Below are 57,671 nucleotides of genomic sequence, written 5' to 3'. Positions count from 1 at the left end.
TTATGTTGATATGACCGAAGCGGCTACTCGTTATAATAAATATCTTCAAGATGAAAATATTATTTATGAGCCGGCTAAAGGTGATAATGTTGAACTCTTTTTTAATGATGGTTCTAAATATGCGCTACCTGGTAGTATCAAATTTTCAGATATGACTGTTAATGAGACTACTGGTACTGTGACATTACGTTCTCAATTTTCCAATAGTGAAGGTAAAATCTTACCAGGTATGTTTGTAAAACCTCAATTGACATTAGGTACGATTAAAAATGCGGTGTTAGTTCCGCAACAAGGCATTACTAGTAACCAAAAAGGTCAATATACAGCTAAAATTTTACTACCAGATGGTACAGTTGATTATCGTCAAGATATAAAAGTTTATACGGGTGTAAGTGGTTACTGGGTGGTAACTAGTGGGATTGATATCGGTGAAGAAGTTATTGTAACTGGTCTACTTAATTTAACCGCGGTAGAAATGGGTAAACCTATGAAAGCTCAAGCAATAAATGAACCAACTATACTAACTCAAGAGCAGTTAGATAATCTCGTTAAAAACAGTGTGAAATAAAACAGGGGTAGGTTTAATTATGGCTAAGTTTTTTATTGATAGACCTGTTTTTGCATGGGTAATTGCTATCATGATGATGCTGGGGGGAGCCTTATGTATTAAGCTACTCGCTGTAGAACAGTATCCTGATATCGCGCCGCCTGCTGTTACTGTTTCTGCTGTTTACCCAGGTGCTGATGCGCAAACCATTGAAAACACTGTTACGCAATTAATCGAGCAAAACTTAACTGGTTTAGATAATTTGATTTATATGAAGTCAACCAGTAGTGCTCAAGGTGTGGTCCAAACAACATTGACTTTTGCACCTGGTACCAGCCCAGATTTTGCTCAAGTACAAGTCTTAAATAAAGTAGAGAGTATTAAATCACGTCTACCTGAAAGTGTGCAAAAAAATGGTGTGTCGGTTGCTAAGAATAATACTAACTTCTTAAAAGTTATCGGTTTCTATTCTACAAACCCACAAAAAACGCAAGCGGATATTGCTGACTTTATTTATTCAACGGTACAAGATCAGATCCGTCGTGTTCAAGGGGTAGGCGATACCCAGTTATTTGGTTCTGAATATGCAATGCGTATTTGGTTAGATCCCAATAAACTGAACTATTTTAATCTATCTATCGAAGAGATTATTGGCGCTATTCAAGCGCAAAATGCGCAGGTTACTGCGGGGCAACTTGGTGCTTTACCAGCAACAGAGGGGCAAGAGCTTAACGCAACCATCACTGCTCAATCACGTTTAAAAACACCGGAACAATTTCAAAATATTTTGCTACGGGTTAATACTGATGGTTCCAATATTTTATTAAAAGATGTGGCTAATGTTGAAATTGGTGCTGCTGACTACAACTTTCTTTCACGCTATGATGGTAAACCATCAGCAGGTTTAGGTATTTATTTAGCAACTGGTGCCAACCAACTGGACACATCAGCTAAAGTTGACCAAAAAATTCAAGAGTTATCTCAGATTTTCCCTGAAGATATTAAATTTGCCTATCCTTATGATACAACACCATTTGTTAAATTATCGATTAACAACGTGGTACATACTTTAATCGAAGCAATCATTTTGGTTGTTATCGTTATGTATGTCTTTTTACAAAATCTACGTTCTACACTTATCCCAACTATTACGGTACCAGTAGTATTGTTAGGTACATTTGCGGTTTTATATATTTGTGGATTTACCATTAATACGTTATCGATGTTTGCTATGGTACTGGCTATCGGTCTTCTGGTCGATGATGCCATCGTGGTAATTGAGAACGTTGAACGTATTATGCATGATGAAGGGTTATCCCCGTATGATGCAACAGTTAAGTCGATGGAGCAGATCACCTCGGCGTTAGTTGGTATAGCTGTGGTGCTTTCCGCGGTATTCGTTCCAATGGCATTCTATGGCGGTGCAGCAGGGGGAATCTATCGTCAATTTTCAATCACAATTGTAACGTCGATGGCTTTGTCCGTGCTGATGGCAATTGTGTTAACACCAGCACTTTGTGCGCAAATCTTGAAAGCACCATCTAAAAGCAAAATTAAAAAAACCACAATTGGTGAAAAACTTGAAAGTGTTCCACCATTTAGTTGGCTTTCAATTGGGACTAAATGGTTCTTTAATAAGTTCAATAATTTATATAACAAAAGCCTGCATGCCTATGAAAAAGGTGTGATTAAATTTATTCGTTATCCACTTATTTCATTTGTTTGCTATGGTTTGATTGTTGTTTGCTTAATCTTTGGCTTTAATCGTTTACCAACTGGTTTCTTACCAAATGAAGATCAGGGTGTATTAATTGTAATGGTTGAGTTACCACCCGGATCGACATTAGAACAAACCATGAGTGTTTTGAACAAAACCTCTCAATTTTATATGAATGAGAAAGCTGATTCAGTGAAGGAGATCTTTACTGTTGCTGGTTTCAGTATGGTTGGTCGTGGTCAAAACATGGGGCTTGGCTTTATCCGATTAAAAGATTGGGATGAGCGTAAACGTCCAGATCAAAAAGTGGATGCTTTGGTGGGTAGTGGTTTTGGATTTGCATCAACGATAACTGAAGGCCGCGTCATTATTACTAATGTACCAGCAGTACCGTCACTTGGTATGGCTAATGGTTTCTCTTATATGTTAAAAGATACCGCAGGTCTTGGACATGATGCTTTGATGGGGGCATTTTTCCAACTGTTGGGACAAGCTGCACAAAATCCTAACTTACAACAAGTTCGTCCAGGTAGTATGTTAGATGTACCACAATATAAAATTAATGTGGATTTCGAAACCGCTCAAGCACTTGGTGTTGCTGTAAGTAGTGTTAATACCGTACTTTCAACTGCATTAGGTTCTGCCTATATTGATGATTTTGTGTATAACAACCGTGTTAAAAAGGTCTATTTACAATCTGATGCAGCTTATCGAATGTTACCTGATGACTTTAGTTTCTGGCATGTAAAAAATCAAAAAGGTGAAATGGTTCCTTATGATGCGTTTGCTACCACAACGAAAAGTTATGGTTCACCATCATTGGTTCGTTACGATGGTGTAGCCGCGATGGGGATCAGTGGTTCAGCTGCGCCGGGTATGAGCTCTGGTCAAGCTATGGCAATAATGGAAGAATTATCTAAAAATTTACCTAAAGGTTTCTCCTTTGACTGGACAGATATTTCTTACCAAGAACGTCAAACTGGTTCACAAACAACAACACTTTATATTATTTCTCTAATTGTGGTGTTCTTGTCATTGGCTGCTCTATATGAAAGTTGGACGGTACCTATTTCGATCTTATTCGTGATCCCATTAGGTATTATTGGTACCGTATATGCGACAATGATTAGAGGTCTTGATAACGATATTTACTTTATCGTTGGTCTATTAACCACCATGGGGCTATCGGCTAAGAATGCTATTCTGATTGTAGAATTTGCTAAAGATGCATTAGAAAAAGAAGGTAAATCATTAATCGATGCAACATTAGAAGCTTGTCGCCTACGTTTACGTCCAATTTTAATGACATCATTTGCCTTTATTCTTGGTGTATACCCACTCGCGACAAGTAGTGGTGCCGGTTCTGTAAGTCAGAATGCGGTAGGAACTGGGGTAATCGGTGGTATGTTAACGGCCACATTCTTGGCGATATTCTATGTTCCATTATTCTTCTTGTTTATTACTAAATTATTTACTAAACATAAGAATAAAGTCGTACTACCGAGTAATTATACTGGTAAAACAGAAGACTAATCGATGAATAGTTAACTACGATTAAATAATATCAATTAAAAGCACCAAGAGTATTGGTGCTTTTTTTATGCAAATTTTAGATTGTAGGTTTTAATAATAATTAGTTTTATTTTTGAAATGCGGTAGGAACTGGGGTAATCGGTGGTAGGTTAACGGCCACATTCTTGGCAATATTCTATATTCCATTATTCTTCTTGTTTATTACTAAATTATTTACTAAACATAAGAATAAATCCGTATTACCGAGTAACTATACTGGTAAAACAGAAGACTAATCGATAAACAGCTAACTATGATTAAATAATATCAATTAACAGTACCAAGAGTATTGGTGCTTTTTTATGCAAATTTTAAATTGTTGTTTTTAATAATAATTAGTCTTATTTTTGAAATGCGGTAAGAACCAGAGTAATCGGTGGTATGTTAACGGCCACATTCTTGGCGATATTCTATGTTCCATTATTCTTCTTGTTTATTACTAAATTATTTACTAAACATAAGAATAAAGTCGTACTACCGAGTAATTATACTGGTAAAACAGAAGACTAATCGATGAATAGTTAACTACGATTAAATAATATCAATTAAAAGCACCAAGAGTATTGGTGCTTTTTTTATGCAAATTTTAGATTGTAGGTTTTAATAATAATTAGTTTTATTTTTGAAATGCGGTAGGAACTGGGGTAATCGGTGGTAGGTTAACGGCCACACTCTTGGCAATATTCTATATTCCATTATTCTTCTTGTTTATTACTAAATTATTTACTAAACATAAGAATAAATCCGTATTACCGAGTAACTATACTGGTAAAACAGAGGACTAATCGATAAATAGTTAACTATGATTAAATGATATCAATTAACAGTACCAAGAGTATTGGTGCTTTTTTTATGCAAATTTTAAATTGTAGGTTTTAATAATAATTAGTTTTATTTTTGAAATGCGGTAGGAACTGGGGTAATCGGTGGTAGGTTAACGGCCACATTCTTGGCGATATTCTATGTTCCATTATTCTTCTTGTTTATTACTAAATTATTTACTAAACATAAGAATAAAGTCGTACTACCGAGTAATTATACTGGTAAAACAGAAGACTAATTGATGAATAGTTAACTACGATTAAATGATATCAATTAACAGTACCAATGATATTGGTGCTATTTTATGTAAATATTAATTACAGGTTGTATTGATAATTAGTCAGTTTTTTTTATTTGATTATGTTTTAAATTGATGAAATAGGATGGGTTAAATAAATAAGCTTTGATAGAGGTGTTTTTTAATCAAGTCAGTACTTACCGATGCGATTTGATTAATTGTTGACTCATATGCGCATGCGTAATTGCTATAGCTAGTGCATCAGCCGCATCAGCTTGGGGACTGGCAGGTAGTTTCAGTAGTAGCTTAACCATGTGTTGAACTTGTTTTTTGTCAGCTGCACCAGTGCCAACTACACTTTGCTTAACTAAGCGGGCGGCATATTCAAAAACCGGTAAATCATTATTAACGGCAGCTACGATAGCTGAACCGCGTGCTTGACCTAATTTTAAGGCCGAATCAGCATTACGAGCCATAAACACTTGTTCTATAGCAAACATATCGGGTTGAAATTGTAGAATAATTTCGCTAACGCCAGCGTAGACACGTTTTAAACGCGTTGGTAAGTCATCGACAGCCGTACGGATACAACCACTGCCAAGATAAGTCAATTGTCGTCCAGTTTGACGAATTACGCCGTAACCCGTCAAACGAGAGCCTGGGTCAATACCCAGAATGATAGTCATTAGAGTGCAGCTGCAACTTCGTCTGAAACTTCTCCGTTATGATAGACTTCTTGAACATCATCACAATCTTCAAGCATATCGATAAGACGTAGTAGTTTTGGTGCAGAGTCAATATCCAAATCAACTTTAGTTGCAGGAATCATTGACACTTCAGCTGATTCAGCGACTAAACCTGCCGCATCGAGAGCATCTTTAACTTCACCAAATGATTCTGGTGTTGTGAACACATCAATTGCAGCATCATCATAAGTCACAACATCATCAGCACCGGCTTCAAGTGCGGCATCCATCACTTGGTCTTCGTCTGTTCCAGTAGGGTATGAGATCACGCCTTTTTTTGTGAATAAGTAAGAAACTGAGCCATCAGTACCTAGGTTGCCACCGGTTTTGGTAAACGCGTGGCGCACTTCTGAAACTGTGCGGTTACGATTATCACTCAAGCACTCTACCATTACCGCAGTACCGGCTGGTCCATAACCTTCATAGATGATAGTTTCCATATTAGTATCATCTTCACCGCCAACACCACGAGCAATCGCTCTATTCATGGTATCTCGAGTCATGTTGTTAGATAAAGCTTTGTCCATTGCAGCCCGTAGACGAGGGTTAGACGCTGGATCGCCACCACCAAGTTTAGCTGCGGTTACAAGTTCGCGAATAATTTTGGTAAAGATTTTACCGCGCTTAGCATCTTGAGCTGCTTTACGATGTTTGGTATTGGCCCATTTACTATGACCTGCCATAAAATTCTCCAGATTAAATAATTTAAAATCAATCTATTCTAGCAAACTTTTAGCAAAAGTTCATTATCAATCTATTTTTCCATTAGATAGTGAGAAACAAAATATCTCTTTTTTCTTCCTATAATTTTAATAATGAATAATTATGTTGATCCGGATCACAAGTTTATATTTTATCCATTGCAATTCATTTAGTTTCGACACATTATGCTTCAATTTTCGATAAATTATGCCGCCATCGAAACGTTTCGATGAACAATTTCATTATTATTCTAAGGATTGCATTATGTTTAAAAGTAAGTTGTTCAATTCAGTAATAGTTCAAACCTTAACTAAAATGGGACATACCGATCAAATTGCTATTGGTGATGCAGGTTTACCCATCCCTGAAAATGTTGAAAGAATCGATCTGGCGTTGACTTTTGGCGTGCCATCATTCATGCAAGTTTTAGAATCTGTATCTGAATCTATGCAAATTGAAAAAGTCCTCTTGGCAGAAGAGATTCTTAAACATAATCCAGAGATAAATAGAAAAATATTAAGGCAGATTAAAAAAATTGAGCAATCACAACAAAAGATAATTGATATCAAATATGTCACTCACGAAATGTTAAAACATCAAACCGCTGAATGCAAAGCGGTAATTAGAACTGGTGAATGCTCACCCTACGCGAATATTATTCTACAGTCGGGCGTAATTTTTTAAAAAACAATTAAAATAATGGGAATTTTATGAGTGATATTTTGTTACAACTTACTGATATATCTAAATCTTTTCCCGGTGTTAAAGCGCTTTCAGGTGCTAATTTGACCGTTAAAGCCGGTCAAGTTATGGCTTTAATTGGTGAAAATGGCGCAGGTAAATCTACGTTAATGAAAGTACTCACTGGAATATATACAAAAGATACTGGTGAAATTATTTATCAAGGTAATAAAGTTAACTTCAATGGCCCCAAAGCTTCACAATTAGCGGGAATAGGTATAATTCACCAAGAATTGAATTTAATACCGCAATTATCCATCGCCGAAAATATCTTTTTAGGTCGAGAATTTATCAACAAATTTGGCTGTATTGATTGGCAAAAGACCTATGCTGAAGCTGATAAATTATTAGCACAATTGCATTTGAGCTATAACAGTCGAAGATTGATTAGTGAATTATCTATTGGTGAACAGCAAATGGTTGAAATTGCTAAAGTGTTAAGTTTTGATTCCAAAGTTATCATTATGGATGAACCAACCGATGCTCTCACCGATACAGAAACCGCTTCATTATTTGAAGTCATTAATAAACTTAAAAAACAAAATTGTGGCATTGTCTATATCTCTCATCGCCTAAAAGAGATCTTTGAAATTTGCGATGCAGTGACCGTATTACGTGATGGTCAATTTGTAGGTGAAAAGAAAATTTCGCAATTGGATGAAGATAGTTTAATTGAGATGATGGTTGGTCGTAAACTTGAAGAACAATATCCACGCATTGCGATGGATCGAGGAGATATCACGTTACAGGTTAATCATCTTATTGGTGATGGTGTAAATGATGTTAGTTTTTCTCTTCATGCCGGTGAAATATTAGGTATCTCTGGTCTTATGGGGGCAGGACGTACTGAGTTGATGAAGATGATTTATGGCGCAAATCCCGCTAAATCAGGAACAATAACTTTAAATGGCAAAGCGATTAAAACGCGTTCGCCAAAAGATGGTTTAATGAACGGCATTGTTTATATCTCTGAAGATCGTAAAAGAGATGGATTAATTTTAGGCATGTCAGTTAAAGATAATATGACACTCAATTCACTTGGTTATTTTGTCAATCAATTTAAACAATTAAAACTAAAAAATGAACGACAAGCGGTTGATGACTATGTGGGATTATTCAATATTAAAACTCCATCAATTAATCAAACTATAGGGCTATTATCAGGTGGTAATCAACAAAAAGTCGCTATTGCTAAAGGATTAATGACTCGTCCAAGCATATTAATTCTCGATGAACCGACCAGAGGCGTTGATGTTGGCGCTAAAAAGGAAATTTATCAACTTATCAATCAATTCAAACAACAAGGGTTAAGTGTCATCTTAGTTTCATCTGACATGCCCGAAATTCTTGGCATGAGTGACCGTATTTTGGTTATTTATGAGGGAAAAATAACCGGCGATTTTACTATTAATGAAGCAACACAAGAAAAACTTATGGCGGCTGCCGTAGGAAAAAATACAGGAGAAATCTGATGCTGCAAAATAAAACGCTCAAAAACGTATTAGTTGAGCAGAAGTCATTAATAACGTTACTAGTATTAATCCTAATCGTTTCTTGTTTAAGTGATAATTTTTTCACGTTAAATAACATTTTTAATATTTTGCAGCAAACGTCAATCAACGCCATTATTGCGGTTGGAATGACCTTAGTCATTTTAACATCCGGTATTGATCTTGCTGTTGGCTCGATATTTGCACTAGCCGGTGCAGTGACGGCATCGATGATTGGTGCTGACATTTCCCCATTTATTGCTATATGTGCTGCTTTAATTTTAAGTGCAATATTGGGGGCCTTTTCAGGCGTCATTATTGCGAAAGGAAAGCTTCAAGCTTTTATTGCAACATTAGTGATGATGTTAATCCTACGTGGTGCAACACAGGTATATACCAAAGGAAGTCCAATTTCGACCGGTACTAATGATAATTCCGAAATGTTTGAATGGATCGCATTTGGTCGAGTATTCGGTATTCCTGTTCCAATTATCATTATGATTATTGTGTTTGCCGCAGCATGGTATTTATTGAAATATACCCGTTTAGGTCGCTATATTTATGCTCTTGGTGGTAATGAATCCGCAACACAATTATCAGGTATCAATGTTGATAAAGTAAAAATTATTGTTTATGCAATGAGTGGTTTGCTGTGTGCTGTTGCCAGTACGATTGAGGTTTCAAGGTTGTCCTCAGCTCAACCTACAGCCGGAACCGGCTACGAGATGGATGCAATTGCTGCTGTAGTGCTTGGCGGCACCAGTATGTCAGGAGGGCGCGGTAAAATTATCGGAACCCTAATTGGAGCGTTAATTCTAGGCTTTTTGAATAATGGCTTAAATATGTTAGGGGTCGATGCTTATTATCAAATGATAGTCAAAGGGGTAGTTATATTACTCGCGGTTTTAGTCGATAAAAAAACTAATAAGTAATTTTTTAAACAAAAGTAACTAGGAGAAAGTTATGAGATTAAATAAGTACATTGCTATATTAATAAGTTTTTTATTTGTCTTTCATGCTTCGGCAAAAGAGAATATTGCTTTAGTAATATCCACGCTAAACAATCCATTTTTTGTTACTTTAAAAGAGGGAGCGGTAAAAAAAGCTAATGAACTAGGTTACGATTTAGTAGTGTTAGATTCCCAAAATAATCCCGCCAAAGAGTTGGCAAATGTTGAAGATACAATTGTTAAAGGTACCAAGATTATTTTAATTAATCCGACAGACTCGGAAGCCGTTGGTAACGCTGTTTTAGCGGCTAACAAGGCAAATATTCCCGTTATTACCCTTGACCGTGGTTCAGTTAAAGGTGAGGTGGTTAGTCATATAGCATCAGACAATGTGGCTGGTGGTAAAATGGCCGGTGATTTTATTGTTAGTCAGTTAGGTAAACAGGCAAAAGTCATTCAACTACAAGGAATTGTTGGTACTTCAGCTTCACGTGAAAGAGGTGAAGGATTTAATCAGTCACAACAAGAAAATAATTTTACCATTTTAACAGCACAACCTGCGGATTTTGACCGAGCTAAAGGTATGAACGTTATGCAAAATTTATTGACGGCTTATCCTGCTGTTCAAGCTGTTTTTGCAGAAAATGATGAAATGGCATTAGGGGCAATGCGAGCGATTCAAACCGCTGGTCGAACTGATATTATGGTCGTAGGGTTCGATGGTACCGATGATGGCATCAAATCTGTAGAACGCGGTAAATTAGCAGCAACTGTGGCACAACAACCTGAAAAAATTGGCGCAATTGGGATCGAAATTGCCGATAAAGTTATAAAAGGTGAAAAAGTTAGTCCAAGTATCCCTGTAGAGTTAAAATTAATTAGTAAATAGATTAGATTAGGACGTGCTAAGCGTCCTACTTAATTAGGAATGAGATAAATGAAACGCAAAAAATTGATTGTATTAGGTAGTGTTAATGTTGATCATATATTAAATGTTCCTAAGTTTCCGAAACCGGGTGAAACATTATCAGGATCCAACTATAAAATTTCTTTTGGTGGTAAAGGAGCCAATCAAGCTGTTGCAGCTGGTCGATTGGGTGCCAATATTCAGTTTATTGCCGCGGTCGGAAATGATGAACTAGGTAACAAAATTAAACAACTGCTTAACAACGATAATATTAATACCTGTTCAGTAGCTTGTATTGATGGGCAAAATACTGGGGTCGCTTTGATTTTAGTAAATGCGCAAGGTGAAAATCAAATTGCTATCCATGCCGGTGCGAATGCACAAGTTACAACAGAGTATTTACTCAAATATAAAGAAGATATTATCAGTGCTGATGCCATTTTAATGCAACTGGAAACACCGTTGCCAACAATTGAACAAGCTGCAAAATTGGCTAAACAACATCAGACGCAAGTCATCTTAAATCCAGCGCCTGCGCAAACATTATCAGATGATTTACTGAAACACATTGATATTATTACCCCTAATGAAACAGAAGCTGAATACTTAACCGGTATTAAAATCTTAACGGAGCAAGATGCTGAGCAAGCGGCGATGATTTTACATAACAAAGGTATCGAAACGGTTATTATTACTTTAGGCAGTAAAGGTGCCTGGGTAAGCTCGGCACAGCGAGGCACAATCATTGCTGGATTTAAAGTCAAAGCAATTGATACTATTGGTGCCGGGGATACCTTCAATGGTATGCTAGTTACCGCGTTATTAGAAGGTAAAACCTTAGAACAAGCGGTTATATATGCCCATGCAGCTGGTGCATTATCAGTAACGAAACCGGGCGCTCAAACAGCAGTACCATTTCGAAATGAAGTAGAAGAGTTTCTTGAACAACAAAGTAAATAGCAACAAAGTATATAGGTAGATTCAACTTGGCAACTATGAAGGATGTCGCTAATTTCGCGAAGGTATCGACATCAACAGTCTCTCATGTGATTAATAATGACCGCTATGTTAGTCCTGCTGTTCGCGAAAAAGTGGAATTGGCAATTAAACAACTTGATTATACACCATCAGCCATTGCTCGAAGTTTAAAAAGTAATAAAACATTTACTATCGGTATGGTAGTCACAACAAGTAATAACCCTTTCTTCTCCGAAGTAGTGCAGGGCGTTGAGCGATGCTGTTATAGGCTCGGTTATAATTTGATACTCTGTCATACCGAAGGTGACCATCAACGAATGCTAACTAATATTGAACATTTATTGCAAAAACGTGTTGATGGTTTACTAACAATGTGTACTGAAACGCAACCAATCCCACAACAGATATTTACTAAATATCCTAAACTTGCCATAGTTATGGTGGACTGGGCATCATTTAGTGACCACTGTGACATGATAAAGGATAATTCTCTATATGGTGCTACTTTAGCCACCAATTATCTCATTGAACAAAATTATAAGCGGATCGCTTGTATTACGGGGCCATTGAATAATACCCAATCTCAATTGCGTTTAAAAGGCTTTAGAAATGCTTTGCAGGCCGCTAATATAACCATACTTGACGGTTATGAAGTTCAAGGAGATTTCCACTTTTCATCAGGCGTGGTGGCTATGCAGCAATTATTAGATTTGCCAATTCCACCGCAAGCGGTATTTTGTTTTAATGATGCTATGGCGATTGGTGCTTACCAAACTCTATATCGAAACGGTTTTGAAGTAGGCAAGGATATTGCTATTATTGGTTATGATGATATTGAAATTGCCCAATACATGACTCCTTCTTTGACAACTATCCACCAACCGAAAGAAGAATTAGGTCAGTTAGCGGTTGAGACTTTACTGAATCGTATTCAAAATCCTCAAGAGTCACGACAAATATTAACTTTGATTCCTACGTTAATTAAGCGCTTTTCAGCATAAATAACAACTATTTGATAATTGAGAACAAAAAAAGCGCCCTCTCAAATAGGCGCTTTTAAATAATTCAATAATATGGTTTGCGATTTAAACTAACTCATTCCATATTGTTTTAATTTTTTGCGTAAAGTACCACGGTTGATACCAAGCATATTTGCTGCTCGGGTTTGATTGCCACGAGTATATTGCATAACCATATCAAGGAATGGGTGTTCAACTTCAGCTAACACTAATTCGTATAGATCAGTAGGATCTTCACCATTTAATTGGGCTAAATAGTTTCTTAAAGCTTGTTTTACTGAGTCTCGCAAAGGTTTTTGTGTTATTTGGTCTTGAGAGTTTACAGTTGTAAATTTAAGTGCTGCAGCTGTAACGCGTTGTTCTGACATAGTATTTTTAACTCTTTTATCTGTTTCTAATTTGACTAAAAAATGCTTTTAGTGTTTTTACTTGCTCACTTGTATTGCTAAGTACACTAAATAAGCGCCTGAATTGATCACTATCAGCATAGTTCTTGGTATACCAATTTACATGCTTTCTGGCAATCCGTAATCCTTTGTATTCTCCATAAAATTGATAAAGATCTTCAAGGTGGGTTAACACTATTTGTTCTACTTCATCAATTGTCTTATTTTTCTTTAACTGTCCGTGTGCTAAATAGAATGCAATTTCTTCAAATATCCAAGGTCGCCCCTGTGCCGCTCGGCCGATCATTATACCATCAGCTTGCGTATATTTGAAAACATCTTTTGCTTGTTCAGGGGTACAAATATCACCATTAGCAATGACAGGAATAGTTACCTTTTCTTTCACTGCTTTTATTGAGTCATATTCGACTTCTCCATTGAATAAGCATGCACGAGTTCGCCCATGAATAGTAATAGCCTTTACGCCACAATCCTGTGCAATTTGTGCGATTTCAATGCAATTTCTATTATTTTTATTCCATCCAGTCCGAGTTTTTAGTGTTACTGGTACATCTACTGAGCCAACAACTTTTTGCAAAATAGTTTTTATCAAATCTGGATGCTGCATCAATGCAGAACCAGCTAGTTTCTTATTCACTTTTTTAGCAGGGCATCCCATATTAACATCAATTAACTGAGCTCCATGTTTAACATTAAACTCGGCAGCTCTAGCCATTTCATCTGGGTCTGAACCAACGATTTGCACCGCGCGGATACCGACATCATCACTAGAAATCATTCTTAATGTTGATTTATCCGTATGCCATATATCAGAGTTAGCTAAAAACATTTCAGAAACAGTCATTCCTGCGCCAAAGCGATGACATAAATTTCTAAATGGTTTATCACTTATACCTGCCATTGGCGCAGCAATTAAATTGTTTTTTAATGTGACCTTGCCAATGTTAAGCGAATTAAGGCCGGCTATATTACGCATTTTTTCTCGAAGTTAAAAGGGGGTAATGTTAAATTTTTATTTTTTTTTACCCGTTATTCGACACCACTCTTCCTGTTCAATAACTGGATCGAGTTCAAACTGAGTTTTATACGCTTCACATACACTTTGAGATTGATTAGCTAAAATACCCGATAATCCTAACTTTCCATCCGTTTTTACCAGCTTACTAATTTGAGGCGCAAGCTCTTTTAACGGACCGGCTAATATGTTTGCGATAACAACATCAGCTTGTAAATTGTCTGGGAGATCTTGAGCTAAATATAACTCAATTTTTTGACTTACATTATTACGTTCAGCATTGTCACGGCTAGCTTGGATCGCTTGAGGATCAATATCGATCCCAATGACTCGCTCCGCACCCAATTTTAGTGCCGCAATGGCTAAAATACCCGAGCCACAACCATAATCGATCACAATCTTATTGTTAAGATCGAGGCTATCTAACCAAGTTAAACATAATGCGGTAGTAGGGTGGGTGCCAGTACCAAATGCTAGTCCTGGATCTAACATCACATTGACCGCATTCGGATCTGGTATATCTCGCCAGCTAGGACATATCCATAATCTTTTTCCGAACTGCATTGGATGAAAGTTATCCATCCATTCTCGTTCCCAGTCTTTATCTTCTAACTGTTCTATTTTATAAGAATATTGATCAAGATTTAATATTGCTTGTAATTCGGCAATATCGGTTTGAGCATCATAGAGTCCGACAACGTCGGTATTTCCCCAAAGTTTGGTTTCACCCGGTAGAGGTTCAAAAACAGGGTTATCATATGTGTCTTGAAAAGTGACCGATACCGCACCTGATTCTTCTAACTGTTCGCTGATTTGTTCAGCTAAATCATTGGTAGTGTTAATTCTGAGTTGAATCCAAGGCATATTTTTTTCCTGTTTGGCCAAATAGATTGGCGATGATAAATACAACTAATCCGATCAGTAACGATGGTACGATTGGATGGAACGCATAGATTTTAATGTTATAAATAGCCAGAATAGTATAGCTTGTTGCGCCAGCCAACATTGAGCAAAGGGCGCCGGTGGAATTTGCTTTTTTCCAATATAATCCAAGCACCAATGGCCATAAGAATACGGCTTCAAGTCCACCGAAAGCTAGCAAGTTAAGCCAGATGATCATTTCCGGTGGTTTCCATGCAGCTAAAATTAATAATCCACCAAAGAAATAGGTAATAGTGACTGATAATCTTGTTAGTAGCTTATCACTAAATTTAGTATTTGGTCTCATCGATAGGAAGAGATCTTTAATAATAACCGATGATACTTGCAGTAATTGGGCATTGATCGTTGACATTATAGCGGAAAGCGGAGCAGCTAAAAAGATCCCTGCAGCTAAAGGCGGCATAACTTTTATTATTAATGTTGGTACAATTTGATCGGGAATAGTTAAATCGCTGATTATGGCTCGGCCAAGCGCGCCAGATAAATGCATAGTCAACATGATGATCGTCACCACCGCGGTACCAATAATAATCCCTCGGTGTACCGCTTTACTGTCTTTATAAGCCATACAACGAACGGCTGTATGCGGCAAACCGACAACACCAAAACAGACTAAAACCCAGAATGAAGCCATAAAAGGAAAATCCATAAAGTTATCAGGACCTTGTGGCGTCAATAGAGCAGGATCAATAGCATATAAACGGTCAACTATATTGGTAATTCCTCCGCCAGCGTAAATAATGGCAACTAAAAGTAGAATAGCGCCAATAATCATAACTAAGCCTTGGAAGGCATCATTTAAAATACTGGCTCTAAATCCACCAAAAGCCGTATAGATGACGGTGCCTAAACCAAAAATAATTAATCCATTGTCATACGGTATACCGACGGATGATTCTAATAAACGGGCTCCCCCTACAAATTGTACCGTCATCGCACCAATAAAAGCTGTAATTAATGCAATACTTGCAAACCATACAATCACCTTACTTTTATAGTGAGAATAGAGCATATCACTTAAGGTTATTGCATTGTATTTACGTGCTAAAATGGCGAATTTTTTTCCTAAAATACCAAGTGAAAGTAAAACAGTAGGAACTTGGATCATTGATAGAAGCACCCAACCAAGGCCATATTTATAAGCGGCACCTGGTCCACCAATAAATGAACTGGCACTAATGTAAGTCGCGGCTAAAGTCATCGCCAATAAAAAACCGCCCATGGTGCGGTTACCAATAAAATAGTCAGTAAATTGATTTACTTTTTTCCGTTTTGCATATGCATATATTGATAACGCAAAGACGAATATAAGATAAATAATAAGCGGAAGAATAATATCTAATTGCATGATTAAATTGCCTATTCTAGTGGTATATTTTTAAATTGTTTTTTTACCACGATGTAACATAACAAGATAAAACCCAATGGCACCATTATACATGACAATTCAAACCATAATGGTAAGCCTATAAAGCCTGTTTGATCTTTTACGGTATAAGCACTGATTATCCATGCAGCAAAATAGATCAAAGTGAGTAACAATGAAAGCTTTGCTTCTTTATTAGCCTGCTTGTAACGTCTATCCATATTAAATAAAGGGTTAATTAAATTGGGTGGCTTAGAGTAAAAGAAACCATTTAACTTGGCAAGTGTATTGCAATTTATGCAATATAATATTTTAAATATATCAATTTCCGCAATTATGATTTTACGATATAGTGCTAACAACTTGATTATAAATAATTCAACTCATGGAGAGAATGATGTCTAACTATTTCAATACATTAAATTTACGCGAAAAATTAGAACAATTAGGTCAATGTCGTTTTATGGCGCGTGATGAATTTGCTTCTGAAGCTAATTTTTTAAAAGGCAAAAAGATTGTGATTGTCGGTTGTGGTGCTCAAGGTCTTAACCAAGGTCTAAATATGCGTGATTCTGGTTTAGATATTGCTTATGCATTACGTAAAGAAGCGATTGCCGAAAAGAGAGCATCTTGGAAAAAAGCAACAGAAAATGGCTTTAAAGTAGGAACTTATGAAGAGTTGATTCCGACCGCAGATTTAGTTATCAATCTTACGCCGGATAAGCAACATTCAGCAGTAGTTCAAGCCGTTCAACCATTAATGAAAAAAGGTGCGGCTCTAGGCTATTCACATGGTTTTAATATTGTTGAAGTTGGTGAAAAAATTCGACCAGATATTACGGTTGTTATGGTTGCACCAAAATGTCCGGGAACTGAAGTTCGTGAAGAGTATAAACGCGGCTTTGGGGTACCAACTTTGATCGCCGTCCATCCTGAAAATGATCCGCAAGGTGAAGGATTAGCCATTGCTAAAGCATGGGCAGCTGCTACAGGGGGGCATAGAGCGGGCGTCTTACAATCTTCATTTGTTGCTGAAGTTAAATCGGATCTTATGGGTGAACAAACGATCTTATGTGGTATGTTACAGACAGGATCATTGCTCTGCTTTGATAAACTTGTTGCTGATGGTGTTGATCCTGCATATGCATGTAAATTATTACAATTCGGTTGGGAAACGATCACCGAAGCATTAAAACAAGGTGGTATTACCTTAATGATGGATCGTTTATCTAATCCAGCTAAATTACGTGCCAATGCCTTAGCGAAAGAATTAAAAGTGATCATGACAGATCTTTATCGTAAACATATGGACGATATCATTTCTGGTGAATTCTCATCAACCATGATGAAAGATTGGGCTAACGATGATGTTAACTTATTAAAATGGCGTAAAGAGACAGGTGAAACAGCCTTTGAAAAAGCGGCTGAATATCAAGGTAAGATCGACGAACAAGCTTATTTTGATCAAGGTGTTGTTATGGTTGCTATGGTTAAAGCTGGTGTGGAACTTGCGTTTGAAACCATGCTTGAATCTGGTATTCTACCTGAATCAGCTTATTATGAATCACTACATGAATTGCCACTTATCGCCAATACCATTGCCCGTAAACGTTTATATGAAATGAATGTAGTTATTTCTGACACAGCTGAATACGGTAACTATTTATTTGCTAACGCTGCAGTTCCGTTATTAAAAGAGAAATTTATGCCAATGTTACAAGCCGGTGATTTAGGTAAAGCTATTCCTGAAGGTAGCGTGGATAATGCTCAATTACGTGATGTAAATGAAGCTATTCGCCATCACCCAATTGAGATCGTAGGTCGTAAACTTCGTAGCTATATGACGGATATGAAACGAATTAATGTGGCGAGCTAATTAATTATTTAGTCGGAAAAAGGTGCCTATTGGCACCTTTTTTTATACTTAATATGGCTTGCGTTTGGTTATATTTTTCCGCGATCTTAGTTTTATTGAATTATTAAGGTTTATTGGCAATAATAATTGGGGAATCACTACTGCTTCACCATCTTTTAGTCCAGTTAAGCTCTTCATAATCATAATTCATAATCCCAATCCCAATCCCAATCCCAATCCCAATGGTTAAATAGACAATAATCATTCTGTTTAATTAATTGTTGTTGCAGATAAATATCATATCCAACTTAATCACCAGATATCGCAGTTCTAGCGGCGTTAAGATCATTTAGGTTATCGGCAAGCTAAGATTTGATCCAAGAAGATCGAAAATGATCCAACTTAGATCATTGGGATCATTTCTAAATTTTGATAAAACTTTTAAAAATTAAACAATTAAATTTTTGTTATTTTATTTTTTTATTTATTTTTTTTGTTTGCTATGTTATATTTGCTCAAATTTAATTCAATTAAGGTAAGGATAAAAATATCAATGAAAATGGCTTTTCGACCAACTGATAGCTGGCGTTGGTATTTTGACAATGAATATGATAGTTTAATGCTTGAAATTTCATCAGAAATATTATTTCGATGTAATTACGCAAGTAAAATTCTCATACCAGATGTTTTTGGCGAATTCCCTTTTTCTGTCGATGATGCAACAGCTTACTATCTATTTTATGATAGTTGCCAACCTTTACTCTTAAGCGATTCAAAAAAAATTGAATTATCAATTAATGCAGTGGTAGCCTCGAATTTTTTAAAACCACAAATGCCTAAAAGCTGGTATTTTTCTCAGCAACCTAGACTTTATAACCCTAAAGTTGCCGATATTGTCGAAGTGAACTTACAAGAAACCGGTCAAAAAGTTAATTTACTGGTCGTTGAAGCGGGTGAAAACGCCTCTTTGTGTGTTATTGCCGAAAGAACGTTCGTTGCTATGAACAAAACTTTCTATTTTTCCGAAGCGATTAAAGTGATGAATGATAGATTAGCGTTAGCGAAACAGTTCATAAAAAACGAAAATTCGGTGAGTTTAGATGATAACCATATAGAATTAAAAGCGATTTCTTAATTAATAGAGTTTTATTCTAAATGAGTAGCAAGTTCCTGCTCATTTATAAATCTATTCTTTTTAACTTAACTATTACATTTTATAAGATCATTCTACTTTCAATTTGCTATTATCCAGAAAAGTCTATATGGCTTTTTTGACGCTTCAAACGTAATATCATTTCAGCTGATAATTGACCTTGTTTAGCTGCTTTTTCAAGTAAATCAATTCCTATATCATACAATGTTTTATATTCAATAAACATAGAACCTATTTCGTACTGAGCCTGCTTATCACCATTATCTAATGCGCGTTGTAATTGAGGGTCTTGTCTTAATCTATTTAAAGCAGTACAACTTCCCCTTGTATATTCAACTTGTTCATCGAAGCAGTATCTTTGATGCCAGTAAATTGCTTTGTCATAATTTTTAGTTACATAATCGCCTTTTATATACATTTCGTATAATGTTTGTTTAGATGAAAAACTACCTGCATTTGCAGCTGCTTCTAACCAATAAATTTTTTGATCAAGATTTGAATCATAGTCATACTTAGAAGCAATCTTTTCCATGATTTTAGGGCTTTTAACATAATGAAAGAATAATTCAGGGTTATTATCAGCAGCATATGAATAGTAATAAATTGCAGCTAAATCCTTGTTATGTGAGTCATACCATTTACCAATAGCTATGGCGATTTCAGGATCAGGTGTATCTTTATCAAATTTTTCTAATAAAGGGTAAAGATCACTACTTCTTGAAAGATCGCGCCGCAGTTTATATATTTCACATGCACGTGAAGAAGATAATGAGCAAGCTTGATTAAAATACATCAAAGCTTGATTTAGCTTTGTTTCGTTTACATAATATTGGCTCAAATAAAGTATGGATGTTATATCGCCTCGTGAAGCATTCTCATGAATATCTTCAAGGATCTTTTTATCAATTACTTGGTTTTCATATTTATAATCGTCTTCACTAAAATTGTGTTTATCATCTAATAAAACCTCAATTAGCTCTTCAATCTTAGCATAAGCAATAAAATAGGATAAAGATGGATCATCAATATCTTTAGCATCAACAAATTGCTGTAATGCGCTAGTTGGATCAATAAGTGGATCGGTAAGATAGTCTTGCCCAATTAAAAACGATATATATGGATTAATATTTATCTTATTATCTGTTTTTAACCGTTTAATTAAATTAATGATATAACTGTTTGGTATTTTATCTGAATCTTTTAAATCTATTAATAATCGAACAGCGTTTAAATCACCATTCAGGATTGCTATTCGAATTAGTGATAATCCTTTATCGACTAATTTAGGTTTAATAAAATAATTAATGTCTGCAAAACCTACTTTTTTACATTTATATGCTAAGGATTCATTAAATTCTTTATCTTCATCATAATCGTTATAATAGATATTTTCGGTGAGAACAAAATTATCATACCAACTAGATACTAAGTCATTAATTTTATATAGTTTATAGCAATTTTTAGGATTAAAATTATGCGCTAATTCAATATAACTCATTCCTAAACTTGTAAGATAGGTTAGATGGGTTGAATTGCCTTCTGTTAATTCTTTAATAACTTTTCCTTCTTTGCCGCTCTTTATATCATCAAATACCATTTTATAATGATCCAATGGCAGTGCAGATGCAGAGAGTAAACCTAAAAATATAAATAATATTATTTTTCCAAACATCCATTGTAACCTAATATTAATCTTGTAATTTTAATAAATTAAATCAGTTATCTATTGATCATATCTAATTCTAGCTTTATTACTGTTTTTTCAGTTCTATCGTGATATCTCCTTTCGGGATACAACTACAGGTTAGAATACGGCTATCTTGATTAATCACTGATTGAGTTAATGATTTTACCTTGCCTTTCTTTAATAACACTGAGCAACGGCCACATACACCAGCCCGACAAGAATTAGGCAGTGAGATATGATGTTGTTCAAGTTGTTCTAAAATCGTCTGTTGATTATTGCCGGTAATTTTTTTATTTCCGAAAGTAATGATACAAGGTTGCGAGTCTTTTAATGTATCTTTAGGGAAGTTTTTTAAATAATTTTTAGCGGGTTGCCGTTCAAGAACCTCTATTTTATCACCAACAGATACCGTGCCATGATTTCGAGCTAGCATATTCATGCCAAAATCGAGTTTACCATCTGGATCAGCTCTAAAATAACTTAAAGTTCTTAAAGGTTCATTATTAGGTAATGCCATGGCGGAGTTAACATTAAATGTGGTTAATACACAACGAGTACAAGGTTTAACGATATCAAAAATAACGTCACCAATTTTGATGGTTTTCCATCCATCTTCAGCAAAAGGTAGTGCTCCTTCAATAATAATATTGCCACGAAATTGCCGAATGTCTAATTTTTCAGGACATTGCTGTTCAAGATAATTGTATGAAGCTAGATTCAATAACAAATATGGATAACCATCAGCAAAGCTAACAGGTACATCGGGATAGCGCTTAGTTCTTCGACTCAATTGTTTACCGGTCCACCGTAGTTGCACATCTTTTTGCAGAAATTGGCTAAAAAATTGATTAACTTTAATTGGCGCAATATGTGAGGTGAAGTGATTTCCCCAAACTTCAGTTGCTTCGTTACTCAATGAGAACTCATCAAAATTAATCATTATTGACTCATTAGTTGGTAACGAAACCTGAATTTGATTATCAATTATTGCGGTTTTCAGTTTTAAAAGGTCTGGATATTGCCTTGCTGTAATAAATCTTCCATCCGGTTCACTTATCATTAAAATACGGTCAAATTCAAAACCACCATCTATACTCTCGGCATGAGTTAACGCAATACCTTGCATTGATTTAATTGGATAGATAAAGAGTTGGTTAACGGTAATCATATAGTTAAGTATTCAATTAGTTCTCGAAAATTATATAGTTTAATTATTAGTAATTTATATATCTAAACACCAGACTGGACAAATGCTTCACTCAGCAATTTTATAATCGTCGTTCAATTATATTTTGTATAGGATGATATTCAGCTTTTATAAAAGAAATATTGTGCTCACAAGGCGTATCATCCTCAAGATAAGTGACTTCCTCAAGTTTTAATAATGCGGTATTTTTTGCCACATTTAATGCGTTCTCAATCATTTCATCATCGACATTTACTGCCATGATATTTTGAATGCGTTTTTTTACTTTTTTTCCAGTACTTTCTTCAATATAGCCAAATTTAGATATCTCTAATTGACTAAATTGAAACTGATCAAACAAATTTGTTGGTATTAGGGTAAATTCGAGAGACACTGGAATATTATCAAAAAACATTAATCTCTCAATTTTATAAACAAAATCGCTTCTTTTTAATTTGAGTAAATTGGCCAATTCTTCACTAGGAACAGGAACAATACTTGCTGAGAGTACTTTTCTCGATCCTTTATAACCCTGTTTTTTAGCTTGATAATCGAAATGTGAAATAACATTGAATTTACCGGTTAAATTAATATTTCGTTCAGATGAACCAACATGTAATCCTGACTTTCTAACACGATAAACCAAACCTTCTTCTAACAAATGTCTTGTCGCTTCTCTAACTGTGGTACGGGTTACATCTAAAATCTTGGCAATATTAACTTCAGTATCAATTTTTTCACCGGTAGATAAGTTTTTCTCTTCAATTAGGTTAGTAATGTAATTGATAACTTTTAATTGTTTAATTGTTATGTTACCACTCATTTTTATTCCTCATTTTCTCGATTAGTTACCATTTTCATTTAATTAACTACAAATAGCAATATTTCAACTATATAAAACAGTGATCAGATTATTAAGTTGTTATTGATGGTCAATGTGCTTTATGTCCTGCAAATAAATTTAACCTCCTATTAAATAGATCTGAAAATATGTCTATTCATAAAATTAATGGCTAAAATGTGATTTAGTTAACACTTTGAATAAAAATATATATACATATTTTGTTTATTAAATATTATTGACTCACTACTTATATGAGTAGTCATATTAAATATGAGTGTATGTTTTATTTTTTAAGGAATTTTACTATGGATAAGAAACTATCATTGAGAGCTAAAATTCAAAGTTTTGGTGGATTTCTCACGGCTATGGTTATACCAAATATTGGCGCTTTCATGGCTTGGGGATTTATTACCGCACTTTTTATTCCTGCAGGTTGGTTACCTAACGAACAACTAGGCAGTTTAGTTAGCCCTATGATTACTTATATGTTACCGATGCTGGTAGGTTATACCGGTGGTGACATGGTTGGAGGTAAACGCGGTGCAATAATTGGTACTGTCGGTACCATGGGGATTGTAGTTGGTTCAGATATACCTATGTTATTAGGTGCAATGGCGATGGGACCTTTAGGGGGCTATTGCAGTAAACAGCTGGATAAATTATTAGAAAATCGTTTACCTAATGGCTTTGAAAACATCATTCAAAATTTTGCATTAGGTTTCTTAGGAATGGGATTAGCAATTTTAGGTTATTATTTTATTGGCCCATTCATGCTATCTATCACCAATATCATTGCCGCCGCAATAGACGGATTATTGCAAACTGGCTATTTAGCTTCTCTTGCCTTACTAATTGAACCAACGAGAGTACTATTCCTCAATAATGCTATCGATCAGGCAATATTCTATCAGTTAGGGATGAAGGATGCTTTAGTTAACGGATCTTCGGTTTACTTCATGGTATTTGCCAGCCCAGGCCCTGGATTAGGACTACTATTAGCATTCTGCTTTTTCGGTAAAGGTATGAGTAAAAAATCGGCACCAGCAGCTACTATTATTCATTTCTTTGGTGGTATTCATGAAATGTATTTCCCATATGTTTATATGCGTCCTCTAATGATTTTCCCACTTATGTTAGGTTCGGCTGCGGGAATTATGGTTTTCTCACTTATGAATGCCGGATTAGTTGCCGGTGCAACACCAGGATCAATTTTTGCTTTCTTAGCACTTACTCCTCCAGGCAAGCATCTAGCAACAATATGTGGTATAGGTGCCGCTGCGGCAGTTTCATTTATTGGTTGTAGTTTGTTACTTAAAATCAGTCCAATCACTGAAAAAGATGAAGATTTCTCTAATTCAAAACAAGAGGTCATTAATACTAAAACGGAAGGAAGTAATAAAGCTTATTTAAAAGCCAAAGCTGACATTTCATTATCAAATCAATCTCATGAACAAGAACTTGATCTAAAAAACATTCAATTCATTGCTTTTGCTTGTGACGCCGGAGCGGGTTCAAGTGCGCTAGGTGCATCAAGATTTAAAAAACTCTTGAAGGAAAATGGTGTTGATAAAGAGATTATTGTGAAGCATTTTTCAATCGAAAATGTGCCGCAAGAAGCTGATCTGGTCGTCATTCAAGAACGTTTGGTTGAAAGAGCAAGCCATACAGTTAAACAACCAATTGTAAGTATTAAAAACTACATTGGAGATCCGAAATTAGATCAATTAATCAACGATATAAAACAAGCTCTCTCTTAATATGACCCTATTTAATTGAAAAAAGAATTTTATAACTTTTAATAAAGAGACAAAACATGAAAGCAGTGAAAATAACTGATATTAAAAAAACAGACATCATTGAGCTTCCTGAACCCTCACTCAATGATGGAAATGCAGTCGTTAAAATTGAATATGGTGGTATCTGTGGTTCAGATACCCACTTCTATCTGGGAATGCATCCCTCATTGAAGCCACCAACAAACTTTATTCAAGGCCATGAAGCGGTTGGAGTTATTACCAAAGTAAGTCCTAATACTAAAGGATTTTCAGTTGGTGATCACGTGGCAATCAATCCACTTGTTGGCTGTGGGGAATGTGTTAACTGTGTTAATGGACATCCTAATATTTGTCGTGTAAATCGCCGTGTAATGGGATTTAGATTAGATGGGACTTTAGCGCAATATATCACCATAGATCTTGATCATTTAGTCAAATTAGACAATAACATCGATCTTAAAATAGCCGCAACATTTGAACCTTTGGCGGTCGGTTACCATGCAGTTACGCTTCTAGAAAATATAGATTTAAATAATTATCCAATCATTATTACTGGTGGTGGCACTATCGGTGTAGTGACCGGCTTGGTTTTAAAACATCTTCATAATCTAAAACCAATTATCATTGAAACCAATCAAGCTCGAGTTAAATTACTTAATGAACTTGGTTTCACGGTGAAAAATAATATCTCTGAAGTCGATATTTTAAATTCAAAAATTAGACCAATCATTTTTGAATGCTCGGGGGTTAGAAAGGTATTTGATGAAATTATTGATTCTCAACGAAAACCTGAATATTTAGTGCTTATCGCCCAATATGCTAAAGGAAATAGCGTAAATCTTCATGAATTACAATCATCAGAAATAACCGTTATCTCCAGTCATATGTATACACCGGAAGATCTTATTAATACGGCTAAATTACTAAATCGAAAAGAAGTTCAAACCGACTTATCTCAAATTATTTATGAAAAAGTATTTTCATTAGAAGATGCCGATAAAGCCTTTCAACAAGCTATATCGGGAAATCTTGATGGCAAACTTAAAGTGCTTATTAAATGTTGAGCTTGATTATGGAACAGAACAAGTGAGGAAATAATGAATATTGAACAGTTAAAAATTTCAGCAAAACAAGCCAGACGTGATATTGTCACTATGATATATCGTTCAGGGGCAGGTCACCCTGGTGGGGCATTATCAATAACCGATATCATGACCTACCTTTATCACAATGAAATTAATTTCAACCAAAGTCCGCGAGCTCGGCTGGTGATGAGTAAAGGTCACGCGGTTGCTATTCAGTACGCATTACTTAAACAATTAGGTTTTATTAAAGATGAAGAAATGAGTACTTTTCGTAATTTAAATTCTCGTCTGCAAGGGCATCCTAATATCAAAACGGTCCCACAACTTGATGCAAATACAGGTTTATTAGGCCAAGGTTTGTCAATTGCATTGGGAATGGCTGCCGCCAAAAAACTCAATAATGATCCTAATAAAGTTTATGCCATCATTGGTGATGGTGAAATGCATGAAGGACAAATTTGGGAAGCGCTACAACAAGCCGCTCACATGCAAATGGATAATTTAGTTGCGGTTATTGATTACAACAAATTATCGTCTCATGACGAGGTAAATTCAGTATGTAGATTGGAGCCATTGGCTGACAAATTACGAGTTTTTGGTTGGCACGTAATTGAATTAACCGACGGTAATGATATGCAACAAGTTGTCGATGGTTTTGCTTTGGCGCGTCATTATAAAGGAAAACCGATAGCTATTTTAGCACACACCATTAAAGGGAAAGGGGTTAGTTTTATGGAAAATAATGGTGATTGGCATTCTAAAACACCAACTGATGTTGAATATAAACAAGCTATGGAGGATTTACAATGACAGAAATGAAAGCACCTCGAGATGCAATTGGTAAAGCGTTAATTCAATTAGCAGAAAACAATTTCCCAATTACTGTTATTGATTGTGATTTAGCTAGTTCAACTCGTGCAGATCAGTTTGCAAAAAATTACCCAGAACGTTTTTTTGAAATGGGTATTGCTGAAGCTTCATCATTAAGTTTTGCCGCGGGGCAATCATTCGAAGGATTAATTCCGTTCTTTATTGATTTTGCTATTTTTGCAACCGGAACAGTATGGACTCAGCTGCGTCAATCTTGTTATGCAAATGCCAACATTAAAATAGTTGGAACTCACCCAGGTGTTGATGGTGGATTTGATGGTGCCTCACATCATGCTCTAGAAGATATTGCGTTAACAAGAGTTTTACCTAATCTAACCGTTTTATCGCCTGCTGATGCCGATGAAGTTTACCAAGCTTTTGAACAAGCGGCTAAAATTAATGGTCCAGTTTACATTAGAGTTGCACGTGAACCAATGCCAGTTCGGGATAAAACAATCGTTCCTCGAGTCAATGACATTGATGCGGTTATTGATGAAGGAAATGATTTTGCCATCATCTTCGAAGGGGCAAGTTACGAACAAGCTAATGACGGTTATCAAAAATTATCCGCACTTGGTCATAAAGGTAAACTTATACATTTAGCCTGTATTAAACCATTTAATCAGGAAAAATTTAAATCCTTATGTCAACAGGTTAATGTCATTATAACTGTTGAAAACCATAGTATTAATGGCGGAGTAGGTGGATTAATTGCCGAGCAAAGTATGCAAAATGGTATTTTAAAACCACTAATAAGGATAGGCGTTTGTGATACGTTTACCGAATCAGGAAAAAGTAGTCAATTAAAAGATAAATATGGCATTAGTGGTCAAAATATTTGTGACCAATTTTTGCAGGTTTTATTTTAAAATAAATAATGGTTACAAGTGATAGCTTGTAACCATTTTAAAGTTAGAAATTAATAATAAGTAATACAAGAGTAAAGGTTAAAATATGTCTAAACAGTTACATCCTATTTTTGAGCAGCATTGGCAATTTAGTAAAGAAAATTTGGATTGGAAAAGTGCGATTCAAATAGTTGGAAATTCATTAATCGAAAACAATCACATCGAACAAAGATATATCACATCTATTATTGATAATGTTAATGAAATTGGTGCTTACTTTATTATTGCAGATGGCTTTGCCTTACCTCATGCTCGTTCTGAAAATGGTGTAATTTGTGATGATACAAAGTTTTCTTTATTAAAATGCACTCATCCAGTTATTTTTCCTGATGGTGAAAAAATATCTTTGCTTATTATGTTAGCTGCATCAGACAATAATAAGCATATCGATGCGATGTCTGATCTCATCGAATGGCTGGATGAAGACGATCGACTTGATAATTTAATCAAAGTTGATAACGTAGATGATTTTGAATGTTTATTATTTAAATAATCATAAAAAAACATCTAAACAAGTTCTTGGTAACTAATATCAATAATATAATAAAACGTTTTACCGTTTGGTGTGATAACTGATATTTCATCATCAATCTTATGACCAATCAAAGCTCTGGCAACAGGGCTATTGATGGATATCCAATTTCTCTTCGGATCGAATTCATCGGTACCGACGATTCTATAAATATGTAATTTTCCTGAATCATCTTCTAATTTTACCCAAGCGCCAAAAAAAACTTTACCTTCTTGACGGGGATCAGGATCGACAATTTTTAAGATCTCTAAGCGTTTAGTCAAGAATCGTACTCGTCTATCAATTTCTCTTAATCGTCTTTTTCCATAGATATATTCGGCATTCTCACTACGATCGCCAAGTGCGGCCGCATCAGATACCGCTTGGGTTACTCTTGGTCTTTCTTCTTTCCATAAATATTTCAGTTCACGATCGAGTGCCAAGTAGCCTTCTCTTGTTATATAATTAGCTTTTTGCATGATGAATTTAAATTCCGTTAATCGACAAGATATACAGAGATACCATGATAAATAATCAAATTAGCCATATTATAGCGGGTGAATTAACCGTAAAACCAGAACAAGTTTTAGCTGCCATACAATTATTAGATGATGGTAGTACCGTCCCCTTTATTGCTCGCTATCGTAAAGAGGTAACGGGAGGATTAGATGATACCCAGTTACGTACTTTAGATAGTCGTTTAAGTTATCTGCGAGAACTAGAGGATCGTAAACAGACGATTTTAAAATCAATTGAGGAGCAGGGTAAATTAACCTCTGAATTAAGTCAAAAAATTACCAATACCCTTAGTAAAACCGAATTAGAAGATCTCTATCTCCCTTATAAACCAAAACGTCGCACACGCGGACAAATAGCCATAGAAGCGGGTCTTGAGCCACTTGCTGATGATTTATGGCAATGCCCAGATCTCAATCCAGAAGCAGAAGCTGAAAAATATATTGATCCAGAAAAAGGCGTAGCTGATACTAAATCAGCATTAGATGGTGCACGTTATATTTTAATGGAGCGCTTTGCCGAAGACGCCGCTTTACTAGCTAAAGTTCGTCATTATCTTTGGAATAATGCCCACCTTGTTTCTCAAGTTATTACCGGTAAAGAGGAAGAAGGCGCTAAATTTAGAGATTATTTTGCCCAAAGTGAACTTATTTCCAAAGTACCATCACATCGAGCTTTAGCGATGTTCCGTGGTCGAAATGAAGGATTTTTACAACTATCATTAAATGCTGATCCACAATTTGACGAAGCACCTAAAGAGAGTTATTGCGAGCAGATTATTACTGAACATTTAGGTGTGCGCTTCAACGATCAGCCTGCCGATAAGTGGCGAAAAGCAGTGATCAACTGGACATGGCGCATTAAAATCCTAATGCACATGGAAACCGAACTAATGACCACATTACGAGAACGAGCCGAAGAAGAAGCTATTAATGTTTTCGCCGCTAATCTACACGATATGTTAATGGCGGCACCGGCGGGCATGAAAGTCACCATGGGGATGGATCCAGGTTTGCGAACTGGTGTTAAAATTGCCGTTGTTGATGCCACCGGAAAATTAGTTGCTACCGAAACTATCTATCCTCATACCGGTCAGGCGGATAAAGCCGCAATGGTTGTTGCAGCACTTTGTATAAAATATCAAGTTGAACTTGTGGCGATCGGTAATGGTACTGCCTCACGAGAAACAGAACGCTTTTATCTTGATGTGCAGAAAAAATATCCAGATGTGAAAGGTCAGAAAGTGATTGTTAGTGAAGCTGGGGCGTCTGTTTATTCGGCTTCAGAACTTGCAGCACAAGAGTTTCCTGATCTCGACGTATCAATCCGTGGTGCGGTTTCCATTGCGCGACGTTTGCAAGATCCATTAGCTGAATTAGTTAAAATTGATCCAAAATCGATAGGTGTTGGTCAATATCAACATGATGTAAGCCAAACTCAACTTGCGAAAAAACTTGATGCAGTAGTTGAAGATGGGGTAAATGCGGTAGGGGTTAACTTAAATACAGCCTCTATGATGTTACTTGCGCGTATTGCTGGCCTTAATAAAGTTATTGCTCAAAATATTGTCGATTGGCGTAACCAAAACGGTAAATTTGCCGATAGAAAACAATTATTAAAAGTGCCACGATTAGGGCCTAAAGCCTTTGAACAATGTGCCGGTTTTTTAAGAATTATGGAAGGTACTAACCCACTTGATGCATCGGCTGTTCATCCTGAAGCTTACCCTGTGGTTGAGCGAATTTTAGCTAAAAACCATAAATCTTTAAAAGATATTTTAGGTGATTCAAACTATCTAAAATCATTAAAAGCGGTTGATTATGTCGATGACCATTTTGGTGTACCGACGGTAACGGATATTATCAAAGAATTAGATAAACCTGGGCGCGATCCTCGGCCTGAATTTAAAACAGCGCAATTTGCCGATAACATTGAAACAATGGAGGATTTAAAAATTGGCATGATTATGGAAGGTGCGGTAACTAATGTAACTAATTTTGGCGCTTTTGTCGATATCGGTGTGCATCAAGACGGTCTGGTTCATATCTCGGCGTTGTCCGATAAATTTGTTGATGATCCGCGAACCATAGTTAAAGCAGGTGACATTGTAAAAGTAAAAGTGATAGAAGTTGATATTCCTCGAAAACGTATCGCTTTATCAATGCGTTTAGATGATACTCCCTCGGCAAAAGTGGATAATAAATCGCTAAATGTATCATCCAATAGTAAACATCGTCCCGCTACAACGGCAACTAATAGCGCAATGGGTAATGCCTTTGCCGCGGCATTTAAAAAAAATAAATAGATTTATAGCAATATTAAAGGGGGAGCCCCCCCTTATTTTATTAATGTAAACCAATATAACGTGTAAAATGAAATTTAATATTTTTAATTGTTGGTTCCTATTAATAATGTAAATAATAATATTTTTTAATTTCCCTCTTAAGGATAATTAATATATAATAGCTAGCACTATTGATTTTATATCAATTTATACTCGTATTAAATTTACTTTTAATCATATCTTTTTAGCTTTTCAAAATATTTATCTGATGTTCTTATTTTAAATTTTTTTAGAATTTAGGATGTTACGATTTAAGTCTCAAACAAAAGTAATTTTGTTCAAACTGTACCTTGGATGATTTTCAGCAAGCGGTTTTTTGTCGTCTTAGCACTGATATTAGCGGGTAGCAATTTTTTATCTTTCTATAAAAATTGTTAATTCAATAATTCTTCAAATCAATAATCTTATTCGGAACGGCGGAGAAGTTTATGTATAGAGGAGTAGCGATGAACAATTGTGTAGTTTTTTTTAGAAAATTGTTTTTAATACTATTATCAAAACCATTAAAACCGATGTTATTTTTATCGGTACTATCGATTTCTATAAATAATGCGTTAGCAATTTTGCCGTCATACGTGATCACGCAAATGTATATTATTGGTAATGCGCCGGAGATTTCAGAGTCAGGCGGCACAAAAGCGCTTAATGGTATTAAAGTAAAATTAAATGTACCAAACAGTGATCCTTTAGTTATAACCCCTGGTTCATCTAAGCAAATATCTGTTGCTTTTAATACTTCACCAAGTATGTATTCATTTGATGTTGATTTTTCGACTATGACTAATGATGATATTATTGATATTGATGGTGATTATTTGGGAAGTAGCAATAATTTTAAAGTGGAGAGTATAACAGCTGAATGGCGTGATAGTAATAATAATATAATTCCTTCTGATTCAACAGCTGCATTAGGTAGTAATATCTGTAATTCAGAGCCTTATAAAGGTGATTCAACACTAAAGCTTACTATTAATATTTCTGCTAGAACTCAGTATGGTGTTCCAACTGAATCTCAGCCTAAAGAAGTTTCAAAAACATTTACCGTAAAAGCTAACGATGGTATTTGTTATATAAGACCTGGCGTTTTAGCAGTTAACACCCTTTATCCAACTGGCTGGCCGGAAGGTGATAATAATGCATGGTGGGGGAGTAACGTTGTTAATCGAGCCGATCCTTATGATCCAAATCAATTTGTTAAAGGTACTGGTTTTATAGCCTCGGCTGTTGATGCTTCCGGTAATCATTTCCCAAGCACTGCATTTCCATATGCTCGCTTCAGAATTGTGCCAGTTAATTCGATATCACAATATACATACAAAATACTTAAAAATCCAAATTCATCCCTAAAAAATGTACCACGCAGTTCGGTTGCAGACTCAAAAAGTGAATTTATCTTTACTAATAATGTCCCTAGTAAAGGAGATAAATTTGTAATTCAACTTACCAACACGCAAACAAACGCAACGTTCATCTATCAATTCTCGATACAACATTGGTTTTATGTACATAAAGGCAATCTTGGCTTCATCTCTTTCTATAATGCGGAATCTTTATGCCGAAACAGTGGTGATCGCTTACCAACGCGAGCAGAACTGACTAATTCACCTCTTGCTTATGATAATAACACTAATACCCAATGGTATCTCCAAGGAAATGGATATAAACGTGCTATTGGCAATAGCTTAATGGGAGAGTGGGGTAAAATTTTCTATTATGCACCAATAAATGGTGACTTGCGCGATATGATGGCTGGTATCAGTGATTCTGATTACGAAAAATTATTTAATTATGATTTTTATTTCACCAATGAATTGACTTCTGTGGTTGACTCCGATGGATTTATCCATCGTTATAGTGTAGGAAATGCTGAGGGTAATGTCATTGTCGAACCAGATAGTGCCTATACCATGTGTACCAAATATTAATTAAAATTGATGACTTGCTGAAGTTGGTAAAAAAATATTGCCATCTTCCAGCAAGTTTATTTTGTCAGGGGTGATAATTATGCTTATCAGTCGTTTCGTATTGATTAAAGATAATTATTTTTGCATTTGCAATATGATTAGCATCACAATTACCGGTTAGCAAGTACCTGTAAATAATCCGACCTTATAATTAATGTGGCTATAAAGATATTATAAATAGATACTCGGCAAAGTAATATTTTGCAATCCATAATGTTTTAATTCAGCAGCAAAAGATTCGATTTGCTGTTGTGTTGCCGCTGGCCATGTTTTGGCTATGCCATGTACACCATGATTATGAAAAGCATTAATTCTGACTTTAATTTGTGGGTTGAGTATTATTAAAAAATCAGCAAGTTGTTTAGCACTGTTTTGCAAATCAGTATGCTCAGGAATCACTAAAAATCGGACTTCATGCAGTTTTCCTATTTGGGCTAGATATTCAATGGTTTGTTTGACGCGATCATTATCCCGACCAGTAAGTTTTTTATGCACTTGAGTATCCCAAGCTTTCAGATCGATCATCGCACCATCCATTACTCTTTCAACTTTTTGCCAGCCAGTTTTAGCTAAATAACCATTACTATCAATAAAACAAGTCAGGTGTTTTAAATCTTCTGCTTGTTTTATCGCTTGAAATAGCTTTTCAATAAAAGGTAACTGTAAGGTCGCTTCACCACCGCTAATTGTAATGCCATTTAGAAAAGGTAAGTATTTACGAATTTCGAGTAGAATATCTTCAATATTGTAGTTATAGGTCATTGGTGTGGATTGATAATTACAGGTATTAATACAGGTATCACATTGCTGGCAATTTGAAGATTGCCAAATCACTTTGTTATTGATAAATGTTAACGCTTGATGTGGACAGGTAGTAACGCAATCCCCACAATCCTTACACCGTGAAATGGTATAAGGATTGTGGCAATTTAAACATTTGAAATTACAGCCTTGTAAAAAGATGACTAACCGGTTTCCCGGTCCATCAACACAAGAAAAGGGTAACAGTTTATTAACGATTGCCCATGACTTGTTCATGACTGATTACCCGAGGTGTTCGGCATAAGTAGCTGTTATTTTCAGTATCTTCGGCCGCTTCACTACCTAAAAAGGTGGTATTAATTCGCGATCCCTCTTGTTTGTATTTTTTGATATCTGATAATCTCACCATATAGCCAGTTACACGTACCAGATCATTACCACTGATATTAGCGGTAAATTCACGGAAACCAAATTTAAAGGCTGCCTTACAAATCTGTACTAAGGCTAGAGGATTGTTTTTTATTGTTTCATCAACCGTTAAAATATCACTAATACCAGAGGTATAATATTTATGGTGTTTAAATAGTGCCATAATATGAGTAACTGGATCCGGTTCATGTCCATAAGGAATACGTAAACCTGGCGTAGCGCCTCTATCTGAACTGATGCCAGATTGAGCATGTAACATTGCTTTACCTTGCCATGCATGCTTAATTTTATGGTTATCAATAAAGTCGGCTAATTGTTGAGAAATAGTGGTGGCCAGTTGATTAGCATCTTCATCGACGCCATAACGCCCAGCTAAGTTGGATTTTTCTTGTAGAATATTGACTGCCTCAGCCATGGCATAAATACCGAACATTGGCGCGAATCGGTTTGCGTCAATTAATCCCTCTTTAACTAAAAAGTTATTTGCGAAGAAATTCGATTTCTCATAAAGAAATTCCGATCTTGCTTTGATTAAATTCAATTGCAATTGGCAATAATAAGGCAAGGTATTTTGTAAAAAATCGGTAATGTTGTTACTTTTTAATGCGACTTCTTTCAAATTGATTCTAGATAACGTGCTACCACCACCGGCAATAGGTAGTGAGTTATAACAGCTCACCACCCCATAACCTTTGTCATCAAAATCTTTTTTAATCATCATATTATTAGCAATATGTGGTTTGGCTGTGTGGCAAATGTTCTCAATTGCGGTGTTAAGTAAAGATTCTGGTGTGATATTTTCGTCATAAATAAAGGTTAAATTAGGTGCAACTTGTTTAAGTTCACGATCGACACGTAATATCACTCGGCAGATCACATTATCGGTTGGCCCAATGTTGGCATGCATAAAGGCATCAGGAAGATTACGATCTAACATAATCCAAAAACGTTTTAATCGCGGATAGAGCTCTTCTTCTGTTAAATTACCAACATAAGGAAGTAAGACTTGATCTAAACAGCCTAAATAAACCGGCATACCAGTGACAGAAGGAACGTGATGATAAGCAATGGTTAACATATTTAATGCATCATCAAAGTTTTTTGCTGGTTCAAGTTCTAAATATTCTGATCCTTGCTTAAGAAATTTTGCATAATCCGGTAATACATAACGAGGTTTATATGGGGCATGGCCTTCATACATGTCGCAAATTACTCGCTCATTAAGGGCATTTTGCGTTTCACTATCTAAATTAACATAGGGTAAATTATTTTCAGCGGCTAAAGCGAGAAGGTTAGCTTTTTGTTTTGGTGACAAATTAGGGTCGGTCACAATATCGTAACAATTTTTTTGAAATTCTGTCATGTTCATAAATACCTCTATATAATGCTGAAAGCAAAATTAAATCTTGATAGCTAATTATTAGCACTGAAAATCATTATCGTCAGTGCTATTTATGTTGTATATCTCTTAGTTAAAACCACTATTTTTCTAAAATAAACTTCGTCGGTTCATAATCGGCGGCATTGATTGGCGAATGCGCTTCAAAATATTGTCTTATCACATCGGCGTCACGGTAACCGGTATCCACATAAGTTGCTGAAGTGTTGGTAACAGGATAACCATCTCCGCCAGCTGCTAAATAATCTAATGTCGTAATGCGATAGGATTTTTGCATATCAATTGGCTCATTATTAATTTTAATATCACTAATCGTATCGCCAGTTTTAGTTAATGTGATATTTTTTAAGTGGGTATAGCCGCCCGAACCCTGTTTTTTACTTAAGGCAACTTTAAGATACTCCACCAACTCACGACCAGTTAAATCAAAATAGACAACACTATTACCAAAAGGTTCAACTTTTAAAATGTCACGATAAGTAATATTACCTTCGATAAGTGAATCTCGAATCATACCGCCAGCCATAACTCCAATATCAGCATTGGTTTTTTCAATCAAGGCACTGAGTAGTAACTGTCCCATGTTACTTTGTTGATATCTTACTACGTTACGTTCACCTTCTAAACGACCAATTAATTCACCGCTTTTTGTAAGTAACTGCTCTTTACCCTGATCTTGATAAGGTTTGAGTGTTGCTAACAATTTTTCATCTTGTTCGATCTCACTGGTGTAATACTCAAGACGTTTAGTATTGTTGCCATTATCCACTTCTTTTTTCAAATTGATGGGAATCAATTGATAATTTTTTAAGGTAATTTTTCCGTTTAAAAAGACAAAATCGGCACGACCAACATATTTGCCCCATTCATGAGCCTGAACAATCCAAGTACCATTTTGTTGATCTGGCGCACATGGCGTACCCGGAACATATTCATTAATACGTTTGTTAGGACTTGCCATACATACCGGATTTTGCGAGTGACCACCCACAATCATATTTAACTCGCCCGGTTTTAATCCTCGTGCTAATGTCACATCACCCGGCGCCATTGAACCATGTTCACCATTTTCATAATGTCCCATATGAGTAACCGCAATAATCATATCAGGATGTTCATTGCTTTTAATTTGGCTAATGACTTTTTCCGCTTCTGGCAAGGTTTTACGAAACTCGATACCTTCAGTATTTTTGGGTGAAGTAAGCAAAATAGTATCATCAGTAGTTAAACCAAATACCGCTACTTTAATGCCATTTAAATCAAACATCTTATAGGCATCAAAGACACGCTCATCGGTATTTTTGAAGTAAGTATTTGCTGATAAAAATGGAAAGTGAGCCCATTTTTGTTGTTCACGAATAACGGCTAAAGGATGATCAAATTCATGGTTACCAACCGCCATGGCATCATAACCAATATCGTTCATTCCGATAAAATCGGGTTTAGCTTGTAATACATCGGATTCAGGGACGCCTGTATTAATGTCACCACCTGAAAGTAGCAGTAATTTTCCGCCATTTTCTGCAACTTCTTTTCTGATTTGATCTACAACTGTTTTTTGCGCTGCTAAACCATACTCGCCAATATCATTTTGCCAAAAATGACCATGATGGTCGTTAGTATGCAAAATAGTAAACGAGTAGGGTTTGTTTTTCTCCCAAGTAACTGCGGTAGGCTGCTTGGTGGTATCTGCGGCAAATGAATTTGCTGAAAACAGAATGGAAATAACAAGTAGTGACAGTTTTTTATTCAAATTAAAACAATACATGGCGTCTTCTAACTCCTTATTTATTAAAACTATTCCGTAATTACTTTAAAGATTAATTGCGGTTGTTTAGCACTATCACTGATCTCAATATTGTCATACAATTTTTGTTTAATTGCATCAAGTTGATCACTACTTGCGTGAATCGTTAATAGCGCTTCGCCCTCTGCAACTTTATCACCCACTTTTTTATGTAAAACGATACCGACTGCAGGATCAATAATATCTTCTTTAGTTGCTCGTCCTGCTCCTAATTGCATCGCAGCAATACCAATTTGGTCGGCAATAATCCGTGAGACATAACCTGCTTTTTGTGCTGGTAGATCGATTTGATAACGTGCATTAGCCAATTTTTCAGGATGATCTACGACTGAACTATCGCCACCTTGAGCTTCAATTAGCGTTTTGAATTTCTCAATCGCTTTACCATTTTTAATCACTTCTTGCAGTTTTTCTCTTGCTTCATCTAATGTTTTAGCTTTATTGGCTAACACAACCATTTGACTACCAAGGGTTAAAACTAACTCAGTTAAATCAGCAGGGCCATGACCATTTAAAGTATCTATGGCTTCTTTAACTTCTAAGGCATTACCAATAGCAAAACCTAAAGGTTGTGACATGTCTGAGATGATCGCCATGGTTCGTCGGCCAATTTGGTTACCAATATTTACCATTTCATGCGCTAATTTTTCCGAATCTTCCATCGTTTTCATTAAGGCACCGTCACCTGTTTTAACATCTAATACAATAGCATCAGCGCCAGCAGCCAGTTTTTTACTCATAATTGAGCTAGCAATCAATGGAATAGAGTTAACCGTACCAGTTACATCACGCAATGAATAGAGCTTTTTATCAGCAGGGGTCAAGTTGCCGGATTGGCCAATAACGGCTACACCTTTTTGGTTAACTTGATCGATAAACTCTTGTTTACCTAATTCGATTTTAAAGCCGGGAATTGTTTCAAACTTATCAGTTGTGCCACCAGTGTGACCTAATCCACGACCTGACATCTTAGCAACCGGAATATCTAAAGCAGCGACTAATGGTGCTAACACTAAAGTGGTTGTATCACCCACGCCACCAGTTGAATGTTTATCGACTTTAATACCTTTAATTGATGAAAGATCAACGGTATCACCGGAATACATCATCGCACTGGTTAAATCAGCACACTCTTTTGAGGTCATACCTTGGTAATAAATTGCCATAAGTAACGCACTGACTTGATAGTCAGGAATCGTACCATTAGTATAATTAGTAATAAAAAATTGAATTTCTTCAGTGGTTAACGCATGGCCATCACGTTTTTTTTCAATAATATCTACAAATCTCATTACTCTTCTCTCTTAATATCAATAAATCAAATTAGGATTATATTCTTCTCATCCACGATTTGGATTGATAATAACGCTGATGTTAGCCAACTATATCATCAATCACTTTTATTATTTGCCTATTAGTTTTTCAATTTATTCTGTTAATTTATTTTCTAAATTGACTTCCTAAATATACTTTCTAATTAGTTAAAATACATTGCCCACCGATAAAACTAATCTAAATCACTTGGTGAAAATGAGAAAGGTAATAATTCACCGACAGTGGTTTCTTGAATTTTGCCGTGCATATTAGTTAAAATTACTGGCATATCTTTAGCACAAAATTCACTGATAACTTGACGACAAGCTCCACAAGGTGAAATAGGCCCCTCGGTATCACCAATCACCACTAATTTTTTGAATTTTGTTTTCCCTTCTGATACGGCTTTAAAAATCGCCGTTCGTTCAGCACAGTTAGCTAGTCCATAAGAGGCATTTTCAATATTGCATCCTAAAATAACTTCATCATCTTCGGTAATCAATACCGCACCGACTTGAAATTTAGAATAGGGCACATAAGCCTTTGAGCGAGCTGTTTTAGCGAGTTCGATTAGTTTATCAATTTTCATAATTATAATCCTTGTAGTCTTCAATCTCTTATTGGTTTTTAGGTTGCGATTTGCTTGCTGTTTGTAAATCAAGTTGATAGACACCAAAACCTAACTTATCTTTCTCAACAAATTTAGTCGGATACAATGAATGGTTTTCAATATACGCTTTGGCTTCCTCCGTTGGTGAAGATTCAAAGCGGATATCCAAATTAGTCTGGCTATGAATCGGTGCAATTCGCCAGTTATTGTCAACTGTTACCTTCACTTCACCTTGTTTCTTAGTGCGATTAGTAATGTAAGCTGAAAGAATGACTCTTAAGTCATCCGGCGAATTAAATTTAACATTTTTACCGCCGGTTCCCGGGAACGCACCGGTGTAAGCACGGTAGTTATTCGTGGCAATTAAAAAAGCTTGATTGGCATCAATCGGTTTTTGTTGATAAGTTAAGTTTACAATACGTTCTGAATCAGGGTTGATTAACTGACAATTACCATCGTAACGCGCTGGTTTAGTGATATCAATTTGATAACTCACTCCATCGATAGTATCAAAATTATAAGTTCTAAATTTATCCCAATTAATCAAATATTGTGGTTGTGGCGAATTGATATCAATTTGATTATAAACACCCGCAGAACATTCTAGCCACTCTTTAACCTCTTTTCCGGTAATCTTAACGGCTGATAAAATATTCGGATAAAGATAGATATCGGCTGCATTTCTAAAGGTTAAGTCACCTTTTTTCACATCTACATATGCAGTAGGATCATTTTTACGACCACCTGCTTTAAATGGAGCAATCGCTGACAAAATGGGTAAGCCATCTAGATCAGGATCACCTTGCACAAATTGTTTTACATAATCAATTTGCGCATCGCTAATAATCTGTAAAGCGGAGGTATCTTCCACTAAGGCTAAATAACTATTGATATCGGTTGATACCTTACCAATTGGCTTACCGACAAACTCTCGGGTACCTTCATGATCATCTTTTAACACTTTAACAATGTTTTGATCGGCATCAACCAACGCTTTTTTGTTTTTCACATCAAAGATTGGGCGGGCTTGTGATTTACCAGAAACGACTTTCCAATTAGCCTTATCACCTTCAATAACTAAATCGACCACGCCTAAATGGCTACCCCATTGCCCTGGCATCACCGCCGGTATATGGTTAATGTTTCCGGTATTAATATCGGTATTAGGCAACGATTTAAAATCTTCACTTGGGAATACGCCATGTGAATGGCCAAACATAATAGCATTAATCCCCTCAACTTGGCTTAAATAGTAAACCGAATTTTCCGCTAAAGCCTTATAAGGTTCAGCAGAAACGCCAGAATGGGGAATCGCTACAATAATATCTGCCCCTTGTTTTTTCATTTCAGGTACCAACTCTTTGGCGGTTTGGGTAATATCTTTAACTATTACTTTTCCTTCCAAATTAAGTTTATCCCATTGCATGATTTGTGGTGGAACAAAACCAATATAACCGATTTTAATAGTGTGTTGTTTACCGTCTCTATCAACAACCGGTTTATCTAGAATAATATATTTTCTGAAGAAAGGTTTATTCGTTTTGGCATCATAAACGTTGGCATTAACATAAGGAAAATTTGCCCCAGCCTGACTTTTTTGTAAAAAATCCAAACCAAAATTAAATTCATGATTACCGATATTACCAACTACATAATCCAGCGTATTAAGGGCTTTATAAACCGGATGGATATCACCTTTGTTTAGTCCCTTATTCAAGGCATAATCGGCCATAGGACTGCCTTGAATCAAATCACCATTATCAACTAATACGCTATTTTTAACCTCTTGTCGTGCTTGATGAATTAAATTAGCCGTTTTAGTTAAACCAAAGGTATCAATATTCTGATCTTTAAAATAATCGAAATTCATCATATTACCGTGCAGATCAGTGGTTTCCATAATTCTTAAATCTACAGTTGCAGCTTGCAGTGTTCCAGAAATTAATAGGGGTAGTAGACTTAACGTTAATCGGGTTTTATTCATTTTAATCTCCTATTTTTCTGCTTCAGTTAATCATTAACCTGTTGTGCTAATAAAATTTGGTAATGTTGTAATCGTTCAATAATAGCGGGGTGATACTGCTCATCGTTGATTGCTTGTTGTAAACACTGCTTATCATTGGTGGTAAAAAAAGCCAAAACTTCATTTAATAGACGTGATTTTTCTTTGGATTCAATAAATGCGGCATCAATTCCACAAAGTGTAATATCAAATAGTTCTAAGCGTGAAAAATGAAAAATTTGTTCGGCAAGCTGATACTCTTTTTCGATATCGGTACCAAAAATACCTGCATCATCAGTATTAAGGGTGATTCTTACCCCTTTATCATAAAGTTTTCGAATTGGGTGATTATGAATATCACCATGTAAATTATTGACTAAAATACGATTACTGGTGAGAGCTATTTCTAAAGTGATCTTGTTTTCCACCAATTGCTTAATCAATTTATCATCTTCAATCGCGGCAATACCGTGGCCGATTCGATTAGCGCCATGCTTAAGCGCTTGGATAATACTTTCTGCGCAATCGATTTCCCCAGCATGATAGGATTTTTTTAAGTTTAATTTAGACGCGAGTTGATGAGCTTTGGCGAAATCATCAAAATGCCCAGCTTTTTCATTGCCGGCAATATTAAATCCAGTAATGAATGGATGAGGATTATTCTCAATAAATTGTAATGTCTCGTATACTACATCGGCGCCAAGATGGCGTACGCCAATAACATGATATCGTACCGTTATATTATGCTCTTTTTGGACATCGACAATCGCTTTGTCCATTTGATTTAATGTTTGTTGAAATCTTGCTTGATCCCAAACAATTTTACCTTGGTTTTCTGTTGCACAAATATGATAAGGTGATAGAAATAATTCGCAATAAATTAAGCCTTGTTTAGCATTTCGGCTCAAAAAATCGTAGGTGATTAGGTAATAATCGTCAGGATGTTTCACAAAATTAGAGACAGTATCATAGGTTTGGATAAATGAAACAAAATCGGATTCATCATAGTTATATCGACCATTTTTATACTCGGCTTGATCATATTCGCCGGTTCGATAACATAATGACTCAGGGAAAGTTAAATGATTTTTATCGGCTAGTTTTTTCGCCATAAAGGGAGTAATACTGCCTTCTACATGCTCATGAAGTATAACTTTAGGGATTATTTGTTTATTCATCGAGTTCTAATCTGTTTAAGTATATGCTTATAGGCACTTGTAAATTATTCATCAATCAGTAAGACTAAATTGATACAATCATTACAAGCATTTTATTCTACCTTGATAAGACACTTATTTTCCAGATATTTTGTGTAACTTATCGGTTTTCTGTGAGACTGATAACATTTTAGCCAAGTTAATAATTAGACAACAATTTAACTGTTGCCTAATCGGTGATTTTGCCAAATGAATTAATTTGGTTTATCTATCTATTCTAAACTTGATTTAATAATTCAGGTCAAAAAACGCTTTGACCTGAATTTAATTTTAATTAGTTGCTAAGGGATGCGGTTTTTTGCTCAGTAGTATCATTTTTGAATATCAAGACAAAAATAATTGCAAGCACTAATGAATAACCAGCAAAGATAAGCCATACAGTATGCCAATCAGTACCTGCTTCAGATTTAAAGTAATCAACAACTAAACCACTACCCATTGAACCTAAATAAGCACCAATACCGTTAGTCATCGTCATAAATAAACCTTGAGCACTGTTACGGATGTTAGGTGATACTGTTTTTTCAACATACATTGATCCAGAAATATTATAGAAGTCAAACGCACAACCATAAACAATCATTGATAATAGTAACAGCACAAAACCGAATGGTGATGGATCGCCGTAAGCAAAAAGACCAAAGCGAGCAACCCATGCCAACATACTGATTAACATCACATATTTAATACCAAGTTTCTTCATAAAAAATGGTACAAATAAGATAAATACCACTTCTGAAATTTGCGAAATTGATAATAAAACTGATGGATATTTAACTACTAAGCTATCAGCGTATTCCGGTATTTTATCGAAGTCATGTAGAAACGGATTACCAAAAGTATTAGTAATTTGTAAAATCCCACCTAATAATACCGCAAATAAAAAGAAGATGGCCATTTTAGGTTGTTTTAATAATACAAATGCATCTAAACCTAATGCACTTATAATAGACTTTTCTTTGCCATCATTTTTTGTAACTTCAATTAAAGGTAAGGTTAATGAATAGAGACTTAATAAAACCGAACTACCAGCTGCAATATAAAGTTGCATATTACTGAGTTCTAACTGCATAAAGCTAACCATCCACATCGCTACAATAAAACCGATAGTGCCGAAGATTCGAATTGCCGGGAACTGTTCGATAACGTCTAGTCCTTGTGATTCTAAGCAAGAGTAAGAAATTGAATTAGAAATTGCAATGGTTGGCATAAACGCAAGACAATGGATAAGCATCACTAATACCATTAAACCTGGTGAAGTAATAGATGCCGCGATAAATAAGGTTACAGCGCCAATCAAATGGCATAGCACGTATAAACGGTTAGCAGGTATCCATCTATCAGCTACGATACCAAGCAGACTAGGCATAAATACTGAAGCAATCCCCATGGTGCCATATACGGCGCCGACTTCAATACCAGTAAAGTTTAAGATTTTCATCATATAGGAGCCTAAGGTAATTAACCAACTCCCCCAGATAAAAAATTGTAAGAATAAAATAACTTTCAGTTGTAGCTTGGTATTCATTTCGATTCCTTATTAAATGAGCTCTTTTCTAACCTATAAGATAAAAATTAATGAATAATTAAAATTTGTTATGACTATCAAAACGCTAGTTATAACGATAAATCCATTGACAGTTAACACTGTTTAATAACTGCCAATGAAAAATTTATATATTTTTTAAATAAAAAAAATGGCAGAAATTCTGCCATTAATTTAATTTGAATTAAGTAATACCGACTCTAAAGCAACAGTAATCATCTCTTTAAAACCAAGCTGACGCTGTTCGGAAGACATCGCTTCACCTTTTCGAATATGATCCGATACGGTACAAATTGCCAACGCTTTGGCGCCATATTCTGCTGCCACACCATAAATACCCGCCGCTTCCATTTCGACACCTAAAATATTGTATTTTTCCATAATATCGAAAAGATCAGGCTCGACGCTATAAAATAGATCAGCTGAAAAAATATTACCAACTTTAACATTCACATTTAATTGTTTCGCTGCATTAACTGCATTACAAACAAGACCAAAATCAGCAATGGCGGCAAAATCATGATTTTTAAAACGCAAACGATTTACTTTAGAATCCGTACAGGCGCCCATACCAATAACCACATCACCAAGATTGACATCAGGGCTAATTGCGCCACATGAACCGATACGAATGATGTTTTTAACACCATAAAACTTAATCAATTCAGTTGTATAGATAGAACAAGATGGAATACCCATACCATGCCCCATCACGGAAACTTGTTTACCTTTATAGTGACCAGTAAAACCAAGCATTCCTCTAACATTAGTTACTTCTTTCGCATTATCTAAAAAAGTTTCGGCAATAAACTTAGCTCGTAATGGATCGCCGGGCATCAAAACCGTTTGAGCAAAAGCATCATCGGCGGCGTTAATATGTGGGGTAGGCATTTAACTCTCCTGATTAATTACTAAAAAACGAACTCAACAAAACAAATCATTATTTGCTAATAAATGATTCGCCATAATCCATTGGTGATAAATCAAAATAATCGGCAACACTTTGCCCGATATCAGCAAATGTTTTACGATGACCAAGTGATCCCACCGGAACGCTATCACCGTAAACTAAAACTGGAATATGTTCACGAGTATGATCTGTACCAGACCAAGTTGGATCACAACCATGATCAGCACTAATAATTAAAAGATCACCAGGTTCAATAAGCGCTAACATCTCAGGCAAACGGCTATCAAAATATTCTAACGCCGCAGCGTAACCAGCAACATCACGTCGATGACCATAAGATGAGTCAAAATCAACAAAATTGGTAAAAACAATCGTGTTATCTTTCGCTTGTTTGATTTCTTCTAATGATGCATTGAATAACGCTTCAATACCTGTTGCTTTAACTTTTTTGGTAATCCCCACTTCGGCATAGATATCGGCAATTTTACCAATTGACACTACTGTACCTTGTTTTTCATCAACCAGTTTTTTAATCATTGTTGGTGCTGGTGGTTCGACAGCTAAATCATGACGATTGCCGGTACGAACAAATTCACCCGGCTTATTACCTAAAAATGGTCGAGCAATAACGCGGCCGATATTATAATCGCCTTTATTAAGCTCATCACGCGCAATTTCACAAACTTCATAAAGCTTATCTAGACCAAAAGTCTCTTCGTGGCAGGCAATTTGAAACACTGAATCAGCAGAGGTATAAAAAATAGGTTTCCCCGTAGCCATATGCTCAAGGCCAAGCTCATCAAGAATCACAGTCCCCGATGAATGGCAATCACCGAGATAGCCCGGCAAATTAGCACGTTTAACAATCTTATCTAATAATTCTTGAGGAAAGCTGTTAGTAGTATTAGTAAAATAACCCCAATCAAACAACACAGGAACGCCAGCGATCTCCCAATGACCAGATGGCGTATCTTTACCAGATGAAATTTCACTGGCATAACCATAAGCACCAATTACATCACCTTCGGTAGTCATTCCTTTAGGGTATGCACCTGTAGATTCATAAGCGGCCTCGATCAAACCTAATTTCCCTAAATTAGGTAATTTTAATGGGCCTTGTCGACCATGATCTGCTTTACCTAAAGCACAAGCTTCGGCAATATGACCTAAAGTATCCGAACCTTCATCGCCATACTTTTTGGCATCTTCTGCACCGCCGATCCCGAAGGAATCGAGGATCATAATAAAAACTCTTTTCATAATTTCCTCTAAATCTCAACTACCATAAAACAGAGCTACCATCTTGAAGCATAAATTCATTTAAAACCGTGATCGATAACTTATTTCTCGAATTTTATAAAATAATAATAACGTTTACCATAAGGCTGAGTAAAATAGATTATAACTAAATTTATAAAAAAGTTCGTTTGGTTAGCTATAATACATGATAAAAAAAAACAAAAAAGGGATTAGCTCATATTCATTGATTATTTGGCTAATCTTTTGACATTTTTATCAATAAATAAAAAGTCAAGATAAGTAAAAAAATAGTTTAATCCATAAAAGATCGTTTTGCATTGTGTTAAGATAGCAAATAAATAAGCTTTAATTGAATAAAGTGTTTTATCAAAAATTGATAACGCATTGATTGATTAATTCTAAATACTGAATGTCTATCAAAAGCGTCAAATAAAATTGGTTGAATCGAATTTAAAAGTATTTTTTATAAAAGGTAGTCATTAATGAACCAAAAAATTCCTAATACATTTGCTCTAGATGTTTATGCCAACCGGGTCGAAACAGTCACAACTGTTGAACAACTAATGCAAGTTTGGAAAAACAATCTCGATAATCAACCTTTTATAATTATTGGACAGGGCAGTAATACATTATTTACTGAAAATTTTGCTGGTACAATCATAGTTAATCGAATTAAAGGATTAACCATAACCGAAAGCGCGACTCACTGGCATTTAAAAGTGGGGGCCGGCGAATATTGGCATGATTTAGTTGCTAACACTATTAACCAGAACATCCCAGGCCTTGAAAACTTGGCTTTAATACCCGGTTGTGTTGGTTCTGCACCCATCCAAAATATTGGCGCATATGGGGTTGAATTTCAAAAAGTCGCGGATTATGTTGAATTACTTGAATTTTCAACCGGTAAAATTATAACTGTCACTGATGGTCAATATGGCTATCGTGAAAGCATCTTCAAACAAAAATATGCCAATGATTATGCCGTTGTCTATGTTGGTATCAAATTACCAAAACAGTGGAATCCAGTGCTAACTTATGGTGAATTAAGAAATTTTGATGCAAATAGCGTCACCCCTAAAATGATCTTTGATAAAGTGTGTGAAATCCGTCGAAGCAAATTGCCTGATCCTAATGTACTAGGTAATGGTGGAAGCTTCTTTAAAAATCCGATAGTCGATAAAAAACTTGCGGATAAACTACTTGAAAAATATCCAACAATGCCTATATATCCACAAACAGCAGATCAAATAAAATTAGCTGCCGGTTGGTTAATTGATCAGTGTGGTCTAAAGGGATACCAAATTGGTGGTGCAGCAGTGCATCAACAACAAGCTCTGGTATTAGTCAATAAAGATAATGCGACCGCGCAAGATGTTGTCGCATTAGCGCGTTATATCATCAATGCAGTATTGCAAAAGTTCTCGGTGCACCTATCGCCTGAAATTCGATTTATGGGAGCGACAGGTGAAATTGACGTGGATAAATTTTTATAAATACGTCCTAAAAACAACAAAATTACTTACAAACTTATGAAACATTCGTATTCATTTCCTATTTTATTAACGAGTCTACTATTTGTTACCATCGCTTTATCGGCACTCAATACCCAAGTGCCACTATGGCTTGTGCGTGAAGAATTTTCGCTAGGGCAGATAGGCTTAGTTGGCTCAAGCTATTTTACTGGTAACTTAGTAGGTACCATCATGGCAAATTGGTTTATTAGCCGATTTAATGCCAGATTTACTTACACCTACAGTTGTATCATCTTTGCAATTGCGACTATCGGTTTAAGCTTCTCAATGGATTTTTACAGCTGGGCTATCTGGCGATTTTTCATTGGGATCGCTTGTGCTGTCACTTGGGTGGTGATTGAAAGTTGTATTTTAGTCACTGGTACAGTACGCACTCGAGGAAAAATGCTTGCTGTATATTTGACTACTTACTACTTAGGTACCGTATTAGGACAAGCATTGCTGCAATATTTTCCGCAAGAGGTTCTCTATTTTGGTTTAGTGATTGCCGTATTAATGGGATTAGCCATCTTATTTATATTGTTAACCCATTACAAATTACCGAAGAAGAAAAAAAGCAGTTTCAACATTATGCCAATGATAATGTATAAACCTTCTCGCGTTGGCTTAATTGGTTGTGCCATTGCCGGTATGTTAATTGGTTCACTCTATTCGTTAATGCCTGCCTACTATTCACATCTGGGCTACAGTGATAACCAAGTCGCCAATTGGATGGTACTACTAATACTTTCTGGTGTGATTGCCCAAATGCCGGCTAACTGGTGTGCAGATAGGTTTGGTCGCCGTATTGTATTGTTAGTTGAATCAATTTTCATGATGATCGCCTGTGGCTTGCTGATATTCAACGTTTATGGTGTATTAGCCATTATTCTACTTGGTGCCACCATTTACACCATTTATCCAATCTCCATGGCGTGGGCTTGCTCATGTGTTCGCAAACAAGAAATTGTATCGATGAACCAAGCCATGCTATTAACCAATACGCTCGGAAGTCTAGTTGCTCCGGCTGTGATAGCTTTTATAATGGACACATTAAGCAATACTTACTTATTTATTAGTTTTGCTATAATTTCACTCTATTTTGTTGTTTTATTATTGCTCAAAAAGTGAGGATTGAATGCGCAGTAACCAAAATCCATTGAAATTAATCAATATATTAGCTGATGGACAGTTTCACTCAGGTGAGGAACTTGCCAACCAATTTGGCATTACCCGTGCTGGCATCAACAAATATATCAAAGTACTACGAGATTGGGGCATCACCTTATCATCCGTACAAGGTAAAGGTTACTGTTTAGCATCACCAATTGACTTACTCGATAAAGTCAAAATCGACGAAAATTATGGTGAGGATAGTCATGTAGAGGTGTTGCCGATCATCGACTCGACCAACCAATATCTATTAAATAATATTGAAAAATTACAAACAGGCGACAGTTGTGTAGCCGAGTTTCAATCTAAAGCTCGAGGTAGACGAGGGCGACAATGGTTCGCACCGTTTGGCAGTAATCTTTACTTTTCGATGTATTGGCGACTTGATCAAGGTATTGCAGCTGCTATGGGACTAAGTTTAGTGGTTGGTATTGTGATGGCTGATACATTACGGGAAATCTCTGGTCAAGATATCAAAGTTAAATGGCCTAATGATTTGTATCTTGATGATCAAAAACTTGCAGGCATATTAGTCGAACTTGCGGGTAAAACCGGTGATTGCGCGCATGTTGTTATTGGTGTGGGGGTCAACTTAATGATGACCAACCCCGATCCCAACATCGTCAACCAAAAATGGGCTAATTTAGGTAAAGTTGATCGCAATTTGCTGGTAGCAAAGGTAGCTAAAAACCTCAAAACCAAACTTCGTGACTTTGAACAACACGGTTTAACACCATTTCTTAATGATTGGCAACGACTTGACAATTTTGTTAATCGCCCAGTTAAATTATTAATTGGTGACAATGTGATCCGCGGTGTTGCTAAAGGTATCAATGAGCAGGGTGCATTACTTTTAGAACAAAATGGCGAAACCAAGGCGTTTATCGGTGGCGAAATTTCATTAAGGAGTGATGAATAAATAGTCAATAGTCGCTGTCACAAAATTGCCCCATTTAAACATAAATGGGGCATGATAAAATTATTACCTATTTTTTAATTCTCAATAACCGCAAAGCATTAGCGGTAACAATTGCCGTGGTGCCAGAATCAGCTAACACCGCTAACCAAAGCCCTGTCACGCCAAATAAACTAGTGATTAAAAATATCAACTTAATTCCCAAAGCAATGGTAATATTTTGCTTAATATTTCGATTAGCAAAGCGAGTTAAGCGAATCAACATTGGCAAACTTAACAAACTGTTTTTAGTCAACGCCGCATCCGCCGTTTCGAGTGCAACATCAGTCCCACTGCCCATGGCAATTCCGACTGTGGCGGCTTTCATTGCAGGGGAATCATTAATGCCATCACCAATCATCGCAATCGGAGTCTGCCGACCAATCTCTTCGATTTTGGCCAACTTATCTGCCGGCAATAGCTCAGCACGATACTCCATACCTAATTGACCGGCAATTGCTTTTGCGGCGCGTTGATTATCGCCAGTTAACATCAAGGTTTGCAAACCAAGTTGCTTAAGTTCAGTGATAGCCGGTAAAGCATCACTACGCAGTACATCTTGCAAAGCAATAATCCCTAGCAACTGTTGACTGGTGGTAACGACTACAACCGTCTTACCACCATCTTCAAGCTGAGTAATCGTATGAGCATCCTCGGCATTAAGCGCAGTTGACACTGTCTCGATCTTATTTGGCGACACAACAAAATAGGTTTGCTGATTTAATTCACCTTGTATCCCAACACCAGCAATTGCTTTACGATTATTTGCTTCAGCAAACTCGATCGGCTGTTGCTTAACATAATCGACTAATGCTTTAGCTAAAGGATGGTGTGAGCCGCTTTCAACCGCCGCAACAATCGCTAGCAGCTCCTCGTTAGAACAGTGTCGATTAATGACATCAGTCACTTGTGGTTTACCTTCGGTTAATGTTCCTGTCTTATCAAACGCCAACATTTTAATCGAACCAATATGCTCAAGTGCCGCACCGCCCTTAATTAATACCCCATATTTGGCCGCACTAGACAAGGCCGAGGTAATCACCGCTGGAGTTGATATTACTAACGCACAAGGACAACCAATTAACAACAACGTCAACCCTCGATATATCCAAGTATACCAATCAGCGCCGGTCAACAATGGTGGAATTAGGATCACTAAAAACGCAAATAATGTAATCGCCGGCGTATAATAACGGCTAAACTTATCGATAAACCGCTCTATTGGCGCTTTACGATCCTCGGCATCTTCAATCAGCTGTAAAATACGATCGACAGCATTTTGCCCCGATTCTGAAATCACCTTAAGTTGAATGGTATTATCGACCACTAACGACCCGGCTAAAATTTTATCGCCACTTAAATAATTAACCGGAATGGACTCACCGGTTAACGCACTTTCATCAATGCTGGCTTGTTCGCTAACCAAAATAACATCAGCTGGTAATCGACCGCCGGATGAAATTTCGATAATATCATCTGGTTTTAAGGTATGACTAGCAACTGTTTTCCTTTTACCATCAATAATAATCACCGTCTCATCAGGCATTAACTCCGCCAGTGATGAGATGCCTTTTTTTGCCTTACTGGTTGCAAAGCCTTCCAGCATCTCGCCTATCATAAACAGAAAGATTACCATGGTGGCTTCTTCGGCTGCACCAATAAACAGTGCACCCATTGCCGAAATACTCATTAGTGTTTCAATCGCAAACGGCGTACCACTACGGGTTAAAACAATGGCTTCCTTGAAAATTGGGATAATCCCAACTACAGCTGTCACAATAAACGCATATTCACCTGCGGTTTTATTCACCAACAAAATGAGATAACTAACCACAATCAATGCACCTAAAACCGCTAATGGAATAAATGCCTTTTTATCAAAACTATGTGAATGTTCATGGTGATGAGCAGGGCTCGACTCAAAAATCGGCGTATAGCCTAGTTCTGTAACCTTATCTTCAATCATCTTGATTACTGCACCATCATGCTTAGGAACAAAAACGATTAATTTTTCGGTTGAGAATATGATTTTGGTTTGATTAATATTAGGCAGTGTTTTAACACCGTTTTCGATTTTGCTGGCGCAATGAGCGCAATCCATACCTTGAATTTTCCAAGTTAACTTAACGCCTTGGCTACTCCGCTCTGGGTCTTCGGGGGGATCTTCAATATCACATTTTTGTGATGAGCTATGATCATGCCCATCACAGCATGCGGTGTGACTAGTTTCCTGAGAATGGTGAGAATCATGTGAATGATTATGAGCAATATTATGACAATCGCCATGACAATGATCGTGATTATCGTGGTGAGATTGCCCGGATTTGTTATTATATAACATAACGTTACCTCTTTTTGTGGATGATTTTGATTGTACACTCAAAAAAACAAAAAGAAATCTTTTTTAAACAAATTTTCCCAAAAGTTGAGGAAGTTTTTTTCAGCCAACATCATGCTATTGCCAACCTTTTTTTTGACTAAAAATAAAATTATTAAAAATCAATAAAATATAAATTTGTCAAAAAAAAGGGTTTTTGTAAGTAAAAATCCACTTTTACTTCTTGCAAACTATGTTTATATTATATCGTGTTCTAGATTACTGCCGAGTAGGTAGTTTAGAAATTGAATTCTAGTGATGCTGTGACAAGGTCATTGATTACTGCCGAGTAGGTAGTTTAGAAAAGTTCAAGATTTAACGTACGCAGTGAGACATTGATTACTGCCGAGTAGGTAGTTTAGAAAAAATGGGCATATCGGAATTTTTGAACGTCAACGATTACTGCCGTGTAGGTAGTTTAGAAACGATGTTGTGTGTAATTTATATGAACCAGCTAGATTACTGCCGTGTAGGTAGTTTAGAAATCAGCTGCATAATGCATTTTTATCGTAAACATGATTAATGCCGTGTAGGTAGTTTAGAAAATTGCCTGCTCTTCATTTTCTGCCATAAATTCAATTAATGCCGTGTAGGTAGTTTAGAAATCCATAGCCATTGCATTACCCATTTCGGTAAATGATTAATGCCGTGTAGGTAGTTTAGAAAATTCACTAGCTAAATGACTCTGACAGCCAGCCGATTAATGCCGTGTAGGTAGTTTAGAAATTGAGCGTTGGCACTTGCGACCGCATCGACCGATTAATGCCGTGTAGGCAGTCATTTTCCATAAAAAAGTTGAGGAACGATTCTCTAAGATTCAAAGCTATACTTTAAAATTTTAAATTAATAATAACATTTACAAAAGTTAACAAATTAAAATTTAAAAGCAGTTGCTTAGATTTTTTTTTGTCACTATACTTCCCGCTGATTTTAAATACAAAATCTGGTTTATATTTAGTCATTGCATCTTAAAAAATCATATAAAACATTAAGTTACTTGACAGGATTGTCATTATGAATTATAATTTTAAACACCAAACACCAAACACCAAACCTGCCTAACCCATCATTTAAATTCGATTAATTTTAGTAATAAACCAATCATTCTACTTTTATTGACGTTATGTATTTTAACGGTCAGTCAAAAAAGTCATGCACTTACAGCACATACCATAAATATCATTGTTGGTAGTAAACCGAAAGTTGTCGATATAACAGCAGCTGCCAAAAAACATGGCTTTATCTTAAATGGTGTTTTTTACAGTTCAAGCACTCATAATTTAAGTGATACAAATATCAATGAATTTGATGGTTTTACTAAATTAAGCGATTTTATTATCAAAAACTATACCGCCAATGATTTAGATAATTCATCTAATTATGATGATGCCGAAGGAGATAGTATAAGTCATAGCCAACCATTTGCCGTTGGACAGACGATTTACCAGTGGTTTGATAATAATGGGATAAGAATTGCTGATAGCGATAAACTGAACATAATTGGTTGTGGAAGTGGTTATGCGATGCCGTTAACGTTGACAATAACAACCTCAGTAAAAACTTATTCTGAATATGGTAACCCAAATGAAAGTGAGGCAGTAGCGATAACTAAATTATACAAAATCGCATCAAAATCTAAGTTATGCTATGCCAAACCTTATTCAACAGAATCCAAATCAGGCTATCAATGGGTCGGGATTAATTCTGCGGATGGTTATAATTGGAATGATCCTAATTTTTCCCAACCCAATCCAAATAATGGTGGAGGTTACTCTGTTGATTATGTACCTAATTGGGGATATAAAGCCAATCCGGCCGCATCATCAGGCAAAATATTTCCAACTACAGGTTTTTCTGGCGCCAAATTTCAATTAGTGATGACCGGTGCCCAAACGGATTATGAGTTTTCTATCCCCGTTAATCCTGGCGGTAATGTAAGTGTAGATGATCAAGGTTATATTACGCTAAATGATAAACCCACAGGTGCCGTTACAATAAATGCGAAACTAATTAGAGATAATAATATTGTCCATCAATATACCTTTGATGTAACCAGGATGTGGGTTGTTCCCCACAATGGTAAATATACTTATGATCAAGCAGTACAAATTTGTAATGGACAAGATAATATGTTAACTATGGCAGATCTTTCTAATTCACCACGATCCTATGACTATTATAATCTAACCAGTGCAGACCATATTAGTAATAGTTATACAAGAAAGATAGGTGATTCAGTATTTGGAGAATGGGGATGGGCGACTAAAAATAGTTATCCTGATTCAAATTGGCGAGAAGATCCTATTGATACAGCAACTTTTTCCGGTCGTTATTGGACTAAAGAAATCAATAAAACTGATTCTCAATGGGGATTCGTTGTTCATTGCCATGATGGTTATGTTGTTAGTTATTCTTTTAGGTTGATCGGTTCTATGTATAACTCTTCTTATGCAAATGTCGTTTGTAAAAAGTAAGTGATAGGTTTTGTATAACCAATATCACTTTACCAAGGAGAGGTGACCATAATAGGTAAATTTGAACAAGCAGTAAACAACAATGAAATTAGAGCCTATTTTAAAGGAGAAGGCGACTATTTTTCGCCGGAGGAAGGTAATATGGGATATTATAATGAGATACTTAATTTTATTGGAATGATGTGGAATGTCTACACTTTTTCATACAACAAAATTAAGGGGTAACTGTTTATTAAATGCCATCGGCGTCAAATAACCTAATGGTGAATGCCGCCGATTGTTGTTTTACCAATATGCATAAGCAGAAAAACGTTGTCGTAGTTCATTCGTATTGGTGAATATCTTATTTTTGATAAATTCAGTTTTTATTGTCTTAAATGTCGCTTCAGCAACGGTATTATCCTATAGGGTGACGTTTGATATCCTCAAACAGCTATATTTGCATTTATTGTTCAATATTCATGCGATGAATTAGCTTAAATTTTATTCGCTATTAGACCAATCATATAATTGCCTTATACTTTTAAAGCACCTATAATCAAGTCAATAACATTATCGATTATCGGTGTTGATTAAGAGGTCAAGATGACTAAGCTTGCACTATCAGACTGGCGTCAAATAACAGCCACGGCAAAGATGCCGCTTTACGCTGTGTTATCGAATGTCAGTGATGCGCAGTCAGTGAAAAACTATTATGTGACTGATGGCTCGCAAACTCCTCATGGGCTTTATACCGGTACGCCCTATACTAATTGGCATAGTGTGATGCCAATGATTGTCCAACTTGATGAAAATAGTCCGTTTTTAAATTGGGTTAGCCAAACTGAATATCAGAATTGGGGGTGGTTGGCACGTTCACATTTGCCCTTTGAATCGATTTGTGCTCATCTGCGCAGTTTAACCCAAGTGATTATGCCTGATGGTGAAACGGTCTTTTTTCGCTACTGGGATGGTACCTATTTGGCTGAACAAATCCGTTTTATGGCCGATAGTTGGGCTGAGGTATTACCGGCGTTTGCCTTTTACTGGATCAATGGTGAACCTTTTACTGTTTTTGTTCCACTACAGGTAGAGGCGCAAGTTTCCCCTTGGTGGCAAGTGCCGGCTGAACTTACCGATTATCTATTGCAAAAAAATAAGACACCTTTAATTGATAATATTATTCAATGTTTGCAGGAAGAGTATCCAACCTACTATTTTCAATTTGATGAGGAGATTATACATAAAAAGCTAGTACATCTATTATCGCATCTTGTTATTGAAAAGGGTGAAAACGGCGTAAGTAAAGCAGTTCAACAGCTAATTAAATACACATTATAAAAACTCAATACCTCACAGGGATGTAAAATATGGATAAAAAGAATCTAAAACAAGAAGTTTTACAGTCTGTCTTAGCGCGTTTCTCTCGTATTTTAGACGATATCGACTACTCTGCTCACTCTAAATATAAAAAGAAATTACAAGAAAGTGGTGTGGCAAGCAGCATTCAAATATTAGCATTAAATGATAAGCTCAGTAAAACCATGGAAGAAAGGGCGGAGGAAATAGGAAGGAGGCTTACCCCCTGGAGATATCCACAAGAAGAATATAAGGATAAAAATGGAGTAACCGCGCAGTGTCCTTTAAATAAACAGATTATTATTCAATATGGATTTGATATCTCAACCTCTGTATTTTCCGATGCCCCTGTAGATGCAGCCCAACAGCCTGACGGTAAACGATTTATTAAAGTCGGTAACTTGAAAGGGCAACTTATACCACAATTAGCCAAAATCGTTCCGAATAAATGGGGCGCAAATAACATGTCCCATATTGAATATTTTCCCGATGAAGAAAATGCAATCCCATTTGAATTGGATGATAACGGCCGGGCAGTTATTGATGGCTGTCAACCCGGCAAGCGTTATTATATTCGTATGGACCCCTTTACAAATCAACAACAAGTTGATGAGTGGCTAAATGGTTATAAACGTATTATTCAACATTTATCTGAATTTTTAGAATCCGAATGGGACAATGTCCATGAGCAACGGTGGCAAATCTTTGATAAAGCTATGGCTGAAGCCACTCAACGAATTTACGATAATCCCATATCAGAGGAAATCCCATTAGCAACGGCAGTCGGTGGTGATTTTTTTGAGGGGGTTGCGGATCGCGCGGTAGAAAAAACCGGTGAAAGTATAGAGTCCGTCATCGATGGATGGGATTTCATGATTGACCACGGGGCAATATATGCTTCACTACTTACCCCAACAAATCCATTTCTTGCGCAAGCTGCCGGTAAGAAATTATTGGAATCGTGTCAGTCATTATTCCAAACTCAAGAGCCATCAGAAACACCCAAAACAGAAAACGAAATAAAAGACGTCTATTTTTTTGTTCAAGATGAAGTATATCTGTATATTATCACGGCCGCCCTTGAGTATTGGTATGAAATACAGTCGCCAAAAGATAAAGCTTATTTATTGGGTAAAGATTTTTTTGATTTTGCCATTGATGTGGCGCAGTTTTTTGCCGAATGCTATGTAATGGGAAAAGCTATCCCTATTGCTGCAAGCGTTTTACGAACCTCTTCTTCAACAATCAGTCGAACCACCGCTAATTTACTGGAAAAAGGCAAGAGTTTTATATCAACCAAAACTTCGGTTGCAAAAGCAACTACTGCGGAAATAATTGGTTCGCTTCCTGAACGTTTTATCCAGTTTTTTAATAAAAAACAGCTAAAAGCTTCAGTGACAAAGGTAGGCGGTACAACAGCTGAAGCGACCGGATTAAAAACGGTTGTTAAAAATGAAAGTAAGAAATCAGTTAACGTAGTGACGAATGCTGGCAAAGATGAAAACATCCTTACATTAAACAACAATAAAAATATAAAAAATACCTCGCCAAAAACGCAAAATGGAAAAAAAAATACAAAAGGAAAAGAACATAGAAAAGACAACGATCCGGTATCAATGTTAACCGGTGAAGAGCTATTAACCTTAGTTGATGATACCCTATTTAGCCAGTTCCCTTTTGTTTGGCAGCGGCTTTACCGAACCAGTGCGGTGGAGTTCAATTGTGGTCTG

46 protein-coding genes, 1 pseudogene and 1 CRISPR repeat array (1 of these 48 running past the window's edge) are annotated in these 57,671 nt (G+C 36.1%); of the genes and pseudogenes, 25 read left to right on the top strand and 22 right to left on the bottom strand.

From position 1 onward, the window contains the following. The 3 genes from DKK70_RS11610 to DKK70_RS17270 form a co-directional block, all read left to right on the top strand. On the top strand, positions 1 to 568 hold the 3' end of the coding sequence (locus tag DKK70_RS11610) for an efflux RND transporter periplasmic adaptor subunit (protein WP_110434159.1). Its footprint begins 626 nt before the window's first position; only the last 568 of its 1,194 coding nucleotides appear in the window; its start codon lies off the left edge, out of view; its stop codon occupies positions 566 to 568. 19 nt (positions 569 to 587) lie between these two features. Continuing rightward, a complete protein-coding gene (locus DKK70_RS11605) occupies positions 588 to 3,797 on the top strand; it encodes an efflux RND transporter permease subunit (protein ID WP_110434158.1) in 3,210 nt (1,069 codons plus the stop codon). A 420-nt stretch (positions 3,798 to 4,217) separates the two neighbouring features. Further along, positions 4,218 to 4,346 (top strand): hypothetical protein, encoded by a 129-nt coding sequence (locus DKK70_RS17270; RefSeq protein WP_258363943.1) that lies wholly within the window; start codon positions 4,218 to 4,220, stop codon positions 4,344 to 4,346. A 747-nt stretch (positions 4,347 to 5,093) separates the two neighbouring features. Here DKK70_RS17270 and ruvC read toward each other — a convergent pair. Together ruvC and DKK70_RS11595 are read right to left on the bottom strand one after the other, a co-directional pair. Then, positions 5,094 to 5,582 (bottom strand): crossover junction endodeoxyribonuclease RuvC, encoded by a 489-nt coding sequence (ruvC, locus tag DKK70_RS11600; RefSeq protein WP_034883631.1) that lies wholly within the window; start codon positions 5,580 to 5,582, stop codon positions 5,094 to 5,096. Next, positions 5,582 to 6,325, bottom strand: coding sequence for a YebC/PmpR family DNA-binding transcriptional regulator (locus DKK70_RS11595; RefSeq protein WP_110434157.1), 744 nt, complete (start codon positions 6,323 to 6,325; stop codon positions 5,582 to 5,584). Before DKK70_RS11595 ends, ruvC begins: the two co-directional genes overlap by 1 nt. 283 nt (positions 6,326 to 6,608) lie before the next feature. Here DKK70_RS11595 and rbsD point away from each other — a divergent pair, with 283 nt between their 5' ends. Genes rbsD through DKK70_RS11565 form a run of 6 tightly spaced genes read left to right on the top strand, consistent with a single transcriptional unit; the run spans position 6,609 to position 12,411 of the window. Further along, a complete protein-coding gene (gene rbsD, locus DKK70_RS11590) occupies positions 6,609 to 7,028 on the top strand; it encodes a D-ribose pyranase (RefSeq protein ID WP_110434156.1) in 420 nt (139 codons plus the stop codon). Between the two features lie 26 nt (positions 7,029 to 7,054). After that, on the top strand, positions 7,055 to 8,557 hold the full coding sequence (gene rbsA, locus DKK70_RS11585; RefSeq protein WP_110434155.1) for a ribose ABC transporter ATP-binding protein RbsA: 1,503 nt from the start codon (positions 7,055 to 7,057) through the stop codon (positions 8,555 to 8,557). Beyond that, the gene (rbsC, locus tag DKK70_RS11580; RefSeq protein WP_110434154.1) at positions 8,557 to 9,507 is read left to right on the top strand and encodes a ribose ABC transporter permease; all 951 of its coding nucleotides are present in this window, start codon (positions 8,557 to 8,559) and stop codon (positions 9,505 to 9,507) included. The genes rbsA and rbsC overlap by 1 nt, the downstream gene beginning before the upstream one ends. Before the next feature lie 31 nt (positions 9,508 to 9,538). Beyond that, on the top strand, positions 9,539 to 10,414 hold the full coding sequence (rbsB, locus tag DKK70_RS11575; protein ID WP_110434153.1) for a ribose ABC transporter substrate-binding protein RbsB: 876 nt from the start codon (positions 9,539 to 9,541) through the stop codon (positions 10,412 to 10,414). A 48-nt stretch (positions 10,415 to 10,462) separates the two neighbouring features. Then, positions 10,463 to 11,392: a ribokinase gene (gene rbsK, locus DKK70_RS11570; protein WP_110434152.1), complete on the top strand. Its 930-nt coding sequence runs from the start codon at positions 10,463 to 10,465 to the stop codon at positions 11,390 to 11,392. Positions 11,393 to 11,418: 26 nt separating this feature from the next. Then, positions 11,419 to 12,411, top strand: a complete 993-nt coding sequence (locus DKK70_RS11565) for a substrate-binding domain-containing protein (protein WP_110434151.1) — start codon at positions 11,419 to 11,421, stop codon at positions 12,409 to 12,411. Positions 12,412 to 12,500: 89 nt separating this feature from the next. On the opposite strand, the gene fis is transcribed toward DKK70_RS11565, so the two are convergent. Genes fis through DKK70_RS11540 form a run of 5 tightly spaced genes read right to left on the bottom strand, consistent with a single transcriptional unit; the run spans position 12,501 to position 16,380 of the window. Continuing rightward, entirely contained in the window at positions 12,501 to 12,797 is a 297-nt protein-coding gene (gene fis, locus DKK70_RS11560) for a DNA-binding transcriptional regulator Fis (protein ID WP_110434150.1), read from the bottom strand. 16 nt (positions 12,798 to 12,813) lie between these two features. Next, the gene (dusB, locus tag DKK70_RS11555) at positions 12,814 to 13,812 is read right to left on the bottom strand and encodes a tRNA dihydrouridine synthase DusB (RefSeq protein WP_110434149.1); all 999 of its coding nucleotides are present in this window, start codon (positions 13,810 to 13,812) and stop codon (positions 12,814 to 12,816) included. Between the two features lie 36 nt (positions 13,813 to 13,848). Beyond that, positions 13,849 to 14,715, bottom strand: coding sequence for a 50S ribosomal protein L11 methyltransferase (gene prmA / locus DKK70_RS11550; RefSeq protein ID WP_110434148.1), 867 nt, complete (start codon positions 14,713 to 14,715; stop codon positions 13,849 to 13,851). Then, on the bottom strand, positions 14,690 to 16,141 hold the full coding sequence (panF, locus tag DKK70_RS11545) for a sodium/pantothenate symporter (RefSeq protein WP_110434147.1): 1,452 nt from the start codon (positions 16,139 to 16,141) through the stop codon (positions 14,690 to 14,692). The genes prmA and panF overlap by 26 nt, the downstream gene beginning before the upstream one ends. Positions 16,142 to 16,152: 11 nt before the next feature. Next, a complete protein-coding gene (locus DKK70_RS11540) occupies positions 16,153 to 16,380 on the bottom strand; it encodes a YhdT family protein (RefSeq protein ID WP_110434305.1) in 228 nt (75 codons plus the stop codon). A gap of 176 nt (positions 16,381 to 16,556) precedes the next feature. On the opposite strand from DKK70_RS11540, the gene ilvC reads away from it, so the two are divergent. Both ilvC and DKK70_RS11530 read left to right on the top strand, forming a co-directional pair. Further along, positions 16,557 to 18,035 (top strand): ketol-acid reductoisomerase, encoded by a 1,479-nt coding sequence (ilvC, locus tag DKK70_RS11535; RefSeq protein ID WP_110423872.1) that lies wholly within the window; start codon positions 16,557 to 16,559, stop codon positions 18,033 to 18,035. 532 nt (positions 18,036 to 18,567) lie between these two features. Next, a complete protein-coding gene (locus tag DKK70_RS11530; protein ID WP_181415995.1) occupies positions 18,568 to 19,149 on the top strand; it encodes a cell division protein ZapC in 582 nt (193 codons plus the stop codon). 109 nt (positions 19,150 to 19,258) lie between these two features. On the opposite strand, the gene DKK70_RS11525 is transcribed toward DKK70_RS11530, so the two are convergent. The 3 genes from DKK70_RS11525 to DKK70_RS11515 form a co-directional block, all read right to left on the bottom strand. Then, positions 19,259 to 20,839: a tetratricopeptide repeat protein gene (locus tag DKK70_RS11525; RefSeq protein ID WP_110434145.1), complete on the bottom strand. Its 1,581-nt coding sequence runs from the start codon at positions 20,837 to 20,839 to the stop codon at positions 19,259 to 19,261. A 79-nt stretch (positions 20,840 to 20,918) separates the two neighbouring features. After that, positions 20,919 to 22,022, bottom strand: coding sequence for a YcbX family protein (locus DKK70_RS11520; RefSeq protein ID WP_110434144.1), 1,104 nt, complete (start codon positions 22,020 to 22,022; stop codon positions 20,919 to 20,921). Positions 22,023 to 22,122: 100 nt separating this feature from the next. Further along, complete coding sequence (locus DKK70_RS11515) at positions 22,123 to 22,863, bottom strand: GntR family transcriptional regulator (protein ID WP_110434143.1); 741 nt, start codon at positions 22,861 to 22,863, stop codon at positions 22,123 to 22,125. Between the two features lie 326 nt (positions 22,864 to 23,189). Here DKK70_RS11515 and DKK70_RS11510 point away from each other — a divergent pair, with 326 nt between their 5' ends. From DKK70_RS11510 to DKK70_RS11490, 5 genes are all read left to right on the top strand, one after another. Then, on the top strand, positions 23,190 to 24,641 hold the full coding sequence (locus DKK70_RS11510) for a PTS mannitol transporter subunit IICB (protein WP_110434142.1): 1,452 nt from the start codon (positions 23,190 to 23,192) through the stop codon (positions 24,639 to 24,641). Positions 24,642 to 24,697: 56 nt separating this feature from the next. Continuing rightward, positions 24,698 to 25,723, top strand: a complete 1,026-nt coding sequence (locus DKK70_RS11505; RefSeq protein WP_110434141.1) for a zinc-dependent alcohol dehydrogenase — start codon at positions 24,698 to 24,700, stop codon at positions 25,721 to 25,723. 33 nt (positions 25,724 to 25,756) lie between these two features. Beyond that, positions 25,757 to 26,554, top strand: coding sequence for a transketolase (locus tag DKK70_RS11500; RefSeq protein ID WP_110434140.1), 798 nt, complete (start codon positions 25,757 to 25,759; stop codon positions 26,552 to 26,554). A 5-nt stretch (positions 26,555 to 26,559) separates the two neighbouring features. Further along, entirely contained in the window at positions 26,560 to 27,483 is a 924-nt protein-coding gene (locus DKK70_RS11495) for a transketolase family protein (protein ID WP_110434304.1), read from the top strand. An 85-nt stretch (positions 27,484 to 27,568) separates the two neighbouring features. Beyond that, positions 27,569 to 28,015: a PTS sugar transporter subunit IIA gene (locus tag DKK70_RS11490; protein ID WP_110423864.1), complete on the top strand. Its 447-nt coding sequence runs from the start codon at positions 27,569 to 27,571 to the stop codon at positions 28,013 to 28,015. Positions 28,016 to 28,029: 14 nt separating this feature from the next. Here DKK70_RS11490 and greB read toward each other — a convergent pair whose 3' ends face one another. Next, entirely contained in the window at positions 28,030 to 28,512 is a 483-nt protein-coding gene (greB, locus tag DKK70_RS11485; protein ID WP_110423863.1) for a transcription elongation factor GreB, read from the bottom strand. Between the two features lie 44 nt (positions 28,513 to 28,556). Between greB and DKK70_RS11480 the strand changes: the two are divergent. Together DKK70_RS11480 and DKK70_RS11475 are read left to right on the top strand one after the other, a co-directional pair. Beyond that, positions 28,557 to 30,732, top strand: a pseudogene (locus DKK70_RS11480) (Tex family protein); the annotation flags it as partial. A gap of 607 nt (positions 30,733 to 31,339) precedes the next feature. Beyond that, positions 31,340 to 32,818, top strand: a complete 1,479-nt coding sequence (locus DKK70_RS11475) for a hypothetical protein (protein WP_110434138.1) — start codon at positions 31,340 to 31,342, stop codon at positions 32,816 to 32,818. A 210-nt stretch (positions 32,819 to 33,028) separates the two neighbouring features. Here DKK70_RS11475 and DKK70_RS11470 read toward each other — a convergent pair whose 3' ends face one another. The 10 genes from DKK70_RS11470 to DKK70_RS11425 all read right to left on the bottom strand — a co-directional run bounded on the left by DKK70_RS11470 (position 33,029) and on the right by DKK70_RS11425 (position 46,113). After that, the gene (locus DKK70_RS11470; RefSeq protein WP_110434137.1) at positions 33,029 to 33,895 is read right to left on the bottom strand and encodes a YjjW family glycine radical enzyme activase; all 867 of its coding nucleotides are present in this window, start codon (positions 33,893 to 33,895) and stop codon (positions 33,029 to 33,031) included. Continuing rightward, positions 33,870 to 35,417: a YjjI family glycine radical enzyme gene (locus DKK70_RS11465; protein WP_375334986.1), complete on the bottom strand. Its 1,548-nt coding sequence runs from the start codon at positions 35,415 to 35,417 to the stop codon at positions 33,870 to 33,872. The genes DKK70_RS11470 and DKK70_RS11465 overlap by 26 nt, the downstream gene beginning before the upstream one ends. Before the next feature lie 112 nt (positions 35,418 to 35,529). Then, positions 35,530 to 37,215 (bottom strand): bifunctional UDP-sugar hydrolase/5'-nucleotidase UshA, encoded by a 1,686-nt coding sequence (ushA, locus tag DKK70_RS11460; protein ID WP_110434135.1) that lies wholly within the window; start codon positions 37,213 to 37,215, stop codon positions 35,530 to 35,532. Between the two features lie 29 nt (positions 37,216 to 37,244). Beyond that, entirely contained in the window at positions 37,245 to 38,546 is a 1,302-nt protein-coding gene (locus DKK70_RS11455; protein WP_110434134.1) for a pyrimidine-nucleoside phosphorylase, read from the bottom strand. Between the two features lie 215 nt (positions 38,547 to 38,761). Further along, positions 38,762 to 39,157, bottom strand: a complete 396-nt coding sequence (locus DKK70_RS11450; RefSeq protein WP_034883598.1) for a cytidine deaminase — start codon at positions 39,155 to 39,157, stop codon at positions 38,762 to 38,764. A gap of 28 nt (positions 39,158 to 39,185) precedes the next feature. Continuing rightward, positions 39,186 to 41,162, bottom strand: a complete 1,977-nt coding sequence (locus DKK70_RS11445; protein WP_110434133.1) for a bifunctional 2',3'-cyclic-nucleotide 2'-phosphodiesterase/3'-nucleotidase — start codon at positions 41,160 to 41,162, stop codon at positions 39,186 to 39,188. Between the two features lie 26 nt (positions 41,163 to 41,188). Then, on the bottom strand, positions 41,189 to 42,358 hold the full coding sequence (add, locus tag DKK70_RS11440; protein WP_110434132.1) for an adenosine deaminase: 1,170 nt from the start codon (positions 42,356 to 42,358) through the stop codon (positions 41,189 to 41,191). 313 nt (positions 42,359 to 42,671) lie between these two features. Next, positions 42,672 to 43,925, bottom strand: coding sequence for a nucleoside permease (locus tag DKK70_RS11435; RefSeq protein WP_110434131.1), 1,254 nt, complete (start codon positions 43,923 to 43,925; stop codon positions 42,672 to 42,674). Between the two features lie 192 nt (positions 43,926 to 44,117). Beyond that, the gene (gene deoD, locus DKK70_RS11430) at positions 44,118 to 44,834 is read right to left on the bottom strand and encodes a purine-nucleoside phosphorylase (RefSeq protein ID WP_110434130.1); all 717 of its coding nucleotides are present in this window, start codon (positions 44,832 to 44,834) and stop codon (positions 44,118 to 44,120) included. 49 nt (positions 44,835 to 44,883) lie between these two features. Further along, positions 44,884 to 46,113, bottom strand: a complete 1,230-nt coding sequence (locus DKK70_RS11425; RefSeq protein WP_110434129.1) for a phosphopentomutase — start codon at positions 46,111 to 46,113, stop codon at positions 44,884 to 44,886. 482 nt (positions 46,114 to 46,595) lie between these two features. Between DKK70_RS11425 and murB the strand changes: the two genes are divergently transcribed. The 3 genes from murB to birA are packed head-to-tail and all read left to right on the top strand — an operon-like array spanning position 46,596 to position 49,716. Beyond that, a complete protein-coding gene (murB, locus tag DKK70_RS11420; protein WP_110434128.1) occupies positions 46,596 to 47,606 on the top strand; it encodes a UDP-N-acetylmuramate dehydrogenase in 1,011 nt (336 codons plus the stop codon). Between the two features lie 36 nt (positions 47,607 to 47,642). Continuing rightward, positions 47,643 to 48,755: an MFS transporter gene (locus DKK70_RS11415; protein ID WP_065578325.1), complete on the top strand. Its 1,113-nt coding sequence runs from the start codon at positions 47,643 to 47,645 to the stop codon at positions 48,753 to 48,755. Between the two features lie 7 nt (positions 48,756 to 48,762). After that, positions 48,763 to 49,716, top strand: a complete 954-nt coding sequence (gene birA, locus DKK70_RS11410; protein ID WP_065578326.1) for a bifunctional biotin--[acetyl-CoA-carboxylase] ligase/biotin operon repressor BirA — start codon at positions 48,763 to 48,765, stop codon at positions 49,714 to 49,716. A gap of 67 nt (positions 49,717 to 49,783) precedes the next feature. On the opposite strand, the gene DKK70_RS11405 is transcribed toward birA, so the two are convergent. Then, complete coding sequence (locus DKK70_RS11405) at positions 49,784 to 52,093, bottom strand: zinc/cadmium/mercury/lead-transporting ATPase (RefSeq protein ID WP_110434127.1); 2,310 nt, start codon at positions 52,091 to 52,093, stop codon at positions 49,784 to 49,786. A gap of 254 nt (positions 52,094 to 52,347) precedes the next feature. After that, positions 52,348 to 52,855: direct repeats of the CRISPR family, unit length 27 nt; unit sequence ATTAATGCCGTGTAGGTAGTTTAGAAA. Positions 52,856 to 53,244: 389 nt separating this feature from the next. Between DKK70_RS11405 and DKK70_RS11400 the strand changes: the two genes are divergently transcribed. The 4 genes from DKK70_RS11400 to DKK70_RS11385 form a co-directional block, all read left to right on the top strand. Next, a complete protein-coding gene (locus DKK70_RS11400; RefSeq protein ID WP_110434126.1) occupies positions 53,245 to 54,603 on the top strand; it encodes a hypothetical protein in 1,359 nt (452 codons plus the stop codon). Positions 54,604 to 54,645: 42 nt separating this feature from the next. After that, positions 54,646 to 54,828: a hypothetical protein gene (locus tag DKK70_RS11395; RefSeq protein WP_110434125.1), complete on the top strand. Its 183-nt coding sequence runs from the start codon at positions 54,646 to 54,648 to the stop codon at positions 54,826 to 54,828. Positions 54,829 to 55,188: 360 nt separating this feature from the next. Then, positions 55,189 to 55,923, top strand: coding sequence for a DUF4123 domain-containing protein (locus DKK70_RS11390; RefSeq protein WP_110434124.1), 735 nt, complete (start codon positions 55,189 to 55,191; stop codon positions 55,921 to 55,923). A gap of 29 nt (positions 55,924 to 55,952) precedes the next feature. Then, on the top strand, positions 55,953 to 57,671 hold a 1,719-nt coding region (locus tag DKK70_RS11385), incomplete at its 3' end, for a DUF6531 domain-containing protein (protein ID WP_146210874.1).

It is taken from the genome of Gilliamella apicola (assembly GCF_003202655.1).
Lineage (GTDB): Bacteria > Pseudomonadota > Gammaproteobacteria > Enterobacterales > Orbaceae > Gilliamella > Gilliamella apicola_R.
The sequence above is the reverse complement of the archived record's forward strand: the minus strand, read 5'-3'. Positions and strand labels throughout refer to the sequence as shown.

Bases quoted from the DNA above. Each gene is read 5' to 3' on its own strand.
- DKK70_RS11465 (WP_375334986.1), bottom strand. From the start codon at position 35,417: ATGAACATGACAGAATTTCAAAAAAATTGTTACGATATTGTGACCGAC.
- birA (WP_065578326.1), top strand. From the start codon at position 48,763: ATGCGCAGTAACCAAAATCCATTGAAATTAATCAATATATTAGCTGAT.
- DKK70_RS11390 (WP_110434124.1), top strand. From the start codon at position 55,189: ATGACTAAGCTTGCACTATCAGACTGGCGTCAAATAACAGCCACGGCA.
- rbsC (WP_110434154.1), top strand. From the start codon at position 8,557: ATGCTGCAAAATAAAACGCTCAAAAACGTATTAGTTGAGCAGAAGTCA.
- DKK70_RS11595 (WP_110434157.1), bottom strand. From the start codon at position 6,325: ATGGCAGGTCATAGTAAATGGGCCAATACCAAACATCGTAAAGCAGCT.
- dusB (WP_110434149.1), bottom strand. From the start codon at position 13,812: ATGCGTAATATAGCCGGCCTTAATTCGCTTAACATTGGCAAGGTCACA.
- rbsA (WP_110434155.1), top strand. From the start codon at position 7,055: ATGAGTGATATTTTGTTACAACTTACTGATATATCTAAATCTTTTCCC.
- ilvC (WP_110423872.1), top strand. From the start codon at position 16,557: ATGTCTAACTATTTCAATACATTAAATTTACGCGAAAAATTAGAACAA.
- ruvC (WP_034883631.1), bottom strand. From the start codon at position 5,582: ATGACTATCATTCTGGGTATTGACCCAGGCTCTCGTTTGACGGGTTAC.
- DKK70_RS11515 (WP_110434143.1), bottom strand. From the start codon at position 22,863: ATGAGTGGTAACATAACAATTAAACAATTAAAAGTTATCAATTACATT.
- DKK70_RS11525 (WP_110434145.1), bottom strand. From the start codon at position 20,839: ATGTTTGGAAAAATAATATTATTTATATTTTTAGGTTTACTCTCTGCA.
- rbsB (WP_110434153.1), top strand. From the start codon at position 9,539: ATGAGATTAAATAAGTACATTGCTATATTAATAAGTTTTTTATTTGTC.
- DKK70_RS11520 (WP_110434144.1), bottom strand. From the start codon at position 22,022: ATGATTACCGTTAACCAACTCTTTATCTATCCAATTAAATCAATGCAA.
- DKK70_RS11405 (WP_110434127.1), bottom strand. From the start codon at position 52,093: ATGTTATATAATAACAAATCCGGGCAATCTCACCACGATAATCACGAT.
- DKK70_RS11475 (WP_110434138.1), top strand. From the start codon at position 31,340: ATGAACAATTGTGTAGTTTTTTTTAGAAAATTGTTTTTAATACTATTA.
- DKK70_RS11450 (WP_034883598.1), bottom strand. From the start codon at position 39,157: ATGAAAATTGATAAACTAATCGAACTCGCTAAAACAGCTCGCTCAAAG.
- DKK70_RS11605 (WP_110434158.1), top strand. From the start codon at position 588: ATGGCTAAGTTTTTTATTGATAGACCTGTTTTTGCATGGGTAATTGCT.
- DKK70_RS11495 (WP_110434304.1), top strand. From the start codon at position 26,560: ATGAAAGCACCTCGAGATGCAATTGGTAAAGCGTTAATTCAATTAGCA.
- murB (WP_110434128.1), top strand. From the start codon at position 46,596: ATGAACCAAAAAATTCCTAATACATTTGCTCTAGATGTTTATGCCAAC.
- DKK70_RS11435 (WP_110434131.1), bottom strand. From the start codon at position 43,925: ATGAATACCAAGCTACAACTGAAAGTTATTTTATTCTTACAATTTTTT.
- rbsK (WP_110434152.1), top strand. From the start codon at position 10,463: ATGAAACGCAAAAAATTGATTGTATTAGGTAGTGTTAATGTTGATCAT.
- panF (WP_110434147.1), bottom strand. From the start codon at position 16,141: ATGCAATTAGATATTATTCTTCCGCTTATTATTTATCTTATATTCGTC.
- deoD (WP_110434130.1), bottom strand. From the start codon at position 44,834: ATGCCTACCCCACATATTAACGCCGCCGATGATGCTTTTGCTCAAACG.
- rbsD (WP_110434156.1), top strand. From the start codon at position 6,609: ATGTTTAAAAGTAAGTTGTTCAATTCAGTAATAGTTCAAACCTTAACT.
- prmA (WP_110434148.1), bottom strand. From the start codon at position 14,715: ATGCCTTGGATTCAACTCAGAATTAACACTACCAATGATTTAGCTGAA.
- DKK70_RS11500 (WP_110434140.1), top strand. From the start codon at position 25,757: ATGAATATTGAACAGTTAAAAATTTCAGCAAAACAAGCCAGACGTGAT.
- DKK70_RS17270 (WP_258363943.1), top strand. From the start codon at position 4,218: ATGTTAACGGCCACATTCTTGGCGATATTCTATGTTCCATTATTCTTC.
- DKK70_RS11470 (WP_110434137.1), bottom strand. From the start codon at position 33,895: ATGAACAAGTCATGGGCAATCGTTAATAAACTGTTACCCTTTTCTTGT.
- DKK70_RS11510 (WP_110434142.1), top strand. From the start codon at position 23,190: ATGGATAAGAAACTATCATTGAGAGCTAAAATTCAAAGTTTTGGTGGA.
- add (WP_110434132.1), bottom strand. From the start codon at position 42,358: ATGAATAAACAAATAATCCCTAAAGTTATACTTCATGAGCATGTAGAA.
- fis (WP_110434150.1), bottom strand. From the start codon at position 12,797: ATGTCAGAACAACGCGTTACAGCTGCAGCACTTAAATTTACAACTGTA.
- DKK70_RS11425 (WP_110434129.1), bottom strand. From the start codon at position 46,113: ATGAAAAGAGTTTTTATTATGATCCTCGATTCCTTCGGGATCGGCGGT.
- DKK70_RS11455 (WP_110434134.1), bottom strand. From the start codon at position 38,546: ATGAGATTTGTAGATATTATTGAAAAAAAACGTGATGGCCATGCGTTA.
- DKK70_RS11540 (WP_110434305.1), bottom strand. From the start codon at position 16,380: ATGGATAGACGTTACAAGCAGGCTAATAAAGAAGCAAAGCTTTCATTG.
- DKK70_RS11505 (WP_110434141.1), top strand. From the start codon at position 24,698: ATGAAAGCAGTGAAAATAACTGATATTAAAAAAACAGACATCATTGAG.
- greB (WP_110423863.1), bottom strand. From the start codon at position 28,512: ATGCAAAAAGCTAATTATATAACAAGAGAAGGCTACTTGGCACTCGAT.
- DKK70_RS11490 (WP_110423864.1), top strand. From the start codon at position 27,569: ATGTCTAAACAGTTACATCCTATTTTTGAGCAGCATTGGCAATTTAGT.
- ushA (WP_110434135.1), bottom strand. From the start codon at position 37,215: ATGTATTGTTTTAATTTGAATAAAAAACTGTCACTACTTGTTATTTCC.
- DKK70_RS11415 (WP_065578325.1), top strand. From the start codon at position 47,643: ATGAAACATTCGTATTCATTTCCTATTTTATTAACGAGTCTACTATTT.
- DKK70_RS11530 (WP_181415995.1), top strand. From the start codon at position 18,568: ATGAAAATGGCTTTTCGACCAACTGATAGCTGGCGTTGGTATTTTGAC.
- DKK70_RS11445 (WP_110434133.1), bottom strand. From the start codon at position 41,162: ATGAATAAAACCCGATTAACGTTAAGTCTACTACCCCTATTAATTTCT.